This window comes from Ruegeria sp. CDSC042 (assembly GCF_059610745.1).
Window position 1 is genome coordinate 278365 of the sequence record NZ_JBXWOF010000002.1, and the last position, 57671, is coordinate 336035.

Here is a 57671-nt window from a genome sequence, read left to right on the forward strand (position 1 = left end):
GGGCCACAGGCCCGCTAATTTCGAAATTGCAGGAATGGCCGAGATGGCCTTGTGTTGAAAGGTATCACTATGGGCAACACAGTCCGACTGACCGCAGCGCAAGCTTTGGTGCGCTATCTGGGCGCGCAGATGAACGAAGCTGGCGAGCCCTTTATCGCCGGTGTCTGGGCCATTTTTGGCCATGGCAATGTGGCCGGGCTGGGCGAGGCGCTGCACGGCGCGAAAGACAGCCTGCCAACCTATCGCGGGCAAAATGAACAGACAATGGCACATTGCGCGATTGCCTATGCCAAGCAGACGCGGCGGACGCGGGCGATGGCGGTGACCTCATCCATTGGACCAGGGGCCACCAATATGGTCACCGCGGCGGCGTTGGCGCATGTGAATAGGTTGCCGGTTCTGATTATCCCCGGCGATGTGTTTGCCACCCGCGGGCCTGACCCTGTGTTGCAACAGATCGAAAGCTTTGGTGATGGTACGGTTAGCGCCAATGACTGTTTTCGCCCGGTCAGCCGGTACTATGATCGCATCTCGCGGCCTGAACATCTGTTGACGGCCTTGCCCCGCGCCTTTCGCACCATGACCGATCCGGCCGATTGCGGGCCTGTGACGTTGGCCTTTTGCCAGGATGTTCAGGCTGAAGCCTATGACTATCCCGAGAGTTTCTTCGAGCCGAGGGTCTGGTATCAGCGCCGCATTCGCCCGGATGAGGCGGAGTTGGCCCGTGCGGTGGCTGCGATCAGATCAGCCAAACGTCCCGTTATCGTTTCCGGAGGTGGCGTGCATTACTCCGGAGCGACGGATGTGCTGCAGAGCTTTGTGGAATCCCACAATATCCCGATCACCGAGACGCAAGCCGGGAAATCGGCGCTGGCTTGGGATCATCCGTTGAACCTTGGCCCGGTTGGTGTAACCGGTGGCGAACCGGCCAACGCCACCTGCGCCGAGGCCGATCTGGTGCTTGCTGTTGGGACGCGGTTGCAGGACTTTACCACCGGGTCCTGGGGGCTGTTTTCCAATCCGAACCGCGAGATGATCTGCCTGAACACAGCCGCCTATGACGCCGAAAAACACGGCGCAATGCCGCTGCAAAGCGATGCGCGTGTCGGGTTAGAGGAACTTGGCGAAGCCTTGCACGGCTACCGGGCCGACCCGGTGGCGGACACGGTGAAGGCAGATTGGTTTGGCAAGGTGGATGCACTGACCGACGCGCCCGGTGATGGAAACGCGTTGCCTACGGATATGCAGGTGGTGGGTGCAGTGCAACGCGCCTCGGACAATAACACGGTAGTCATGTGCGCCGCGGGCACGATGCCAGGTGAGCTGCACAAGCTGTGGAAAGCGCCCCGCCCAGGTGCCTATCACATGGAATACGGATTCAGTTGCATGGGCTATGAAATCGCCGGTGCAATGGGCATCAAGATGGCCCAGCCTGATCGCGACGTCATCTGCTTTACCGGTGACGGCACCTATATGATGGCGAACTCCGAAATGGCGACGGCAGCGATGATGGGCATCTCCTTTACTGTCGTCGTGACCGACAATCGTGGATTTGGCTGCATCAACCGCCTGCAAATGGGCACCGGCGGGGCCGAGTTTAACAATCTGCTGGATCATGCGGTGCACGAAACGCCCTCGGCCATAGACTTCGCTGCGCATGCGGCGGCGATGGGGGCGACTTCGGTCAAGGTGGGCTCGATCGTTGAGCTGGAGCAGGCATTGGCCAAACGTGGCGAAGTCACCGGCCCCTATGTGGTCGTCATAGACACCGATCCGTACCCGTCGACCGAATATGGCGGCACCTGGTGGGAAGTGGCCGTGCCCGAGGTCAGCATCCGCCCGGAAGTGAATGAAAAGCGCGCAGCCTATGAGGTTGCCATCAAAGAAAGAAACACGAAATGAGCGTGAAGATCGGCATCTCTCCGATTGCATGGCAGAATGATGATCTGCCGGACCTGACCGCGGCTTACACGATGGAACAGGCCCTGAAAGAGGCGCGCGAGATCGGCTATACCGGCGTCGAACGCGGTCAGCGGATGCCCGGCGATACCGAAGGTCTGCGCGCCTATCTCGACACCAATGATATCGCCCTGTGTGGCGGTTGGTGTTCTGGGGCTTCTCTGGTTAACGATTTTGCCGCCGAGCGCGAGGCCGTGCGAGCGCAGGTCGAACAATTCGTAGCGCTCAACAGCCCGTGCATCGTCTATGCCGAATGTTCGAACACCGTGCAGGGGCAGATCGGGGTCGCGGTTAATGACCGGGTGAAACTGTCCCGGGATGAGGTGTTGGCCTATGCCGCCAAAATCACCGAGCTGGCCAAATGGATGGCTGATCAGGGCATGCCGATGGCCTATCACCACCACATGGGCACGATTATCGAAAGCGAAGAGGATGTGAACTGGTTGATGGAAGGGTCGGGCCCCGAGGTCGGCTTGTGCTTTGATACCGGCCACTTGCTGTTTGGTGGCGGCAACGTGATGGCGACCCTCAATCGGTGGGGTGACCGGGTGCATCACGTCCATTTCAAGGATATCCGTCCGGCGGTCGTACAGGATGTGCGCGAAAACAACCGCAGCTTCCTGGATGCTGTCGTCGCGGGAGCGTTCACTGTGCCTGGCGATGGTTGCATTGATTTTCAAGCCGTGGCGAATGCGTTGAAATCTATGGGTTATAGCGGCTGGATCGTGGTCGAGGCCGAACAGGACCCCGCCAAGGCCCCACCCCAAGAGTATTCCAAGATGGGCTACGACCACATTGTCGATGTCTGCGCTCAGGCAAGATTGGAGATCACCAACTAACAAACCGTCCCAAGGGGCAACACCAAGGCCATGAAGAAGGAGAAAATCATGGTAAGTCAAAGAATTGGATATGTCGGGTATTTTGACCGGGAATCCTGTGATCTGGACGAATTCAAGGTGTTGACCTCTCGGAAACTGACCTCGGACATGGTTCCGCAGGCCGCGATGATCGAAAAGAACGTCCCCGTCTATGACATGAATGCCCTGCGTCCCGCGCTGGAAGATACAGGGCAACGGCGCGCTTTGATGGCGGAATGGGGCCATGTGCTGAACCAATCCGCCGGGGTGATCGCGCTGAAAGGGGCCTATCAGGATCTGTCGGTGATCGACCGGGCGACCGAGGTTTTTCGGCAGATCATCGACGAGGAACGCCAAAGCGGCGAAGGCGAGGGTGATCATTTTGCCGCCTCGGGTGCGAATGACCGGATCTGGAATGCGCTGCAAAAGCACTGCCTGCGCGATCCGGAAGGTTTCTCAAAATACTTCGGCAACGCTGCTGTTGCCACCGCCTGCGAGGCATGGCTGGGGCCGAACTATCAGGTCACGGCTCAGGTCAATCAGGTCCGCCCCAGCGGCAAGGCACAGCAGGCGCATAGGGACTACCATCTGGGCTTTCAGACCGCTGAAAGCGCTGCACGGTACCCTGTGCATGCACATCTGCTGACGGCGGCGCTGACCTTGCAGGGGGCAGTGGCACATTGTGACATGCCGGTGGAAAGCGGGCCCACCAAACTGTTGCCGTTTTCACAGCTATATCCAGCCGGATATATTGGCTTTCACGACCCCGCGCACAGGGACCACTTTGAGAAGAGCTATGTTCAGGTGCCGTTGAACAAAGGCGACGCGGTATTCTTCAACCCCGCGCTGTTCCACTCGGCCGGCGAGAACCGCAGCACGGATATCGACCGTATGGCGAACTTGTTGCAGATCTCATCCGCTTTTGGTCGTGCGATGGAGGCCATCGACCGCCGGTCCATGGCGCTGGCCGTACTGCCGTCACTGGTGGCCTTGAAGCGAAGCGGCGAGCTGACTGGGTCCGAGCTGGACGCGGCCATCGCGGCGACTGCCGAAGGCTATCCGTTTCCGACAAATCTGGACACAGATCCCCCGATTGGCGGTAATGCTCCGGAAAGCCAGGCGGATATCTTGCGGCGTGCGGTCGCCGAAGAATGGACGCCAGAGCAACTGACCTCGGCACTTTCGGCGTTGAAAACCCGACAATCCGCCTGACGTTACGAACCGGGCCGGCGCGCCCAGAAAGGAGGCCCCATGGCCAACCTGCTCAGGAAACCACGCGGCCCCGATGGCAAGGTGCATGACATCACCCCTGCCTCTGCGGGATGGCGCTATGTCGGGTTCGGTCTTTACCACCTACGCGCAGGTGACAAGGCGACCGAAGAAACCGGTGACAATGAGGTCATCCTGGTCATGGTCGAGGGCAAGGCGCATATCACCGGGGCCGGGCAGGATTGGGGTGTGCTGGGTGACCGCATGGATGTCTTTGAAAAGACGCCGCCGCATTGTCTGTACCTGCCCAACGGAACCGATTGGCAGGCTGTGGCGGAAACCGATTGTGTTGTGGCCGTGTGTTCGGCCCCCGGCAACGGCGGCCATCCGGCGCGTCGGATCGGGCCGGATGGCATCACGCTGACCGAGCGTGGAAAGGGTGTGAATACGCGCTATATCAACAATATCGCGATGGAGGCCGAAGACGTCGCCGACAGCCTGCTGGTGACCGAGGTCTTCACGCCCAACGGTCATTGGTCCTCCTACCCCAGCCACCGCCATGATGAGGATGACTATCCCCGCATTACCTATCTGGAAGAGACCTATTATCACCGTCTGAACCCCTCGAACGGGTTTGGCATCCAACGGGTCTATACCGATGATGGTGATCTGGACGAGGCTATGGCCGTGTCGGATGGTGATGTCGTGCTTGTGCCTCGGGGGCATCATCCCTGTGGCGCACCATATGGGTTTGAGATGTACTACCTGAACGTCATGGCCGGTCCATTGCGGAAATGGCGCTTTGTAGCCGCCCCCGAAGTAGAATGGATCATGGAGCGCGACGCATGAGCACGAATTTCGCCAACTACCCGGGTCTTGCGGGAAAAACAGTCTTTATCACCGGCGGGGCCGGGGGGATCGGCGCCGAAACGGTTCGCGCCTTTGCCGCCCAGGGGGCCAGGGTCGGGTTTGTTGATCTGAACGCAGATGCGGGCCAAGCGCTGTTGGCGGAGCTGGACGGGCAGCATGCCTTTGCCCAATGCGATTTGCGCGACATCGATGCGCTGCAAGAGGCATTCGGGCGGCTGGTCGCCGTGCTGGGCGAAGCGGATATTCTGGTTAACAACGCCGCACATGACGAACGCCACGACTGGCGCGAAGTGACGCCGGGATATTGGGATGACCGAATGGCCACCAATATCCGCCATATGTTCTTTGCCATCCAATCGGTGGCCCCGGGCATGATCGCTAAGGGCAAGGGGGCCATCGTCAACCTGGGCTCGAATTCCTGGTGGGAATGCGGGGCGGGATTCCCGGCCTATGCCACCGCCAAATCAGCCGTCCACGGCCTGACCCGCACCATGGCGCGCGAGCTGGGCGACCATCGCATCCGGGTGAACACGGTGGTTCCGGGCTGGATCATGACAGACAGGCAAAAAGAGCTATGGGTGACCCCCGAAGCGCTGGCCAAGCAATTGGATCGTCAATGCCTGCCGGACCCGATTGACCCGGTCTATGTCGCCAGAATGGTGCTGTTTCTGGCCTCGGACGACGCCGCGATGTGCAGCGCGGGGAACTTCATGGTCGAAGGGGGCTCGATCTGAGGAGAAGTTCAGAGTGAACGAACAGAAACCCCTTTTCATCAACATGTTTCAGAGTGCATTCGAAGCTGGATAGCTTTAGTGTATTGTAGATGTCGAAGATCACACGCAGAGATTTTCTGGTCGCCGGGGTGGCATCCGCGTCAGCAATAACGTCGCCATTGGCAGCAGACGCTCAGACATGGAGTCAAAAATACCGACGAAACCATCCGAAGGAAACGATCAGGGTCAATGTCGACGGAATGATCCCCGGCCAGCAGATCGAATTGAAACTAGATGGACTGCCGATTGCCATTCGGTATCGCACCCAAATTGAAATTGATCAGGCGCGTGCGATACCGATGTCAGATTTGATTGACCCACTTTCAAGAAATGCCAATTTGCCGGGCGATGCTTTGGCCTCGGATGAAAATCGGACACTCGACAAAGAGGGCAGATGGTTTGTCTACCGTCCCGTTTGCACCCATTTAGCTGTAGTCACGCTCCCATCAAAGCCCCCGGTTGGGAATGAGAAAAGCTGGATAAATTGCCCAGTTCACGGTGGACGGTTTGACTCGGCTGGGCGAGTCATCGCGGGCCCGGCGCCTCAAAACCTTCCGATCCCATTAGCCAGATTCACATCTGAAAACCTGGTCGAGATTGCCTCTCACGGCAGCTATATGCTTGAGAACCAGATCCGCGATGGGCTCCCGGCCGAATGGTAACGTGACGCCCTAGCGCTGCGGGGGGGCGCCGAAGGCTCGGATCACGGTGCGGGCGGCGGCCTCGACCGGGTTGTGGGTTTCCTTCAGGATGGTGACGCGGTCGAACCTGTCCGGATCGCGGTTGACGGCCTCTCGCATCGCTGTGCCGAAGGCCATGCGCAGTTCGGTCCCGATATTGAACTTGCAGATCGAGGTCTCGCGCGCCAGCTTCATACGCTGCTCTACCGGCACACCGGACCCGCCATGAATGACCAAAGGCACTTCGGTCACGGCATCGATTTCGGCGATACGCGCCTCATCCAGGCCACCTTCTTTGTTTTGCTGCAAGTGAACATTGCCAACCGAAATCGCCATCGCGTCGACGCCGCTTTCGCGTGCAAACTTCGCGGCTTCCTCGGGGTCGGTACCATTTGAGCCTTCGCCACCGGAATACCCCACAAAGCCGATCTCTCCCTCGCATGAAATCCCTGCCGCATGGGCCATTTCGGCAATGGCCGCGGTCTCATCGATGTTTTTCTGCAATGGCTTGCGCGACCCGTCGAACATCAGCGAGGTAAAGCCGCTGTCCAACGCGATTTTGCAGTCCTCGAACGTGTACCCATGGTCCAGGTGGGCGACGACGGGGACAGAGGCGTTTTCGGCCAGATAGCGGAACATCTTGCCCAGAATGGGCAGGGGTGTGTGCTCGCGACAACTGGGACCGGCCTGCAGGATCACGGGCGCGTTCTCAGCTTCGGCAGCGGCCACATAAGCGCGCATGTCTTCCCAGCCCAGGGTCACCAGACCACCGACGGCATAGCCTTGATCATAGGCAGGTTGCAGAACGTCTTTCAGTGTGGCGAGGGTCATTTGAATTTTGCAATCATGTCTTTGATGCCCGGTATGGTTTCGATCTGATAGGCATGGGTGGGCTGGAAATACTGGACCAGCGAGCGTTGGGTCAGGCCGCCGAGGATCGTGAAATAGTACATCTCATACCCCGGCAGGACGCAGCAGGGGTGATAACCCTTGTCGATACAGACGGTCGATCCGTCCATGATATGATAGGCGTCGCCCGGTTCGTTATCCTCGCGCTGCAGCATCTGCAGGCCCGAGCCCCAGTTGGGTTTGAAACGGAAATTATAGGTCTCGTCATGGCGGGTTTCATCCGGCAACCGGTTGGTATCGTGTTTGTGGCTGGGAAACCCCGACCATCCCCCCTGACCCACGGTGAACAACTCACTCACCAGCAGACGGCCCACCTTGTCATGCTGTTTCTGGCCCAGGATGTGCTTGATCTTGCGGTGGGTTTTGGTGTCGTCGCTGCCGTATTGTACCAGATCATGCTGGCGGACATCGAACGGGTCCAGAACCTTGTCGTATCTGGCGCCTGCGATGAAGACTTCGGAATGATCCGAGGCGCAGACGATCTGCACCTTGGCGCCAACGGGTGCATAAACGCCCTCTGGCTCTCCATCCCAGACATCCTCTCCTCGGTTGCCCAGCTTGGCAAATTGCACGCCTTCGACATCCACATCGACCGTACCTGTGGCCGGGACGATGCAGGTCTCATATCCCGGCACTTGATATTCGAACGCCTCGCCCTGTTTCAGTTTGACGATGTTGAAATAGTTCAGGGGCACCATTGGGTCATCGGCATCCACGATGGGTTTGTTCAGGTTCTCATAGGGGGCGATATGCATTGGGATCTCCTATGCCGTGGGGCCGGGATGGGTGGCCAGAAACGTGTCCAGCTGTTCGGTGGTCGGCATAGCGGGCGCGCAGCCGGGTTGAGACACGACGATCGAGGCGCAGGCCGAACCGCGCATCACCGCGTCCTTCAGCGAGTACCCCGCTGCAACCGAGGCCAGTAACCCGGCCATGAAACTGTCACCTGCGCCATTCGGCTTGACGGCAGTCACCGGATAGATGCCTGTCTGAAATTCCTGCCCGTCCATCAGCGTGATGGCGCCTTTTTCACCCATTTTATAGATCACCACGCGGCCTGGTTTGGCCGCCAGTTCCTGCGCCTTGGCAAACCCTTTGTTTATCCCGCCCGCCATGAAACCGAATTCTTCGTCATTGCCTACGATCAGATCACTGGCGTCACCGGCGCGGGACAGGACCTCGGACGCGACTTCGGGTGAGGGCCAACTGTAAGGGCGATAGTCTATGTCAAATATTACGGGCACACCGGCCTTACGGGCCATGTCGATGGCCCGGAATGTGGCGCTGCGCGAAGGCTCGGCCGCAAAGACGGTTCCGGCCGAGATCACAGCCGAGAAGGAGCTGAAATCGACCTGGTCCATATCCTCTTCGGTGACTTGGAAATCGACTGCGCCATTGCGGTAGATGACATTCTGGAAATCTTCTGTCCGGCTTTCGTAGATTGCCAGCGACATGCGGTATTCGCCCCTTACAACCCGTATGTTGGACGTATCGACGCCGTAATGCGCCAGCCGGTTCAGGCAGAACCGCGCGACCGCGTCGTCAGATACCGAGGTGATCAGCGACGCTTGACTGCCCAGCTTGACCAGACCCACACATATATTTGCCGATGAACCGCCCAGATCGGCCCGGAACGCGTCGGCATCCTCACTTTTCTCACCGATGGGATCGGCAAACAGGTCCATGCCCGCACGACCCAAGACGCCAAAGCGGTTTTCTTTGATACCGTCCATCAAAGCGGTCACGTCATTTCCTCCGGCGAAAAGGGTCGGCAAGGTGTGTTGATCCTTGCGTTGAATCGATTCACACGATACTGATTTTGCAACCGGTTGCAAATGATATGTGCGAGGCCGCGGCAGATGCCTGAAATCGGAATTGGAATTGTTGGCGGCGGCTATATGGGCAAGGCCCACTCCGTCGCGATGTCAGCGGTAGGTGCGGTGTTCGACACCGCGCTGCGCCCGCGACTTGAGGTGATCTGTGCCTCGACATCTGCAAGCGCGGAAGTCTATCGCGCCGCCTACGGGTTCCAGCGCGCCACCGATGACTGGCGCATGTTGGTCGAGGATCCAAAGGTCGAGGCCATTGTGATCGCCTCACCTCAGTCGACACACCGTCAAATCGCTGAGGCGGCGTTTGCCCTTGGTAAACCGGTGCTGTGCGAAAAACCCTTGGGGGCGTCATTGGACGACAGCCGCGCGATGGTGGCGGCAGCCGAGGCCACAGGTGCAATCAACATGGTTGGGTTCAACTATATCCGCACCCCCGCCAGCCAATATGCGCGTCAGCTTATTGCTGAAGGGGAAATCGGTCAGGTCACATGGTTCCGTGGCGAACATACCGAGGATTTCTATGCCGACCCCGAGGCCCCAGCAACCTGGCGCACTACGGGAATGGCCAACGGAACCATCGGCGATCTTGCTCCGCATATGGTGAATGGTGCGTTGGCGCTGATCGGGCCGATCACTCAGGTTATGGCCGATGTGGAGACGGTGCACCGGCATCGCCCCGGCGGCGAAGTTACCAATGATGATCACGCGCAGATGATGTGTCGTTTTGAAAACGGGGTCATGGGAAACCTTTATTTCAGCCGCGTCGCAACGGGTCGCAAGATGGGTTACGCCTATGAGATCTCGGGTACCAAAGGTGCGATCCGGTTCGATCAAGAGGATCAGAACGCCCTGTGGCTGTATCGCCGCGAAGGCCCCGAGGCCACGCGCGGGTTCACCAAGATCCTGACCGGCCCCGCGCATCCGGATTACGAGCCCTTTTGCCAGGGCCCTGGCCACGGCACAGGATATCAGGATCAGATCATTATCGAGGCCAAGGATTTCCTGCAGGCCATCCATTCTGGACAGAATACCTGGCCCACCTTCCGCGATGGGCACGAGGTGAACCGCGTTCTGGCGGCTGCATTGGCATCGTCAGACGGGCGGCAATGGACAGATATCAGCGATTTCTGAAAACTCACCACCCAATTTCCAAAGAGAGACTAAGACCATGACAAAGCTGAAATGGGGCATGATCGGTGGCGGTGAAGGCAGCCAGATTGGCCCTGCGCACCGCCTTGGCGCACAGGCCGATGGGCTGTTTGAGTTCGCTGCCGGAGCGTTGGACCACCGCCCCGACGTGGGACGTGAATATGCACGGCGTCTGGGCGTTGCAACTGATCGCGCCTATGGCGACTGGCAAGAGATGCTAGCCGGTGAAAAAGACCGTAGCGACCGCATCGATCTGGTTACCATCGCGACACCGAACTCGACCCATTTTGAAATTGCCAAGGCCTATCTCGAATCGGGTTTTAACGTTCTGTGCGAAAAGCCGATGACGATGACCGTGGAAGAAGGCGAAGAGATCGTGCGCATCGCCGAAGCATCGGGCAAGCTATGCGCCGTGAATTATTGCTATTCGGCTTATCCGATGGTGCGCCAGGCACGTGCAATGGTGAGAGTCGGGGATATCGGCAAGGTGCGTCTGGTCGTGACGAATTTCAGCCACGGCCACCACGGGGATGCCTCTGACGCCGACAATCCACGCGTGCGCTGGCGGTATGATCCGGCGATGGCCGGTGTCTCGGGGCAGTTCGCGGATTGCGGTATACACGCGCTGCATATGGCCAGCTTCATTTGCGATGATGAGGTCACGTCGCTGTCCGCCGACATGGCCTCGACCATCTCAAGCCGCGTGCTGGAGGATGATGCCATGGTCAACTTCCGGACAGAGCGTGGCACCGTCGGGCGCTTGTGGACTTCGTCCGTTGCGATCGGGCGCCAACATGGGTTCGACATTCAGGTCTTCGGTGAAACCGGCGGTCTGCGCTGGACCTCGGAACAGCCCAACCAGTTGCTCTATACACCGGTCGGCGGCCGCACACAGATCATTGAAAAGGGCGAAGGTGGCTTGTACGAGGACGCCCAGCGCCTGTCGCGGGTGGCCATCGCACATCCTGAAGGGTTTCCCTTGGCTGTGGCCAACATCTATTGCGATCTGGCCGATGCCATTCGTGGCGAAACCCGCGACGGGTTGCCAGGCGCAGCGGATGGGGTGCGGTCTATCGCAGCGGTCCATGCTGCCGTTGCGTCGGGCAATGAAGACGGAGCCTGGAAGGATGCGCGCCCCCCTATGTTCCGCTGACTAGGCGCGGGGGCGCAGCGTGCCCCTTTCGACTACGCGGCAGGGGAAAATGCGGGCCTCGGGATAACGCTCGGGGTCTTTCAGCATTTCTTCCACCAGATCCACAGACGAGGTGATGATTTGCTTGATCGGTTGGTGGATGGTTGTCAGATTTACGCTTTCCCAACGCGACATCTCCATGTCATTCAGGCCGATGATCCCGATATCCTTGCCCGGTTTAAGCCCGTGATCCGACAGGGCGGACAGCGCACCGACGGACAGAATGTCATCGCCGCAGAAATAGCTTTCGGCTGGTTGACCCTTTAGCAGATCCAGCATTTCCGCGCGCCCCGCCTCAAATGAATAGGCCCCGGCGAAAGAGTATGTGACCTCAAGACCAGGGTGCTTTTCGGCCTCTTCCATAAAGCCCTGATAGCGATCCATGGCCGAGGTCGCATCCTTTGGCCCGCCCAGATATCCAACACGCCGATAGCCCCGCGCCTGCAGCTCGCGGGCTGCCATGCGACCACATTCGACATTGTCGATCCCGACGACATGTACCTCTGGTGAGGTCGCCGAGCGCCCGAACGTATGCACAACCGGAACACCGGCATCGTGAAACGCCTTGGCGAAACTTGGCGGCAGGGTCGAAGAGGCCACGATGGCAGCGTCAACAGAATACTGGCGCAGCATCCGAACGGAATTGGCAGGCTCGGTCTCATCGGTCAGGTTCACGATCAACGGGCGCAAACCGCGTTCCTGCAAGGCGCGCGTGAATTGATCGAAGACTTCAAGGAAAATCGGGTTGTGAAAGTTGTTCGAGATCAACCCAATCAGTTTTGTCCGCCCCGTGGTCAGGGACGAGGCCAGGGCGTTTGGGCTGTAACCCAGTTCCGCCGCGGCCTTTTCCACCTTGCTTCGGGTTTTTGCCGAAACCGAGGCACCCTCGGTAAAGGTGCGCGACACGGCAGAGCGCGACACCCCGGCCAGAGCTGCGACGTCTTTTAGGGTGACGCTCATGTTTCGTACCTGCAGAAGAAAGGTGGGATGACAGACATTTTCATGTCGTGATACTAAGCCAGTTAGTCTGGTGGCTGCAATCGGTTGCAAATGATTGCTCGTTTGACGCGGGGCCCGGTTTATTGACCCCGAGCAGCTTCTCACCAATCGATTCTTTCTGACGGGAGATCAGGTAAATCTGCCGTCGCGCACCGTAAATCGGTCCGCGATTTGACACATTTCCGCCCAAAATGATCGAAAATTCGCCCTAAGCGGGAATTTCTTTTCGTTTGTGGGGAGGTTTCGGCACCGCCTCATCAGTAACGATTTAGTTAACGGGGGTGTGTTCCTCGTGTCAGTGCGGGATTTCGCACTTTGGTAAAACAGTCTGGAGTTCAAGTAATGTTGAATGGAATTCGCAAAGTATTTCTGAAGCTACGCAAAGACGAGAGTGGCGCCACCCTGGTTGAATATGGCATCGCGCTGTTTGTTGCGATTGTCGTCGGCGGGACAATTCTGACCAATTTGGCTGGCACGACCAGCAGCAACTTTAGTGATGCAAACTCGGCAGCCCAGCGGACAACGCCTTAAGCTGCGCGCCAATTTCCCAAGTGAAAAAAACCTGACTTCCCATTCGCAAGCGTGGGGCGTCAGTTTCCTACCAGGCCACCTTTGATTTGCATAAGCGGTCTGTTTGGCCATTCAGGCCCAATTAAGTAATTATCCTGAGTTTTCCCGGGAATTGGAGGATACCATGCGTATTAAATCATTTTTGATGACTTTCCTGGGAATAGGTTTGGCGGGTGGCGCAGTCATTCTGGCGCAGGATCAGATCCGAAGGAATCAGTCAGCGGGTGAACCAACCATAGTTCGTGTTGTGGCCGTGGCCGAAGATATCGCGTTCGGAACGCCGATCGAAGGGCACAAGCTGACGACCATTGATTGGCCTACTGCATCTGTGCCTGCAGGTGTTTTTACAAGCTTTGATGATGTCCTGCCTGCCGCCGGCATAGAACCTCGCCGGGCCAAGCGCGCTTTGGCGCAGGGCGAAATTCTTTTGACCTCTAAAGTTTCCGATTTTGGTGAAAAAGTGACAATCGTTCAGACGATTGGTGAGAATAACCGCGCGATGGCGATCAATGTCGACGCGCAGACAGGGGTAGGCGGATTTGTTACGCCTGGCGACTTTGTCGACATTGTTCTGACCCGCGGCACCAATGATACACTGCGTGCAGTGACGATCCTGCAGAATATCCGGGTCATCGGCGTGGACCAAACTGCGGATGAAGAGCTTGACCAACCGGGCATTGCCCGCACGGTTACGATCGAGGTCACCCCGGATGAAGGTCAGAAGTTGGCTCTGGCGCAGAAGGCCGGGCAGCTCAGCCTGTCTCTGCGGTCTCTGCAAACAGAAGAGGATAAGCCGCTGGAAGCGGTTCGCCTCAGCGACATCCTCCTTGAAAAATCACCGCTAGAAGAGGGCACGCCCAGGCCGATTGTGAAAGTTCGCCGTGGGGCAACCGACGTTCAGGAAATTCAGGTCTTTGGGAACACCAGTGCAACAACTGAGCCGGTGAACTGAGGTCAGGTTGGTCTTTCGAGGGAGGTTGATATGACTTCGCTACGCAAAATCAGGGACAAAGAAGACGGCACAATTCTGGTTTTTGTCGGCATGTTCATGGTCGTCATGATCGGAATGGCTGCACTGACTTTTGATCTGGGGCGTATCGCCTCTACCCAAACTGACATGCAAGCCTATACCGACCACGTGGCGCTTGCCGCCGCAGGAGAGCTGGATGGCAATGCTGACGCCATTACACGTGCAACAGCTGCGGCATCCGGCATGATCGACGACGAACAGTTTTTCGCTGATGGCAGCCAAAGCCTTGGAACTTCTGCGGATTTTTCGCTTCGTTTTCTGACCGGATTGCCTACTCCGGGGGCAGACCCAGACGATAACGACTCGGTTACGCCCTTTGTGACGACAGACCCGGCGCGTGCTGTCTTGGTCGAGGTGACCGCGACACCACGGACTGTTTTCCTGCCTTTTGGCCGATCGCTGGCCAGCTTGCTGGGCGTCGCCAGCCCGTCCGGAGAGGTGAATTCAGTCTCGATCGCTGGGTATTCAGCATATGCCTGTGACGTAACGCCGTTGATGTTCTGCATCCCGTCGGGCTGGACCTCCAGCGCCAATATCGGCGCTTCCATCAAATTGCGTACTGGCGGCAACAACTCGGCCTGGGGGCCGGGGAATTTCGGATTTCTGGATCCAACGGATATCGGGATCAATCCAAACGGGCCATGCGCCGGTCTGACTGGTTCAAAGCTGTATATCTGCCTCATTGCTGCGAATGGGAACCTGACCAAATGCGTGTCTCAGCGCGGTGTCGACACCGAACCCGGTCAGCGGAACGGGATTGGCAGCGCGATCTACAATTCGCGGTTCGATATGTTCCAGGCGACCATGAACCAACTGAAGAACGATCCAGACTATGCACCGGGCCCAAATGTGATCTCGGGCTGGGACCATACTGGTGGGGGATGTTTGAACAACAATCCGACCCTGTCGACCAATACTATTCCAATGCCGCCGGATGATTGCTTTGACCCGGTGAGTGGTCTTTGCAATGGCAGCCGTTTTGGCGATGGCAACTGGACGTCAGGGCAAGCAGCTTACAACCTTATGAATTATGGCGTTGGACCGGACGGTACGCTGACACCGCATGCGCAGGGTGCACCGACAGGAAACACCCGGTATCAGGTATATCTGGACGAGGTCAGCCGGGCCGGGTCAGGCGATATCGTCACCGGACGGGACGAGACCGGCCGCGCCCAATGTTCAAGCCAGCCCAGCACCGACCCCGACCGCCGGACATTTATCGCCGCAGCGATTGACTGCACCGCGAACCCGGTTTCCGGGCGGGCCACCGATGTGCCGGTGAAGGAGTTCGTAAAAGTCTTTCTGTTTCAGCCGCTTGAAGAATCCACAGGCTCGGATTTCGACATCTTCGTCGAGGTGGTCAAACAGGTTGGCGGCGGAGTTGGCGGCAGTGCCGTTGATGGCATTTTCCGCGATGTTGTGAGGCTGTACCGATGAAGCCGCTGGGTCGCTTCCTCTCACGCTTTCAGCGCTGCGAGTCTGGCGCGCCGATGGTCGAGTTCGCCATGGTTCTGCCGGTTATCTTGCTGTTCTTTGTTGTGATCATCGAGGGCAGCCGGATCACCTGGATACATCAGGCGACATCTGCCGGCGTACGGGATGCGTCGCGCATGATCGCTCGCATCGCACCGCTGGATCTATGCAGCGCGGGCGGCGTCGCAAGCTATGATGCAATGGCCACAGATATTGTCGCCAACCGACTGGGCGGTGGGGCGCATTTGCCGGTCGGAACAACGCTGGTGGATGTAACCCCGACCTGCATATCGCGGTCTGGCAGCTATCGTATTGACCCGACCTCAGTGGTCGAAGTGACCGCGAAAATCCAGATTGATTTTATCCTGGGCAATGTTCTGGGCCTGTTCGGCGGGGCTGTTAGCACGCTTGACACGGTGATTTCGGATCAGAGCCGGGTGTTCGGCGTATGACCCGGGTGTCGCATATCCTGCGGACCTTCCGGCGTCAGGAGCGTGGCGCCGCCCTGGTCGAATTGGGGATGGTCATTCCACTGTTCCTGTTGCTGATGTTCGGCATTGTGGATTATGGCCGGTTGTTCTGGTCGACTACCATGGCGCAGAAGGCGATGCAAAAAGCATCCCGGCTGGCAACTCTTGGGCCTCCGCTTTGCGGCGCGTTGCCGACCGAGCACACGCTGGCAAGCGGCGCTCCTACAAGTACGAAATTTGGGGTGCTCTGCCGCAGTGGCAATGTCTGTGCCGTGCCTGCCCTGCCTGCGCCTTGCCCGTTGAATACCGCGACGGATTACGGCGCACGTGTCTGGAATGATATCCGCATGTTGCTGCCACCGGGAACGACTGCCGCCAACGTACAGATCGGATATTCGCATGACGCGCGCCTTGGATTTTTGGGGGGGCCATATACGCCGGTCGTTACCGCCGAACTTGTTAACGTAAACTTTAACTTCATGATGCCAATCGCCGGTCTGGCCGCTCTTGCGTCGAACGGCACAACACCTGCGTCAAATACCCCCAACAGTATTTCTCTTCCCGCGATGAGCACATCGGTTCCCGCCGAAGATCTGGCGGCCGGGGCGAGTGAGTAAGGAGAAACATAATGAGTGCCAAGCAGATTTCAGTATTGTTGATTTCACCGGACGAGCAGATTTACTCGGCCATCGAAGGCTCGTTGCGGGGGCAGGCGAACTGCCGGTTCACCGGTCGTCAGGACACCGTTGCGGGGGTAAACGGCTCTGCGATCTCGCTGACTGCAGAGCATGATGTTGTTCTGTTCGATGTGGATGAGAATTCCGGGGACCTACTGCAAACCGCACGGAAAATCTGTGATGCCCGTATGCCAAATGCGATCATCATTGCGTTGGCCCACGAGGATCTGCCCTTGGAAAAGGCGCGCCAGCTGAAAAAGCTTGGTGTCGACGACGTTCTTCCGAGAAAGTGGATCGACGAGGAAATTGTGCCGCAGGTGGACGCAATCCGGGCCCGCCGTCAGGCGCAGTTGCCGGCCGTGTGGGGCGGTCAGGCAACCCTGGGCAAAGTGATCGCCGTGGCCAAATCCCGTGGTGGGGTTGGATCGTCTATCGTCGCTGCCAATCTGGCCAACGAGCTACAGGCCAAGGAAGGGTTCTTCAAGAAGAAAGCCGCCAACGAAGTCGCGGTTGTCGATTTGGATTTTCAGTTCGGATCTATTGCCGCCCTGATGGATGTTGAGGAAAGTGACGCCATGTGGCGGATGGCGATGGATGAGAGCATTCCCGATGGCGCCTTTCTGGAACAGGCCATGACCAAGTCCCCCTGTGGGGTTGATGTTCTGGCTGCACCGTCGCGCTTTGGTCCTCTCAGTGCCATTAATGAAGAACAGATCTCGGCCATTTTGGACAGCCTTAAGCGCAGCCATGATTATGTGATTATTGATCTGCCGCGAGCTCTGGTCGAGTGGATCACGCCGGTGTTGTCGCAAGCCGACCGGCTGCTTTTGGTAACGGATGTCGCAGTGCCTTCGATCCGGTCAGCGCGGAAATTGATGGATTTCTATCACGCCGAAAACCCGGCCTTGGAAATCCAGCTGGTTGCGAGCCTGGAAAAGAAACCCCTGATCCCGGCCGCGCACCACCGCGCAGCGGCAAAGCTGTTGGAACAGGATTTCGCCCACTGGATCCCCAAGGATGAGCGAACCGTTCGTGAATGCGTGGATCGGGGCGTACCTCTGCAAGAGGTCTCAAACCGGGCGCCTCTGACACGGGCCATCCGCCGCATCGCGCAGGAAACCACAGTTTCTCTGCCGCCACGCGTGGGCAAACAGTAAATCGAAGTCCGAAGATGTGAAGATCAGTTAAGTAAAAGGTAAAGCAGAATGTTTCGTGAATTTGACAGAACGGGTCGCACAACATCCCAATCCCCAAAAGTTGTGCCGTTGGACACGAAACAGCCGAACGGAAATGTTGCTGATATCGAGGTCAAGAACGCCGAACGCCGTGCCATGGAGCGCGAGCGCGAGATGGACCGTATCGACCTCAAGGCCCGGATGCACAACTCGTTGCTTGATAAGCTGAATCTGGCTGTGATCGACAAGGTCGAAGAAGACACATTGCGGGGCGAAATCGGCAAACACGCAACTGATCTGTTGCGGTCCGAGGGCCGGGCCATGCGGTCTGAGGAAATCAAGCTTTTGGTCGAAGAACTGATGCACGAGGTGCTTGGGCTTGGGCCACTGGAGCCTTTGCTGGCCGACCCTTCGATCAACGATATTCTGGTGAACGGTCACAAGCAGATTTTCGTCGAACGTTCAGGTATTCTGGAAAAAACCTCGGCGCGTTTTCGGGATGAACGTCATTTGCTTCGGATCATCGACAAGATTGTCAGTCGTGTCGGCCGTCGTATTGATGAACGCCAACCCTGGGTGGATGCGCGGCTTGAGGATGGCAGCCGTGTAAACGCGATCATTCGGCCCTGCGCGCTGGACGGGCCGGCCTTGTCGATCCGTAAATTCGCGCGCGTACCGCTGACGATGGAGCGGTTGGTTAAGAACGATGCATTGAATGACAGTGCTGCGGCGTTGTTGCGCGGTCTGGTCGAGGCAAAGATGAATGTCCTGATTTCCGGAGGAACCGGATCAGGTAAAACGACAATGCTGAATGCCCTGTCTTCCTATATCGGCGGCAACGAACGGGTCGTGACCATCGAAGACGCTGCTGAACTGCAACTGCAGCAGGAACATGTTCTCCGCATGGAGACCCGCCCAGCCGGTTTGGACGGGACCGGCGCTGTGGCCCAGCGTGATCTTGTCCGCAACGCGCTGCGGATGCGCCCTGACCGTATTGTGGTCGGCGAGGTGCGCGGATCAGAGGCCTTCGACATGCTGCAGGCGATGAATACCGGCCATGACGGTTCGATGACGACCGTTCATGCCAACAGTCCACGCGATGCGCTGTCTCGGGTCGAACAGATGGTACAGATGGGCGGGATGGAGCTGCCGCATTCGGCGATCCGGGCCACCATCGCTTCGGCCATCCACTTTGTGCTTCAGTTGAACCGACTGTCAGACGGGACGCGCCGGGTTACTTCGATCTCGGAAGTGACTGGAATGGAAGGCGACATCATCACCATGCAGGACATCTTTGTTTTCAAGCGCGAAGGCAAGGATGAAGACGGCAAGGTTCTGGGCCGGTTCATGCCCACGGGAATTCGGCCAAAATCCAGTGATGCACTGGCGGCTGCCGGGGTCGACCTGTCCACCGTCAAGTTCAACTAAGGAGGTCCGGGATGTTCGAGAAAATCAGGTCATATCTGGCCAATCTGAACATCAACAACCTGATCGGCCCGGAAATGGAAGTTGCCGGGTTCGATGTCAGGTTTGTTCTGGCGCTTGCGGTTTTCCTGGGTGCGCTGATTGCTTTTGAAGGGCTGCGTCAGTTTATGCGGCGTGGCGAAAACCGCGAAGAGGCGATCAACCGCCGAATTCAGATGCTGTCCGAGGGGAAGTCGGGTGAGGATGTCCTCAGCCTGTTGAAACCGCAGGAAGCCAAGCCACTGTTGCGGAGTTTCCCGCTGGTGGGGGATTTGCCTCTGGCGTTGAAGGTTTCGGGCCTGAACATGGTTCCCGAAATGTTTCTGGCCGGTTGTGGCGCAGCCTTTCTGATCTCGGCCATTGGTGGGTCTATGGTGGCTGATCCATTGAAAGTGGTCCCCACCTGCGCCCTTGTTTTCTTGATTGCGCCACTGGTTGCGTTGGGGGTGACGTTGCGCAAGCGCAAGGCGGCGTTGATCAAGCAGTTGCCCGATGCGCTGGACCTGATGTCCCGTGGATTGAAGGTGGGGCACCCACTGAACACAACCTTACAAAGTGTCGCCGAAGAAATGCCTGACCCAATTGGAACTGAGTTTGGGCTGGTCGTTGATCAGGTCTCTTATGGCGAAGAACTGACGACTGCGATCAAAAGCATGGCTGACCGCATCGATGAAGAAGATATCCAGTATCTAGCTGTTGCGCTGATGATGCAGCACGGCACAGGTGGTGACCTGGCCGGCATCTTGCGCACGCTGGCCCGCGTGATCCGAGCGCGAATGTCATTGCGTCGCAAGGTCAAGGCCATCTCGGCCGAAGGCCGCATGACGGCTTATATCCTGTCATCCATTCCCGTTGGCATTGCCGTGTTCATGACCATCATGACGCCGACATATTATGGCGATGTCGCGGACTCTCCGGCCTTTGTGCCAGTCATGAGCGTTATCGCAGTGACCATCGTCCTGAACGCGATTGTGATGTTCAAGCTTGTGAATTTCCGGATTTGAAGAGGCGTATTCGATGGAGTATTTGAGTTCGATTTTTGATAGCGAATTATCAACGCAGATCCTGGTTCTGGGTTGTGTGCTGATAGGTGCGGTCGTAGCGTTTCTTGGTATCTCGTCCTCGCTTAGCGAACGGTCCACAGCCGCAGAGCGCATGGTGTCAAGCCGACCACGTCAGGCTTTGTCACGGGCAGTTCCTGAAAAAGTCGAGGGCGAAGCGCCGACAGGGTTGAGTGCGGCCCTGATACCCAGCGATGCCAGTGTACGTTTCGAAGTTGGGCAGGTGTTGGCGCGTTCCGGATTTCGCAGCAAAAACGCAATCGTGAATTTCTATCTTATCCGTTTGGGGCTGGCGACGTTCCTGCCGCTGGCCTTCCTCTTCCTGATGTCCTGGCAACCGGCAAACAACTTGGGTGCGCGGATCGCGGAATATACGTCCAGCCTGAACGCGTTCGAGATTATCCGGAATGTCGGCGTATTGTGCGGGATCGGGTATCTCATACCGCAGTTATGGATGGGCGCCCGGATCAAAGAGCGCAAGCGCCTGATGGAAAATGCGTTTCCGAACATGCTGGATCTACTTCAGATCGGTATCGAGGCTGGCCTCGGTTTTGATCAGGCCTTGCTGAAAGTGGCGGTTGAAATGCAGCTTGTCGCGCCGGAAATGTCCGAAGAGATGCTGATTGCGCTTTCCGAGATTCAGGCAGGGCGCGACCGAGATACCGCGCTGATGCGTATGGCGCGTCGAACAGGTATCGAGGAAATGAGCTCATTCGTAAGCGTTGTGCTGCAATCGACCCGGTTTGGCGTTCCCCTGGCTGCGGCTTTGAACACCTATGCCGAAGAAATGCGTGAACTGCGCGAGGTGCGGGCACAGGAAAAGGCCAACAAGTTGCCTGTCCAAATGTCGGCGGTTATGGCCAGTTTTATGCTGCCTGCAATCGCTGGGCTGATCCTGGCCCCGATCGTGATCCGTTATATGGATGCGTTTGGCCCCTAAGACGCTGACATGGTCAGAACCAAAGCGCAGTAGCCGACCAGATTGCAAGGATCACCCCGGATGATCCGATAGCGATTCCAAGAGGAAATTCGCGCGACTGGGCGGTCGACTTAATATGCGGGGAAGTTTGTCGGGCGAAGCGCCGAAACAGCGACATTCCGATCAGCCCCGCTGCCATGCAGCCTGCCAGTATTAGCAGATAGGTCGATACGACCGGGACCGGAATTGCGGCAAATACGATTGGCAATATCTTGGCGTCGCCGCCGCCAAGCCAACCCGCAGCAAACAGACCGAAACAAATCGCAAAACACGCTGCGGCCACAAGAAGGCGCAGCAGCAGTTGGTTCCAATCCGGAAACGGCGCGGTCACAAGCACGACTGCACCGCCCAGCAGGCAGTACAGGTTAGGGATGCGCATTTGGGTGAAATCCGTCCAGGCGATCATTACGAACAGCGGTGTGAATACCCACAATGTCAGCCAGGACTGCCAGTCCAGTTCAGGCATCAAGCACGTGCCTGGCCAGGTTTCCCAAAAAGGGCCTCGCGCTCTTCTACCGATACCAAGCGCCGGGCCAGCATGTGGAAGGTGTCCAGCGCCGTTTTTGAATAGATATGCTTGAGATGCGTGCGAACTGTCGCTGGTCCGATCTCAAGTTCGGCACCAATGGACTGGGGCGACAGCCCGCGTGAAACAAGAACGCAAACACGCCATTCGGCACGGGTCAGGCCCGTTGGGTTCTCGGTGCTGAGAATAGGTGCTTCACTGTATGATTTCCTGAGTGCGGTGACTGATTGCCGAGACAGTGATTCAGTGATCAGTCCGGCTCGGCGGGCCTGATAGGTCTCGGATAGTTGCGGAGCCACCTGTTCAATGGCTTCGCGGTAACCGGGTTCGGAACTCTGCCCAAAATGAAGTTCCAGAAAGTCGATTTCGCCGCCGTTATGGTCCAGGCATATGAACAGAATGTCATCCAGCTTGCGGTGCGACATCCAATCCAACAAAACTGCGGAGATATCACTGGGGTCTGCCCCGTCATCTCGCAGACTAAACACCGAGGCGCGTTTTGGTTTGTTCCGAAACGGGCCGAGGGCGTCGTTGGCGAAAGAATGAAACAATGGTCTTTGGAATTTTGGATCCCGTGTGTCAGCCCGTGCGGCAACACGATGGGCCCCCTTGTTCAGCCACACACGGCTGATGACAGCACAATCGGCGCCAAATGCTTTGACGATACCTTCAAGCGCGGCATCAAGAACGACGCCTGCCTGGCTCCAATGAATGAAATTAATGATGGCTCTGGCATGAAGCGCGTTTGGTAACCACGCAGCGCTCTGAGCATTCCCCCGGACCATAGATAACAACCTGTACTCGAACAAACATAAACGCGCATTTGCAATATAAGAGTGCGCAACCTCCTACCGATTCTTTACATTCCTATAGTTCTATATAATCGTCTAAAACTCATCTAAAAAATCATTAACCTAATTATGTACGATCAATTCGTCGCGTTTCAGTAAACAAACTGCACAAAATCCGCGGACTATTTCTTTGACCTATTCGCGGAATACGGGGCGAAGCGTAGTGGTTTATGCCTTTTTTGTAAGGTTATTGCGCTTGTTTGGTCGTCGGTTGGTCGGGCGGTTACCTGTATTCACCGATGCAGCCGTGGAGGGATTAACCGTTTTTCAATTTGTCACAATTCTTGATTTGCACGATGCTTCGGGTTTGAGAATCCAGGTTCAAACGGCTTGATCTGCAGGGGAAGTCAGCTCGTCCCGGTGACCATCTGAGCTGTATCATGCGGCCCGGGCTCTCCTTTAGATTTAGCAACAACTTCTTGTAGATTTAGCAACAACTTCTTGCTTGCCGAGCAGAGCGGCACTGCCTGCATGGTGATCACCGGCATGTTTTCAAATAATACCTTTTAATTTCAATTCTTAAGAAGCATAAGATGTTTGTAAATTTACAAAAATCCGCACCTAGGTGTTCATTTGTTTACATAACATAGCTGCTTTTTGAATAGGTTATTGAGAAATTTTCAGAACCCCCGCCATACTCGCGGTGCGTAAACCTGCGCAATCGTTTGCTGGAAGAGGAGCCAACAGACGTAAAACAGGGAACTGGGAGGAATGAATGACTAATAAATCTGTCACACGCCGCGGCGTGCTGAAGTCTGGTGCTGTTGCCGGTACCGGTCTGGCCCTACCTACGATTTTTACCGCATCGTCGGCTGCTGCATATACTAACGAACCTTCTGGGTCGTCTGTCACATTGGGTTTCAATGTTCCGCAGACCGGGCCTTATGCAGAAGAGGGTAATGATGAACTGCTGGCACAGCAGCTTGCAGTCGAGCATCTGAACGGTGAGGGAGATGGCGGTTGCCTGAACACCTTTACGTCCAAGGCCCTGAAAGGGAACGGGATTCTTGGTAAAAAGGTCGGGTTCGTAACCGGCGACACCCAGACCAAATCGGACGCCGCACGCGCATCGGCCAAGTCGATGATCGAAAAAGACGGTGCGATCATGATCAACGGCGGCTCGTCCTCGGGCGTGGCTGTCGCAGTTCAGGGTCTGTGTCAGGAAGCGGGCGTGATCTTCATGGCTGGCCTGACCCATGCCAACGACACGACCGGTAAGGACAAGAAGGCGAACGGTTTCCGCCATTTCTTCAATGCTTACATGTCGGGCGCTGCTCTGGCGCCGGTTCTTGCTGCCGAAATGGGCAGTGAACGCCGGGCCTATCATCTGACCGCTGACTACAACTGGGGCTGGACTCAGGAAGAGTCGATTGTGGCCTCGACCGAAGCCCTGGGATGGGAAACGGTCAACACGGTCAAAACACCGCTCGCGTCGACGGACTTCTCGTCCTATATCGCGCCGGTTCTGAACTCGGGCGCGGATGTGCTGGTTCTGAACCACTATGGCGGTAACATGGTGAACTCGCTGACCAATGCGATTCAGTTCGGTCTACTCGACAAGGTGGCCAACGGCAAAGACTTTAAGATTGTCGTGCCGCTGTATTCCGAATTGATGGCTGCTGGTGCTGGCGAGAACATCAAGGGCGTGCTGGGTTCGATGAACTGGAACTGGCAGCTGCAAGACGAAGGCACCAAGGCCTTTGTGAAATCCTTTGGTGAGAAATACGGCAAGCCGCCGTCCAATTCGGCTCAGACCTGCTATGCACAGGTTCTGCTCTATGCAGATGCGTGCGAACGGGCGGGTACCTTCAACCCCTGTGGTGTCGCCGAAGCGCTGGAAGACTTTGAGTTCGACGGTCTGGGCAACGGACCGACATGGTATCGTGGCGCGGATCATCAGTGCTTCAAGGATGTGCTGGTGGTGCGGGGCAACGAGAACCCGACCAACGCCTATGACACGCTGGAGATCGTCGAGATCACCCCACGCGCGCAGGTCGAATACGATCCCGAGCACCCGATGTTTGCCGGTGGCGAACTGGGTAAATGCAATCCGGGCGCGTAACACAAGCGCGAGAATTTTCGAAGAAAATTCTCTGACCTAGAAAACGGGCTCTCCCGCCTATGGGGGAGTCCACTGGACAGGCCAAAGGTGGGGACTATGGACGCCATTCTTCTGCAAATTCTGAACGGGTTGGACAAGGGGTCGGCTTATGCGCTGATCGCGCTTGGCCTGACGCTGATTTTCGGAACGCTTGGAGTTGTGAACTTTGCCCATGGGGCGCTGTTCATGATTGGCGCGTTCTGCGCGGTGTCTTTGCAAAAACTCTTTAACTTGAGCTACGTGACCCTTGATGAAAGTCAGAAAGATTTTCTGGGCAACCCGCTGAAGGTTGAAACCCCGTATATTGAGGCCTGGTTCGGCCCCGAGATTGGCGCGTCAATCATAGATTGGTCCGTTCCTCTGGCTGTCCTGTTCGCGATCCCGATCATGTTGTTTGTCGGCTATGTGATGGAGCGCGGGCTGATCAAACATTTTTACAAGCGCCCTCATGCGGATCAGATCCTTGTGACTTTTGGCCTGGCGATCGTGCTGCAGGAGATCATCAAATATTTCTTCGGTGCCAATCCGATCCAGACCCCGCCCCCCGATATGCTGAGTGGGTCTGTTGATCTTGGCATCATGGTTGGATTCGATCCCAACGCCATCATCTATCCGATCTGGCGGCTGGTCTATTTCGGGTTTGCCGTTGGCATTATCGGAGCGGTGTTCTCGTTCCTGCAATTCACAACCTTTGGCATGGTCGTGCGGGCTGGCATGGCAGATCGTGAAACGGTGGGCCTGCTGGGGATAAATATCGACAGGCGGTTTACCATCATGTTCGGGATTGCGGCCGCGGTCGCGGGTCTTGCCGGGGTGATGTACGGGCCGCTCAACCCCCCGAATTATCACATGGGCATGGACTTTCTGGTTCTCAGCTTTGTGGTTGTGGTTGTGGGGGGGATGGGCTCATTGCCGGGCGCGGTTCTGGCCGGGTTCCTGCTGGGCGTGCTCGAAAGCTTTGCGTCGACCACCTGGGCCACGACCACGATCCCCGGCATCAACCAGATCATCATCTACCTTGTCGCCATCATCGTGCTTTTGACCCGTCCACGCGGGTTGATGGGGCGCAAAGGCGTGATGGAGGAATAAGCCATGTTGGGACTGAACAAGAGAGATACCAGCCTGCTGATCATCGTCGCCATACTGACCCTGTTGGCGCCCTTTATCCTGAACCCGTTCCCCGAAGGCAGCGCCATGGCGCAGTTCAACGCGGGCTATCCCGATTTGATGCAGCGGTTCGTGATCTTTGGGATCTTTGCGATCGGCTTCAACATTCTGTTTGGATTGACCGGATACCTGTCCTTTGGCCATGCGGCCTTTCTTGGGGTGGGGTCGTATTCCGCTGTTTGGATGTTCAAACTGCTCAGCTATAACGTCATTCCGGCCATCGCACTCAGCGTTCTGGTTGCTGGATTGTTTTCGCTGCTGATCGGATTTGTCAGCCTGCGTCGGTCGGGCATCTATTTCTCGATCCTGACGCTGGCTTTTGCACAGATGAGCTTTGCGCTGGCCTATTCGGTGCTTTCGAACCCAAAATTCAACCTGACAAATGGTGAGACCGGCTTGCAGGTCTATGCGGACGATCCGCAGATCCTGCAATCGGCCAGCGCGCCAAACCTACCGCATCTGTTCGGCATTCCCATGCGCGCGACCTATACGTTGGATGTGGGTGCCTGGAGCTTTGACTTTAACGCGGGCTATTACCTGTGTGCGGTGATCATGATGGCGGTGTTCTATCTCTCTATCCGCATCTTCCGCTCGCCCTTTGGCATGATGCTGCGGGCGGTGAAATCCAACCAGCAGCGGATGAATTATACCGGTCTAAATTCGAAACCCTACACTCTGGCAGCCTTTGTGATTTCTGGCATGTATGCCGGCCTGGCGGGGGGGCTGATGGCCGCAATGGACCCGCTGGCCGGGGCCGAACGGATGCAGTGGACTGCCTCGGGCGAGGTGGTACTGATGACAATTCTGGGCGGTACAGGGACCCTGATCGGGCCGGTACTGGGAGCAGGCTTTATCAAGTATTTCGAAAACATCTTCTCGAAGATCAACGACAATGTTCTGCACAGTTGGTTCGCTTTCCTGCCCGATGGGCTTGAGGACGCGGTTGTGTTCTTGATCCATCCGTTCATCGGCAAGGGTTGGCATCTGACGCTGGGTATCCTGTTCATGCTGGTGGTGATCTATCTGCCGGGTGGGCTGGTTGAAGGTGGTCAGCGGCTGATGGGTTGGTTCAAGCGTAAGAAACCGGGCGCCGATGATGCCCCGAAGGGCAAAACCGAGCCAGCGGAATAAGGGGGCACCATGGCAATTCTACGAGTCAAAGACGTCAGCAAACGCTTCGGTGGCCTCAAGGCGCTGTCGGATGTGAACCTCAACGTCGAAGAAAACTCGGTCCACGCGATCATCGGCCCGAACGGTGCGGGCAAGTCAACCTTGCTGAACTGTTTGGTGGGAAAGCTGATGCCGGATACCGGTTCTGTTTTGTTCGACAACAATTCTGTTCTGGGGTTGGAACCCTATCAGATCAACCAGATGGGTATCAGCCGTGTGTTCCAGACGCCCGAGATTTTCGGCGATTTGACTGTGATGGAGAACATGTTGATCCCGATCTTTGCGATGCGGGACGGCGCATTTCGGATGCACGCCTATGAAACCATCTCCAGTGAAAGGGCGATTGTCGAGCAGGCCGAGGCGATGCTGTTAGAGATGAACATGGCTGACAAACGCGAGATGCACGCGGCATCGCTGTCACGCGGGGACAAGCGACGACTTGAGATCGGCATGTGCCTCAGCCAGAACCCGCGCTTGCTTTTGCTGGACGAACCCACCGCCGGGATGGCCCGGGCAGATACCAACAACACGATCGACCTGCTCAAACAGATCAAGGACGAGCGTGACATTACCATCGCCATCATTGAACATGACATGCATGTGGTGTTCAGCCTGGCCGAGCGCATCACCGTTCTGGCGCAGGGAACACCTCTGGTCGAAGATACGCCAGAAAACATCCGCGGGCATCCCAAGGTTCGCGAAGCTTATCTGGGTGAGGCCGCGTAAGGAAAAGCAATGAACGAGAAACCTGACTTTTCGAAAAACGCCAATATGGCCAGCACCGCCCCTGCGTTTTTGTCCGTATGGGACATGCATTCATACTATGGCGAAAGCTATATCGTGCAGGGCGTCAGCTTTAACGTGCACGAAGGTGAAATTCTGGCCCTGCTGGGCCGGAATGGTGCTGGCAAGACCTCGACGCTCAGATCCATCGCGCGGGTCAGTGACCCCGAGGTGCGTCATGGTGAGATCTGGCTGGATCACAAGCCGCTGCACAAAATGACCAGCTATGAGGCTGCCGCCGCAGGCCTTGGCCTTGTGCCCGAGGATCGCCGTATCATCCCCGGTCTGACGGTCGAAGAGAACCTGCAACTCGCCCAGATCGCTCCACCTGTCGGCTGGTCGCTGGAACGGCTTTATGAGCTGTTCCCAAGGCTGGGTGAGCGCCGCAAGCAAGAAGGCATTACCCTGTCTGGCGGAGAGCAGCAGATGCTGTCGATTGCGCGGGCTTTGGCACGGGACATCAAGGTGTTGCTTCTGGATGAACCCTATGAAGGGCTTGCCCCGGTGATCGTGGATGAGATCGAAAAGACTCTGCTTCACGTCAAACAGCAGGGTATGACCACGATCATTGTCGAGCAGAACGCGGTGCGCGCCCTGGAATTGGCGGACCGTGCGATCATTCTGGATACGGGCAGCATCGTGTTTGATGGAGCCGCCAGCGAGGTGTTAGAGAATCCACAGCTGCGCGAGGAATATCTGGCAATCTGAACATGCGGATTCAGAAATTGTTCTGAACCGTCGGGCGGGGTGTTCATCCCCGCCCGTTTTCGTTGTTCAGCTTTCGATTGGCGGTGTCCTGGGTCCGGGTCACCAACGGAAAATGACAATATTCAACGAATTTCTAGAATTTACGGATAATTTATTATTTAATTTCAACACTCTATCTAGGGCTACGGGAAACCCCCTATATCTTTGATTGGAGCGATTCGTTAACTTCAAATCATCCAAGGAGTTTCCAAGGACCTACCACTTTTTTCCCCCTTGAGGGGCTGGCTACTTACCCCCTCGGCCGGCCCCTCACTAGTTGGGGGACATCAACCCAATTCCCCCAAAAGCTCACTTACAAGCGCAGGCACTTCGTGCCAGTCGGCGAAGTTACGGGTATGATACAGTTCAGAAACCGGGCTTTTCCGATAACCTTCCGTGAATAGCAAAAAGGGCACCTGGGCCCGTTCAGCGGTTTCTGCATCGACCTCACTGTCACCCACGAACAGGCGCGGACCTATAGCGGCCACTGCGCTAAAACTTGCCTCAAGATGGGCTGGGTCTGGTTTGCGCGTGGCCAGGCTGTCACCACCCAGGGTGGCATCGAAATGATGGGTCAGGCCCATCGACTTCAGAACATGGTCAGCCGGTGCTTTGGGTTTGTTTGTACAAACACCCAGAACACAACCCATCTGGCGCAGCTGTTCAAGCGCTTCGGCCACGCCAGGGTAAACGACGGTTTTGTCGCTGGAGGCTGCGTTGTAGTGGGTCAGCGTCAGTTCCGATAGCTCGGCATGGCGATCCATAGGCAGGTCGCAATGAAACATCATGCGTTCTACCAATTTCGGGAGGCCATTGCCGACGAATTGTTTGATCGTGTCCTGGGGCAGGGGCGGGACACCAGTGTCCCGCAGCATTGCATTCGCAGCGGCGGTGATGTCCGGAAGGCTGTCGACCAGTGTTCCGTCCAAATCGAACATAATTGTAGCGCTCATTGAAATCCTTGCCTCTGAAGCTGCACCGCAAGTCCTAACTGGTGTGTTCAGGCAGTGCAATTCAACCCGGTTGCGAGAGTGGGATATTGAGGCTTGACATACCTGACTAAAATAATCAGATTATATTTCAAGCCGTCAGCAACCCCGGAATCGGGCCAGCCAGATACCCGAAAAGTAAACCGATAAGGCGCATTGCCCGAAACCCTCCGGAGTGATCCTGATGAATGTTCAGAACCCGAATCCCAGCCAGTCTTTTGCCGTATCAATGCTGCCTGCACATAAGGCTGAAGATCTGACCAAGGGGGGCAATCTGGCCCATATCGAGCTGGGCGATCAGCTGTACACCCTGCGCATCACGCGCGCGGGCAAACTGATCCTGACGAAATGAGCGCGCCTGCAGCCCGGGGTGGCGCGACCGTTGGTCGTCTGTCCGACCTAAGCCCTGTCGAGGCCGGTGCGGTCATGTACCTGCGCCTCTGGGGGGACGGAATGCAAACGCGTATGGATGCGGCGCAGGACTTTCAGATCGCCCTGGGCACGGATCAGGGCCGGGCAGCGATGTTGACGCTGGACCGGCTGTGCTCGCTTTGTGCCCATCACGGACGGCGCCCGCTGATCCGGCATGGGTTGGGCTGTGCCTGCCTTGGCGCGGATGAAAACTGTTTCGCCCAGATGATTGCGGCGGCATCAGAAGGCGCGCGCGAAGACGCTATGATGATGGCGTCCCTGATCGTCCGTCCCGATTTTGCCCCCGCATTGGCCGCTTTGTCTGAGGAATTAGGGCTGGCTTTGCGACGCATGACGGTCTCGATCCCGATGCCAACCTCAAGACATCAGAACCCCACTGCCACGCTGCACTAAGCAGCAGAGCAGGTGCAGAACCCCGGCGAATGCGCGCCGGGGTTCCGTGCCCTCAGCAGCAGCCGCACCCTGCGTGGTGATGGTCATGATCGCATGAGGGTGGCGGGCTGTAATCACCAACTTCTGCCAGCACATCCCGTAATGCCCACAGGATCATGTCCACATCTTCCGCTTCGATCGTCAGCGGCGGGCGAATTTTCAGGATGCTGTCCTTTGGGCCTTCGCTGCCAATAAGAATCCGGTGGTCGCGCATCCGGTTCTTGACATATTTGCAGATCTCACGGCCTTCAGAGCCATCGGGGTTGATCAGTTCGACTCCAACGAACAGGCCCATGCCGCGCACATCACCGACAGATCCGAAATCGGTCTCGATCTGACGCAGGCCTGTCATCAACCTTTCGCCCATCAGGCGGGCATTGTCCTGCAAGCCTTCATCATCGACGATATCCAGAACTTCTTTGCCGATGCGGCAGGACAGGGTCGATCCGCCAAAGGTCGAAAAGAACTCGATCCCGTTGTCAAAGCTGCGGGCGATCTCTTTGGTAGTAACCAGAACGCCCAATGGATGACCGTTGCCAATGGGTTTGCCCATGACCACGATATCCGGCAGCGCGCCTTGATGCTCAAAGCCGAAATAATATTTGCCCAGACGCCCCAGACCTGTCTGCACCTCGTCGGCGATGCAGACACCACCAGCGGCGCGGATTTTCTCATAAACCGCGGGCAGATAGCCTTTGGGTGGTATGATCTGCCCGCCAACTGAAGGGAAGGTCTCGGCAATGAAACCGGCAACGCCCTGACCTTTGTCCTGTAGGGCTGCAATCGCTGGGTCCACTAGATCTGCAAACTTCTGGGCGCGATCGGGGTCGTCGCGCCGGAAAGACCCTCGGTAGTCATCCGCGACCTCAACCAGTTCCACCCAATCCGCCTGACCAACTCCGCCCGGTTTGTTGAACTTATAGGCCGAAATTGCCACGGCGGCGGTGGTATTGCCGTGATACCCATGATCGGGCGTCACGATCCCTTTGGCGCCGGTATGGGCGCGGGCCAGCCGCAGGGCGAGCTCATTGGCTTCGGTGCCGGAATTCACAAAGAAGCAGACCTCGAGGTGATCGGGCAGCTTGGACAGAACCTTATCGGCAAAAGCCGTCTGGGCCGGATGCAGATACCGGGTGTTGGAATTCATCCGCTTGAGCTGATCTGCTGCGACAGCCTGAATGCGCGGGTGGGCGTGGCCCACATGGGGTACATTGTTATACGCATCCAGATAAGGGCGACCCCATTCGTCAAACAGGTGATGCTTCCAACCGCGTACCAGCATGACTGGATCGTCATAGGTCAGGGACAGGTTGCCTCCGAAGTGGTCCTGCCGTCCCTGCAGGATCGCCTGTTTATCGGTCGGCCGATAGAACACCTTGTCATCGGGAAGGTTCAGCAGAGCCGCCGGATTCGGGCAGACGGCGTGCCACAGTTCAAGCTCGTCAGGGTCGCCAACACCCGGCCAGTTGGCCTGCATCCCGTTCGTAGTCAGGGCCAGCTGGAAATGTACATGTGGGGCCCAGCCCCCGTTCTGTGTGACATCCCCAAGCCGTGCAAAAGCCGCTCCCTGTGCGACTGGATCGCCCGGGTTCAGCCTGTCGCAGACCTCGGGATCCAAATGTCCGTAGAGTGTATAGAACGGATCGCCTTGGGGTGTTTCGTGATGCAGGATCACCACCCCGCCATAGTCAAGGTGACTGTCGCGGTTCTCGACCGCCTCGACCCGGCCACTGATCGGGGCATTCAGGACAGTGCTGGAAGGCGCGAACACATCCACCGCTAGATGCACGGTGCGTCGGTCCGAAGCTTTCCATGGCCCTTTGCGGAACCCCGGCTCTGCGTAAATCAGGCGGGGTTCATTGTAATATCCCAACCAGAAGTCTGTGCCATTTTCCTCGCCAACACGTGCCGCCTCGGCCAGGGGCATGTGGAATGGGTTTTGCGGCCACACCGAGTTTTCGACCGATAGCGAGCCAATGGGCACATCTTTTAGACCCTGTCCAAACATCTCGGCGAATTGACCGCGATGCGCGGACAGATAGGCGTGGATGCGTTCGGCCCCATCGGTGACCGGCAGACTACAGGCGACGCGCAGGCGCGCTGGCATCAATCCGCCGTTGACGTTTTGGTCCTCAAGAAACCGCCAGGCCGGCGCCTGACTGATGGTGACATAAGGATCATCCGGGTTTTCAAGGGCCATCAGGGTCGAGTTCACAACCGACACAGCCAGTCGCATCCGCAAGAGAGGCCAGATCAGATCGACTTCGTCCGCGCGCAGGGGGTTTGCCGCCTGATAGCCGCGCACCAGTGCCGCCAATGCGCGTTCGGGTTGCGGATGATCCAATACGATATAGGCCCCGGCAATCGCCAGATCGCAAACGCGTGGCGCGGCACACATATCGCCAAGGTCAATCAAGCCCGACACCCCCAGGCGCTGGCCAGGCTCTGCTTCGACCAGAACGTTATAGTCATTGGCGTCATTATGAATCGCCTGACTGGGCAAGCCTGCCAACTTGTCTGATATCGCATTGAATTCGGAACATATCTCGGCCAGCACTGCCTGCCGTGCGGGGCTACTAACGGTGTCCAGATGCTGTTCGATCCACCCTGCCTGCGTCAGATTCCATTTGAAATCGCCCCGGGCCAAACCCTCATGCGTGAACCGCTCTAATGCGCGGTCTGTAGCACCCAGAACGCGACCCAGCTTTAGGATCAACTCTTCGGATTTGGGTGCCGATTTCGCATAGCATTGCCCAGGCAGGCATTCCAGCAACCAAACAAGGCGCGGTCCCCCCTCGTGATCTTCGATCCTGGGCAGATAATCCCCCTGCAAATCGGGAAACACTGTAGGAAATGGCAGCCCCGGTGCTTCTGAGGCGATATGTTCTAAGGCTTTGACCTGGAGGTCCACAAGCTCTGCTTCGCATCCGGGGCGCATGACTTTCAGAACATAATCCTGTCCGTTGGTTGCCCGGACCAGAAAATTAAGATCGTATTCGCCGTCCAATCGGGTCAGCCGCGCGTCCAGCCCCCAATTTTGCTGCAAAGCATCAGCCCAAAATGCGATGATGTCGTTCATTTGAAACCCTGTCCCAGTAAACCGGGGTCCTTTTCATCTGGCTAAAAATATCTTCGGGAGTGAAATGGCCCTGCGGGCCAAGAGGGGGCAGACAGCCCCCTTTTCCCGTTACCCCAATGCGCGCAACCGTTTAATAAGCGAGGACGTATCCCACCGATTCCCGCCCATTTTCTGCACATCCTTATAGAACTGATCAACCAAAGCCGTCACCGGCAGGGATGCCCCTGTTTCATCTGCGGTATCCAAGCAAATTCCCAGATCCTTGCGCATCCAGTCCACCGCGAAACCGTGCTCGAAATGATCGTCCAACATGGTTTCATAGCGGTTCGCCATCTGCCAACTGCCTGCGGCCCCCTGACTGATCACTTCCACAACCGCCCGGCCATCCAGCCCGGCTTTTTCGGCAAAATGCAGCGCCTCGCTGAGGCCCTGAACCAGTCCGGCAATGGCGATCTGGTTGCACATCTTGGTCATCTGACCGGCGCCACTGTCCCCAATGCGGCGGCAGATTTTGGAATAGACCTGCATAATGGGCTCGGCCGCGTCATAGGCAGCCTGATCCCCCCCGCACATGATCGACAGAACGCCGTTTTCGGCACCGGCCTGTCCGCCCGAGATCGGCGCATCTACAAAAGCGATTCCTGCAGTTTTCCCGGCACCATAAAGCTCTCGGGTTACCTTTGCGGAGACGGTCGTATGGTCGACGAAAACCGCGCCGCTGGACATTGCGCCGAAGGCGCCATCGTCGCCGGTGCAGACCATGCGAAGGTCATCATCATTGCCCACACAAGCCATGACAAACTCGGCTCGCTCAGCCGCCTCGCGCGGGGTAGCGGCCATTGAGCCGCCATATTGGGCGACCCAAGCCTCGGCCTTAGCGGTGGTTCGGTTGAAAACCGTGACCTCATGACCTGCAGCCTGCAGGTGGCCGGCCATTGGATATCCCATGACACCCAAACCAAGGAACGCAACTTTTGCCATTTGGTGAACCTCTCTGCTGTCCGGGTCCGGTCAGACGCCGCAAGCCGGATTGTTTGGCAGAGACAAAGCAAAGCTGAAGACAAAGGGCAACCCCGTGTCAGGGTTGTCCGCCCAAATCCTTCAGGATCGGACAATCAGGCCTGTCGTCGCCGGCGCAGGCGTCAATTAAATGACCCAACGTATCGCGCATCGCATTAAGGTCGGCAATCTTCGCTTCGATCTGGACCATATGCGCGCGGGCAACCTTCTTCACATCTGCACTTGCGCGGGATTCATCCTCATACAAGGCCATCAGGGTCCGGCAATCTTCGATCGTAAATCCCAATGCGCGGGCCCGGCCCAAAAAGTTCAGTTTGTGCACATCCTGACTGCGGAACCGGCGATAGCCATTATCATCGCGCAGGGGTTTGATCAGTCCGATATCTTCGTAATAGCGGATGGTCTTGGTAGGGAGACCGGTTTGGTTGGAAACGTCGCCGATATTCATGACGTCACCATTTGTGGAGCCGCCGTATGTGATCCCTCGGGCAGGCTGGCGCGAACCTGCGAAGACGCAGCGCGTTTGTGACGACAAAGACGCTGGACAAAGCCATGGCTCCGGCCGCCAGAACCGGGGAAAGAAGCGGGCCGCCAAAAGGATACAGCAGCCCGGCGGCGACGGGGATCAGCAAAACGTTATATCCAAACGCCCAGCCCAGATTCTGACGGATATTGCCCATAGTCCGGCGGCTGATTTCAACCGCATTGGCGACCCCGCGCAGATCGCCCGACATCAGCACCACATCCGCCGTTTCAATCGCCACATCCGTGCCAGTTCCGATTGCAATGCCGACATCCGCCGCAGCCAATGCCGGGGCGTCGTTGATCCCGTCACCGACAAAGGCCAGCTCTCCGAACTGGTCGCGCAGGGCGTTGATTGTGGCGAGCTTTCCGTCCGGCAGGACCTCGGCTGTGACATGATCGATGCCCAGCTTGTTTGCCAAGGCCTGCGCAGTCAGGGCGTTGTCCCCGGTGACCATCGCCAGCGTCAGGCCCATTGCGTGCAGCCTGCGCAACGCCTCGATCGTGCCGGGTTTGACCGGGTCTGAGACCGCAAGAAGTGTTGCGGCCTGACCGTCAATCGCGACGAATACGGGGGTCGCCCCTTCGGCGGCATGCTGGTCGGCCTGTCGGCTCAGCGCTGACAGATCAATTCCGTTCTGCGCCATCAATCTGGGTGAGCCGATCAGCAGATCATGCCCATCGACAGACGCGCGGGCGCCCAGCCCAGTCAGCGATTCAAAGCCGGAGATAGGGGGCAGGTCCGCCGGTCCGGCCCGCGTGATCGCCGTGGCAATCGGATGCTCGGACCGCGCCTCAACCGCAGCGGCCAGCCGCAGAACAGTATCGCGCTCAAACCCGTTCGTGGTCGTGACATTCGCCAGTTCGGGGCGCCCCAGTGTCAGAGTCCCCGTCTTGTCCAAAGCGATGATCTTGGCCTGTTGCAACTGCTGCAAAGCATCGCCTTTGCGGAACAGCACGCCCAGTTCAGCCGCGCGCCCCGTGCCCACCATGATCGACGTCGGAGTCGCCAGCCCCATGGCGCAAGGACAGGCAATGATCAAAACCGAAACCCCTGCGACCAATGCCATCGGCAAGGCAGGAGCGGGGCCAAAGACCAGCCAGACCGCAATGGTCAGTAGGGCAACGCCAATCACAACGGGAACAAACCACGCCGTGATCCGGTCGACCAGCCCCTGTATCGGCAACTTGGCACCCTGAGCTTGCTGAACCATCTGGATCACCTGTGCCAGCACCGTTTCGGACCCAACCCGCGTGGCGCGCACGCGCAGCGCACCCGTGCCGTTGACCGTGCCCCCTATCACCTGATCTTCGGCCGATTTCCCTATAGGAACGGGTTCGCCGGTAATCATGCTTTCATCCACGTATGAGGTGCCGTCCAACACTTGAGCATCCACTGGGACGCGCTCTCCGGGTCGGATCTGCAGCACATCGCCAACCAGGATTTCGGATATGGGCCGATCGACCGTGCCCCCGTCCTGTTCTAGCCGGGCTGTTTTCGGTTGAAGCCCGACCAGTTTGCGAATAGCGGCCCCGGTCCGGCCTTTTGCCCGCGCCTCCATCGCGCGACCCAGCAGGATAAGGACCACGATGACCGAGGCGGCCTCGTAATACACATTTGCACTGCCTTGCGGCAGAACCTGAGGCGCAAAGGTGGCCAGGACGGAATACAGATAGGCGGCACCGGTTCCCATCGCGACCAGCGCATTCATATCAGGTGTCCCGCGCAGCAAGGCCGGGATACCCTTGGCATAGAACACACTTCCGGGGCCGATCAGCAGAACTGACGTCAGGACAAACTGGATGAGATGGCTGGTCTGGGTTCCGATTGTCGCCTGAACCCAGTGATGGAAAGCGGGGATCATGTGCCCGCCCATCTCGAGTATGAACACGGGCAAAGCCAGCGCCGCAGCGATCAGGGTGGTACGAATCAGCGCAGAGGCTTCACCCGGTTTCTCATCTTTGCTTTCGGCCATTCTGGAAGGATGCGCCGGATAGCCCGCTTTGGTGCTTAGCTGCGCCAGCTTCACAGGATCAGTTGCCCCGTCGGCAAAACGAATGGTCGCGGTTTCAGTGGCCAGGTTGACCCGAGCACTTATGACGGCCGGATCTGCGCAGAGTGCTCGTTCAATCCTTGCGACGCAAGAAGCACAACTCATTCCGTCAATCTGCAGAACGGCTTCTGCCACTGACACCGGATAACCAGCTTTGTCCAGCGCGCCGGTCAGGTCGCTGATTGGCCCGTCATAAGTGACCTGTGCGGTCTCGGTTGGGAAGTTGACCGAAGCCTCGGTAACCCCGGGAACATTGCGCAACGCAGATTCCACGCGGCCTACGCAGGATGCGCAGCTCATTTCGGTGACCTTCAGTCTGATAGCATGTGGGGTGGCCAATCGACTCATCCTGTCCTGTTTCCAACCCTAGATGGGGGTTCCAGTCACAGGAAGGTCAAGGGCAGAGATCATGATTTAGGCACAATCTCTTGTTTCGGGGGCCGTACGGTTCTTAGTCTTGGGTCAGTTTTTCCAGCAGCAGCGAATTATAAAGCGCGGGCGGGGATGTCCGAACAGCTTCGGGAGATGCGAAAAATCCCAGCATAAGAAAGGCAATCGACAAAGCGAAACCAAACAGGACTATGAAGGCTCGGTGCAGCGTTAACGTTATCATGATGTCAGTCCTTAAATCACAAGTTGGGGAATGCTTGGCACTGGGGCTTATTTCTTATTTTCCAGTTCCCGTTTCAGCCGGTCATTTTCCGCCTGAAGTTGGGCCAGCTGCTGGCCCAATTCGTTCAGGTGGGGGCGCAGCTCGGCCTCGGTGAATCGTGGGGTAATGTGACTTGGGCAATTCCAGTCCAGACCTTTGACCTTGATAATGACGGCGCGTTCGGCCGGGGTCTGGGTGCCTTCGGGGGAGAGGCTGGCAGCCGCCGCAGCGCCTTCGGCAATTTCGACACGCCCAAGTATTTTAAGGCGTCGCTGGTTGGCATAATCCATCAGGATCAGCGCAACCCGGTCATTGCCATCCAAATTCCCGCGCGAGATATACTGTTTGTTGCCCGAAAGATCAGCATACCCAATGGTCTGCGCATCAAGTACTCGTAAAAACCCCGCGGGTCCGCCACGATACTGCACATATGGCCAGCCGGTCTCGGACACGGTTGATTGGTAGAACCCGTCGCGGGCCTCGATGAACTCTTTTTCGGCAGCTCTGATTTCGTGACCCTGCACAAGGCCGCTTTCCAGGAATTTCGCATAGGTTTTTGCCGATCCCATCCTTTCTTGATGGGTGAGAACAGCAGGCGTGAAGGTTAGTTTGGAAAAAGCACGTGGCATAATAGGTCCTTTCTACAGGTCCAGATCAGACAGGCCGGGATGGTCGTCAGGGCGCGGACCAAGAGGCCAAAGGAAAACCCTATCCTGTTGCCTGATCGAAAGGTCGTTCAGCGAGGCATGACGTTTAGCCATCCGACCATCCCTATCGAATTCCCAGTTCTCGTTACCATATGAGCGGAACCACTGGCCGCTGTCGTTCCGCCATTCATACGCATAGCGCACGGCAATACGGTTTTCCGAATAGGCCCAGAGTTCTTTGATCAGCCGGTACTCCTGCTCATTTCTCCACTTGCGGGTCAAAAGCGCGTGAATTTCAGCATGGCCCACGACAAACTCGGCCCGATTCCGCCATTGGCTGTGCTCGGTATAGGCGGGCGTCACGATATCCGGATCGCGGCTGTTCCAAGCATTTTCAGCCATGCGGACCTTTTGTGTAGCGGTCTCAGCAGTGAATGGCGGCAGAGGGGGGCGGCTCATGTCATGATCTTTCAGGTCAGCGATGCAGCGAGCAGCGCAAGGGTCAACAGAAATGGGATGTACTGGCGGTTGAAGGGGCTGGTACGGCGTTTCATGACGGCTCCATAGTTAACTGATCGGTACATCGTGTCGTTAAGGTGTACTGATCGGTACCTCTTTGCAAGGGGCGCCTGTAAAATATCTAGAATTTTTCTCTATACAGGTGGAAAATAAAGAGAATTTCCTGAACATTGGTGGCCCTTGCGGATTATGGAGGGTACAATTATGTACAGATCGGTACGTATAGGAGGCGAATCATGCGCCCAAACAAAAGGGATGAGCTGGTCCGCAAGGCCCTGAAGGTCTTTTATCGTGACGGTTTTCATGCGACCGGCATGGACAAGCTGGTGGCTGAGACGGGTGTGTCGAAGACTTCGATGTACAAACATTTCCGCACCAAGGAAGATCTGATTCTGGCGGCTTTGCGTCTGCGGGACGAGAATTTCCGCAACTGGTTCATGCGTCGTGTCGAGGAATTGGCCGACACCCCTGCGGACCAGTTGATTTCAAGCTTTGATGCACTGGGCGAGTGGTTCGCCGAAGACGGGTTTCGCGGCTGCATGTTCATCAAGGCTGGCGCCGAATTCCAGGAGAAAGAGCACCCGATCCACGTGCAGGCGGCGGAACACAAGCGGTTGTTGTTGGAATATTTCACGGATCTGGCCCGCAAAGCCGGTGCCTGCGACCCTGAAAGCCTGGGATGTCAGATTCTTCTGCTGAAAGAAGGGGCAATCGTGACGGCGGTTCTGTTGAAAAGCTGTGATCCCGCGCAAGATGCCAAAGCTGCAGCGCGGGTCTTGCTGGAAAACGCGTTGGCCGCACCGATCCCGTGACCCGGCGAAATCTTCCAAAAGACGTTGCGTAGCGTTTCATCCAACGCATTGGATTAATTGGCGGTCCAAATTACGCTGGCGGCAAGTTGATCTTGGAGGATGCGCAATGTCTCTTATTACCCCTACATCCAGCTGGGTGTCCGAAGAGCACCAGATGTTTGCCGAAATGGCGAACCGTTTCATGCAGGACGAACTGGTGCCCAATATCGAGCGCTGGACCGAAAACGGGGTTGTTGATCGTGCGTTCTGGCGCAAGGCCGGTGACATGGGACTGATGGCTGGCGCGATCACCGAAGAACACGGCGGTGTCGGTGGTGGCATGGGATTTGATGCTCTGACCATGTACGCCCAGACATCGCACGGAGATTCCGGTTGGGGCTATGCGATCCAGTCGATTGTCATCCACTATATCACCGCTTATGGCAGCGAAGATCAAAAGCTGAAATGGCTGCCGAAACTCGCTTCGGGCGAGATGGTCGGCGCGCTGGCCATGACAGAGCCCGGAACCGGTTCGGATGTGCAGTCGATCCGCACAACTGCGGAAAAGAATGGTAACTCCTACTGTCTGAACGGGTCCAAGATCTTTATCACCAATGGGCAATCTGCGGACTTGATCCTTGTGGCCGCAAAGACCGACAAGACTCAAGGGTCGAAAGGGGTATCGTTGGTCGCGGTCGAAACGCAGGGCGCAGATGGGTTCCGCAAGGGGCGGAACCTCAAGAAATTGGGCATGAAGTCCAATGACACGGCCGAGCTGTTCTTTGAGGACGCCAAGGTCCCGATGACAAACCTGATTGGTGCGGAAGAGGGGCAGGGTTTTTACCAGATGATGCGGCAACTTCCCTGGGAACGCCTGACGATTGCAATCGGTGCCCTGGGTGCGATTGATTTCGCGATTGCCGAAACAGTGAAATACACGCAGGAGCGCAAAGCCTTCGGTCAGCGCGTGATGGATTTCCAAAATACCCGCTTCAAGCTTGCCGAGTGTAAAACCAAGGCCGAAGTGCTGCGCAGTTTTGTCAACGATTGTATTGCCCGGCTTGAGGCTGGAACTTTGGATGCATCGACCGCGTCGATGGCCAAATACTGGGGGTCTGAGGTGCAGAATGAGATCATGCACGAATGTCTGCAGCTGTTTGGTGGCTATGGGTTCATGATGGAATATCCGATTGCTCGGCTTTATGCGGATGCGCGGGTTCAGATGATCTATGGCGGGACAAATGAGATCATGAAGGAACTCATTGCCCGGTCGTTGGACACATAATCCTGTTCCGAACGCTCCCTCCCCGCAGTTTTCTAGGGTGGTCGGAATGGCCCGGTCACGAGATTTGGTCGACTTGGCCTTGCAGCCAAGAACAGAACGACTTCAGCGGCTCGGATGCCACCCGGGATTGCGGCCAGACCAGAAAGAAATCGCCCAGACTGACGCCCGGGCCTTTCCAGGCGGGAACGAGTCGCCCGGTTTTCAGGTCGTCTTCGACCAGATAGCTGGGCAGCAGCGCCACCCCAAGCCCATGAATTGTGGCTTGTCCCATGGTCGAGAATTGGTCGAACAACATGCCGCCAAGCCCTGATGCCACAAGCCCTTGTGCGGCAAACCATTGCTCCCAGGCATCAGGGCGCGTTTCCAGGTGCAGCAGCGGGGCATTCATTAGCCAGTCAATCTGTTCCGGGTTTTTGGGCAGAATTTCCGGAGCGCAAACCGGTACAACATTTTCACGCATGATCGGCAGGTAGTTGACGCCGTGCCAATCTCGACGCCCGAAATGAATCGCGGCGTCGAAATGTTCCGTTTCGAAATCGAAGGGGCGAAGCCGGGTGTTCAGATTGACGGTCACCTCGGGATGTCGGCGAGCAAAGTCCTGAAGACGCGGCGCCAGCCAATGCATCCCAAACGCCGGCAGGATCGACAGGTTCAGCGATCCTCCGGTCGGATTGGCTCTGAGTTTTAGGGAGGCCTGCGCCAGTTGGTGCAAGCTTTTGCGCGCGACCTGAACGTATTCTTTTGCCGCCGGGGTAAGCTGCAGCCGCATCTGGGTTCGCTGGATCAGTTCGATGCCCAGCTGTTCCTCCATCGACTTGAGCTGTCGGCTGATGGCGCTTTGGGTCAGCGAAAGCTCTTCCGCTGCCGCTGAAGCACTGCCAAGGCGGTCAACGGCCTCGAGTGCCAGCAGAGAGGGGATAGACGGCAGAAAACGACGGGGGGCGATCATATGATAATTCCTCATACCTTTCGGATGGAATATCACTGGCTTTTAGGGCCCGCCAGCCCGATACCAAATGAATATTTTGGTCAAGAGAGACGTTGGCAGTGTCCAGGGAAATCGCAGCAGATAGTTTTAGGCGTGCAGACAGGCTGCGCGGGATTGAGTTGTCAGAGATTGTTCAGATCTCTGAGCAGGCTGCGCGCCTTAAGGCGCAGGGTGTCGATGTGGTCGCGCTCAGTACCGGCGAGCCTGATTTTCCGACCCCTGAACATGTGGTCGAAGCGGCTCATCAAGCGGCGCTGGCCGGGCAAACACGGTACCCGGCGACGGCAGGGGCGCCGGACCTCCGGGCGGCTATCGCCGTCGGGGCCAGTGTCCGGCCGGAAAACGTGATCGTCTCGACCGGTGCTAAACAGGTTTTGTCCGGGGCGCTGATGGCCACGCTCGATCCCGGGGATGAAGTTATTATCGCGGCGCCGTTCTGGACCAGCTATGCGGATATGGTCAGGCTGTCCGGCGGTATTCCGGTTGTGCTGGACTGTCCGGTTTCTCAGGGGTTCAAGCTGACCCTAGCACAGCTTGAGGCCGCAATTACGCCGCGCACTCGCTGGCTTTTGCTGAACACGCCCTCAAACCCGACCGGCGCGGTCCATACTGAATCGGAAATGCAGGCTCTGGGTCGTGTTTTGGACAGGCATCCCAATGTTTGGGTGATCTCGGATGAGATTTACCAACACCTGACCTATGTTCCCTTCACGCCATTTGTTCAGGCCGTGCCGCATCTGGCGGATAGAGTGCTGACCGTAAATGGAGTTTCCAAGGCCTATTCGATGACCGGGTGGCGGATCGGTTGGGGAATCGGGCCATCACCCTTGATCAAGGCGATGACCGCTGTTCAGGGGCAGATTACATCAGGCGCATGTTCCATCGCGCAGGCGGCAGCATTGGCTGCGATTACCGGGCCGCAAACGCTTTTGGGCGAACGCCTGCAGGCGATGCGGGCGCGCCGTGATCTTGTGGTTGCTGGGTTGAATGCCGCGGGTCTGGAGTGTGCCGTTCCGGATGGCGCGTTCTATGTCTTTCCCAAAACACCGGCTGAAATGCCGGTCGATCACGAATTCTGCCGGTATCTGCTGGACGAAGTCGGGGTGGCACTGGTGCCGGGGCGTGCCTTTGGTTTGCCGGGCCATCTGCGGCTTTCTTTTGCTTACGCCACCGAAAGCCTGCAAGAAGGGTTGCGGCGCATTTCTGTTGCGACCGCCAGATTGAAGTAGAGGGGCCGCCATGGATCGCGCTCAGATCGTTCATGAGAATTTCCTGACACGTGTGGCGCAAGGCCACCTGCCTGACGGCGCAGCCCCGCGCCCCGGACTTAGCAATACCGAGGCGGTGTCGCTGTACCGGTCGCAGGTTCTCAGCCGGGCACTGGACCGTACCAGCCGCGCAATGCAGAAGGCGGGGCAGGGGTTCTATACCATCGGCTCGTCCGGGCATGAGGGCATGGCGGCTGTCGCCCATGCTCTGCGGCCCGCGGACATCGCGTTTCTGCACTACCGGGATGCCGCCTTTCAGATCGCGCGATCCGAACAGGTGCCGGGTCAGCAAATCGCTTGGGATATGTTGCTGAGTTTCGCCTGCTCGAAAGAGGACCCGATCTCGGGTGGTCGGCACAAGGTACTGGGCTCGAAGGCACTGATGATCCCGCCGCAGACCTCGACCATCGCCAGCCATCTGCCGAAAGCTGTGGGTGCGGCCTATTCCCTGGGTGCAGCGCGGCGGCACCCGCCCGAACATCGCGAGCTGCCACAGGACGGGATCGCGATGTGTTCGTTCGGGGATGCGTCGGCCAATCATTCCACTGCGCAGGGGGCGATCAATACGGCGGGGTGGACCAGCGTGCAATCGACCCCTCTGCCGCTGTTGTTCGTCTGTGAGGATAACGGGATCGGTATTTCAGTCAGAACGCCAAAGGGATGGATTCAGGCGTCGATGGAGCACCGCCCGGGGATCAAGTATTTCCAGGCCAACGGTTTGGATATTTTCGAAACCTATGCGGTTGCGAAAGAGGCAGCGGAATACGTGCGCACTCGGCGCAAACCGGCTTTCCTGCATCTAAGAACCGTTCGGCTTTATGGCCATGCGGGGGCGGACGTCCCGACGACCTATATGGCGAAATCCGAAGTCGAAGCTGATGAGGCAAATGATCCGCTGCTGCATTCGGTGCGGCTGTTGGAACAGGCCGGGGCGCTATCGTCGGATCAGGCGCTGAAGATATATCAGGATACCTGCGCCCGCACCGACAGGATCGCGGCAGAGGCCGTGACCCGCCCGCATCTGACCACCGCGTCCGAAGTCATGGCCAGCTTGATCCCGCCAAAGCGCGACTGCAAACCCACCAATGGTCCGGGGGCCGAGGCCCGTGCAGCCGCTTTTGGCGGCGACATGCGCGCGATGGACGATCCCCAGCCGATGAGTCGTCTGATCAACTGGGCACTGACCGATCTGATGCTGGAACACGCCGAGATCGTGTGCATGGGCGAAGATGTGGGACGCAAGGGTGGCGTCTATGGCGTAACCCAAAAGCTGCAACAGCGGTTCGGCCCGGATCGGGTGATCGACACGCTGTTGGACGAACAGTCCATCCTGGGGCTGGCCATCGGTATGGGGCATAACGGCTTTGTCCCGATCCCTGAAATTCAGTTTCTGGCCTATCTCCACAATGCCGAGGACCAGATCAGGGGCGAGGCCGCGACCTTGCCCTTTTTCTCGAACGGGCAATTTACCAATCCGATGGTCCTGCGGATCGCCGGGCTGGGATATCAGAAGGGTTTCGGGGGGCATTTCCATAACGATAACTCTCTGGCCGTTCTGCGCGATATTCCTGGTGTGATCATTGCCTGCCCCTCGACCGGTTCGGACGCGGTGCAGATGCTTCGAGAAGGCTTAAGGCTGGCCCGCGAAGAGCAGCGCGTCGTGGTATTCCTGGAACCCATTGCGCTTTATCCGATGCGCGACCTCCATCAGGCACAAGATGCCGGATGGATGACGACCTATCCTTCGCCGGATCGCAGCATCCGCCTGGGCGAGGTCGGGGTACAGGGGGACGGCACCGATCTGGCGATTGTGACCTATGGCAATGGCCACTACCTGTCGCAGCAAGCCTTGCCCGAACTTGAGGCCGTAGGAATCCGAACCCGGATTATCGACATGCGATGGTTGGCTCCATTACCTGCAGAAGCGTTGCGCGAGGCCACCAAAACCTGTGCGCATATTCTGGTCGTTGACGAATGCCGTCGGACCGGAAGCCAGTCAGAAGCGCTGACAACTTTCTTCGTCGAAGAAAGCCCCGACACCCCAATCGCCCGTGTAGTGGCAGAAGACAGCTTTATCGCGACCGGGCCTGCATATGCTGCGCCATTGCCGTCAAAGGATAATATTGTCGCCGCCGCGATCAATCTGACTGGAAACCGCTCATGACCCGTACCGCCGTTGTGATCTGCCCGGGTCGGGGCACCTATAACAAGGCCGAGCTGGGTTATTTGCACCGTCATCACGCAAACCGAATGCAGATGATTGGCGGGTTTGACGCCATCCGCGCCAATGCGGGGCAAGCGGCAGTCACGGCGCTGGACGGTGCCGATCGGTTCACGGTCAGCGAGTATTCGCGCGGTGATGTGGCCTCACCTCTGATCTACGCGGCATCTCTGGCTGATGCTCAGGTGCTGGCCGATGACATTGAAGTGGTGGCTGTCACCGGCAACTCGATGGGCTGGTACATCGCCTTGGCCGCCGGAGGCGCGGTGTCGCCCGAGGATGGCTTTCGTGTGGTGAACACAATGGGGACGCTGATGCAGGACCACCTAATTGGTGGGCAGCTCGTATACCCATTCACAGACGATAGCTGGGTGGCTGATCCTCAGCGTAAGGCTGAATTGCTGGCGGATGTGGCGCAGATCAACGCGCAGGACGGTCAGGTGCTGGCATTGTCGATTGATTTGGGCGGAATGCTGGTTCTAGCGGGTAACGAAGAGGGCTTGCGCGCGTTCGAGGCATCGTGGCCGAGTGTGCAAGACAGGTTCCCCATGAGGTTGGCAAATCACGCCGCATTTCACACCCACCTTCAAGCTCCGGTGGCTGCGGAAGGGCGCACGCAACTTGGTGTGGAGCTGTTCAAACAGCCTGACCGGCCTCTGATCGACGGGCGTGGCAAAATCTGGTGGCCGGGTGCGACGGACACGCAGGCACTGTGGGATTACACCCTGGGGCATCAGGTGACCGCGGCCTATGACTTCACCCACGCAATCCAGACCGCCGCGCGCGAATTCGCGCCTGACCTGTTCATCGTGACAGGCCCCGGAGCGACTTTGGGCGGTGCCGTTGCGCAATCGCTGGTTCTGGCCGGGTGGCAGGGGATGTGCGATCGGGCAGCGTTTCAGTCGCAGCAAAAGGCGCGGCCTTTCCTGATCGCGATGGGGCGTGAGGATCAAAGGGCTCTTGCGACGACCTGATCCCGCGTCCTAATGGTTTTTGACACCGCAAGGAGCCCGCATTGAGCGACTACGATCAATCCCTTTGGCTACACACCTGCCGCGAGCATGTGGAGAGCGCCCCGCTGACCAGCGATTTGTCTGTGGACCTTGCGGTGATCGGCGGCGGTTATACTGGCTGTTCCGCGGCTTTGACGGCCGCACGGGCCGGAGCCTCGGTCTGTGTCTTGGAGGCGCAGGAGATCGGGCATGGGGGATCCGGGCGCAATGTGGGGCTGGTCAATGCCGGACTCTGGGTGCGCCCTGCTGACATTTGCGCCCATCTGGGGGATGCGGACGGAACGCGTCTTATCGAAATCCTTGCGGCGGCCCCAAGTGAAGTATTCAGCGTGATCCAGACACATGGGATCGAGTGCGAGCCGATGCGCAAGGGCACGTTGCATTGTGCGCATTCTGGCTCTGGTCTTGCTGATTTGAAAACACGCCATGCACAGTTGCGTCAGGCAGGCGCTCCGGTCGAGTTGCTGTCGTCGGACAAGACGTACCAGCGCACGGGCAGCGCCACCTTTCGTGGAGCTCTGTTCGATCCGCGCGCCGGAACGATCCAGCCGATGGCATATGTGCGTGGTCTGGCCCGCGCGGCTGCCGCAACCGGGGCACGCGTTCACACGCACAGCCCAGTGATGACGATGCGCCATGTCGATGGCCAGTGGCTGTTGGAAACCACGCAGGCCACGGTGCGCGCCAAATCAGTGATCCAGGCCACCAACGCGTATCATAAAAACCTGCCCGACACGTCGCCAGCCTATGTTCCTGTCTCGTATTTTCAATTCGCCACCGCGCCTTTGTCCGACAATCTGCGCGCCAGTATTTTGCCCGGAGCCGAAGGATGTTGGGATACCGGCCTGATCATGACCTCTTTCCGAATGGATCACGACAAGCGCTTTATCCTCGGCGCAATGGGCAATCTAGAACATGCGGGCAGCGCCGCGCATACCGGATGGATCAAGCGCAAACTGTCAGAGCTTTATCCTCAGCTTGCGGATCAACCCTTGCAGCAGGGATGGCATGGCCGCATTGCGATGACCTCGGATCACATTCCCAAGATCACCCGGATCGGACCGGATGCGGTTTCGATCCATGGCTATTCAGGCCGGGGTATCGGGCCGGGCACGGTGTTTGGCCGTATGGCGGCTGAGAGCCTTTTGGCAGGGGATCCGGCGTTGCTGCCAGTTCCCGCTGTGGCGGAACATACTGAACGCTGGACCCGCCTGCGTCACGCCTACTTTGAAACCGGTGCTGCACTGACCCATTTGATCAAGGCGCGCTGATGTCAGCCGCTATGGCTTCGATCCTTCTGCGCAGCCAACGATGCGCTGGATCATTGGCCGACCTTTGGTGCCAGACCATGTAAAGCGGAACCGGGGTGCATTCGAAGGGCAAATGCGCACAGTCCAACCCGGCCAGAGGACCTTGTCTCATCAAGGCGGTATCGGTCGAGATCAACGAGCTGCCCCGCACAAAGGCCGGTATCGCGTTGAAATGGGGCAGGGTAACAATCGGCGCTCTGATCTGGCTTTGATCAACACCCCGCATGACGGCACGGGCGTTGCGACCATCGGAAAAGCGCACCTCGATATGGTCGCTCTCGCAGTAGGTCTGCCAACTGTTTGGCGGGGTGCAATGGCTGGCATCATAAAACATCATCAGCGGGCTTTCGAGCAGCCGTTTCTGGTAAATGTCCGGCCCATCCGGCGGCAGAGGGGTGACCATCAACTGACACCGGTCGCTGCGCAACAGGTCCGGATCGGGAACGCCCGATGGGATGAACTCTAACCGTAGCCGTGCACCCTCGGCGCGTGTGTCGCGCAACAGCCTTGGGAATATCACTTCGCGAGGCATGTCATTTGTGGCGATGCGAATGTCGATCTGTTCGGATAACGGGTCAAAGGGGCGACCGTCGGTCAAGGCACGCATCCCGTCCAGCACCGTTTGAATAGGGTCCTTCAGGGACAAGGCCCGTTCGGTCGGGGTCAGGCCCTGACCTGAACGTACAAACAACGGATCGCCCAGCACCTGCCGCAGTTTGGACAGCGTGTGGCTGATTGCCGATTGCGTGACCCCCAGCCGATCGGCTGCTTTCGAGACCGAGCTTTCCTCGAGTATTGTCAGAAAGACCCGCAGGACTTTGCCGTCCAAATCAGTGAAATCAATTTTATTCATATTATTTATGATTAAGTATGAATGGTATTGCTGTCTACCGGGCATTAAGGGTCAGACGGGCAAGGGGAGGCACGCTATGGGAATCCGTTTCTTTTCAGACCGGAACAGGCCAGTTCATATGGGCGGCTACCCGCTAGAGCGGTTGGCGCGGCAGGACACAATGCCGGACCTGTCTCAGGTGACGCCTATGGGCGATCTTAGCTTTCGCCGACCCGATCAGCCCCACAGCATCGTCAATGCGATGGGTGAGTTTCAGGCGATGATGGATGCGATCCGCGACGGGTTGGTGAACCCGGCAATGGGCGATATCCCGTCAGATCCGAATGCGCGCGCCAACCATCTGAAAGCCTTTGGTTATTTCAACGATGCGTCGATGATTGGGTGCGGACCACTGCCGCCCGAAGCACTGTTGCCCGAGCCGCGCCGCAACCCTGATATCGACCGGCTGGCTGATGCCCTGAGGACACGGCAAACCAAGACGCTGGCCTCGGGCATTGATGTCATCATGGCGGATTTGAAGGACAGTATCGAGGCTGCGCCCAAGCCAATCGACAGCCACCGCCATGGAATCGTGTTCCTATATGAACACAACCGTGACCCGGACCCGTCCGAGCCCGGAGCCGATTGGATCGCGGATGCGCAGGATCATCGCGCTTGTTTGTTGGCGACCGAAAATGCGGTGGTTATTGCCAACTACATCCGCCTGCTTGGCTTTGATGCGCGGGCGCATACGGCGATGTCGTCGGACGTTGATCTGGGCAAACTGGCGGTCGCTGCGGGTCTTGCCGCGGTTGAAGGCGGAAAGCTTGTCGCCCCTTGGCTTGGGACTCGGTTCGGGCTGGCCGTAGTGACGACCGAGATGGAGATCGCCCATGACCGCCCGCTGTGCCCGATGGCCCAGCAACCGCGGTTTCGCACACAAGGGCCGGCATGGTGGTTGGGGGCGGGTTTTGCCAAGAATGCGTTGAACCGAGACTCCTATGCCAAACGGCGCTATGTCGACGGCGCGCATCCCTTCGAAAAGCTTAAGCGTGTCGAAACGCCGACAACTTATATTGACGAGGAAAACGTTGCACGCGTCCCCAAACGGGCTGACATGTTTGCCCGGGCGCAATTCGGCGACATGGGTAAGACTCTGCAGGACGCCGCCAAGGGTGGGCATTATGTGCGCAAGGCGGCCCCCAGTTTCGCGCAACGGCGCGCGCTGGGCGCGTTTGTTCTGCTGCAGGATGGCGACAGTGCCCAGACCACGCCACCGACAGATGCCGCCCGGAACGCCGCCAATATCAAGGCCGCGACCTATTTTCTGGGTGCGGATGCCGTCGGTCTCAGCCGGTGCCCCGATTGGGCGTGGTATTCACATGATGCTGCCGGAGAAGAGATCACGCCGCCGCATGATCAAGCCATCAGCATGATCATTGATCAGGGTTACGAGACCATGGAAGGGTCCAGTGGTGACGACTGGATTGCAGTGGCCCAATCCATGCGCGCCTATCTGCGGTTCTCGCTTTTGGGTGGGGTCGTTGCACAGCAGATCCGCAACCTTGGGTACAAGGCAAAGGCCCATACGGTGATGGATGGCGAGGTGCTGCAGCCTCCGCTTTTGCTGTTGTCGGGACTGGGAGAGGTCAGCCGGATTGGCGAGGTCATCCTGAACCCCTATTTGGGCCCGCGTCTGAAATCCGGTGCGGTCACAACAGATATGCCTCTGGCTCATGACAAGCCGATAGATTTCGGACTGCAGAGTTTTTGTGAAAGCTGCAACAAATGCGCGCGAGAATGCCCCTCGGGGGCGATCACCGCCGGGCCAAAACTGATGTTCAACGGCTATGAAATCTGGAAGTCCGACAGCCAGAAATGCGCGACTTACCGGGTGACAACATCGGGTGGTGCGATGTGCGGGCGGTGCATGAAAACCTGCCCATGGAATCTGGAAGGCATCTTCAAGGAACGTCCCTTCCGTTGGGCCGCGATGAACTTCCCCCAAGCCGCGCCAGCGCTGGCGAAACTGGACGATGCGGTGGGCAATGGTGGCTTGAACGACACCAAGAAATGGTGGTGGGATATCGAATTGCAGCCCGACGGCGCGTATCGCCCGACCCAGCATCCGCTGAACCGGCGCAACCTGCAGACGGACCTTGCCCTGAAATATGAGGATCAGACGCTGGCGGTCTATCCCGCCTATCTGGCCCCGCATCCCTGGCCCTATCCTTTTGCCATGGACCGCGAAGCCGGGATTGCAGCTTATGAAGCGATGGTCACGGCAGAGGAGTACAAGGCACGCAAGGCCGCCGGGGACATGTCTGTTGTTCACAACTATTCGATCGCAGGTGATGCCCCTGTCATGCGGGTCGAGCTGAGCATGGTCGACCGGATGACGGATGATGTGACCAAATATGAGTTCGCGACGCTGGATGGCGCGCCGCTGCCTCAGTGGACCGCAGGCGCCCATCTGGACGTGCTGGTCGCGCCAGAGTTCCTGCGGCAATATTCAATGTCCGGCAATCCGGCGAACCCAGCGACCTATCAGATCGGTGTCTTGCGCGAGGATGAGGGGCGGGGCGGCTCGGCCCTGTTGCACCGGATTTTTACCGAAGGGCGCAAGGTTTTCATCTCGAAACCCATCAACCATTTCGAACTGGATGAGACCGCCACCAGGACATTCCTGATGGGCGGCGGGATCGGCATCACGCCGATGATCGCCTTTGCCCACCGCCTGCACAGTCTGGGCAAACCCTTTGACCTGCATTACTCGGCCAGTACCCGCGCCGGGGCGGGGTATCTGGACGATCTGGCCGCAATGCCCTGGGCCGATCACGTGCACTATCATTTCTCGGACGAAGGTACGCGCGCTGATTTACAGTCAATCCTGTCGGGATATCAGGCAGGTTGGCACGTCTATACCTGCGGCCCGGATCGGTACATGGAAGGCGTGATGCAGGCAGCGGAACGTCAGGGGTTCCCAGACGAGGCGCGGCATCTGGAGTATTTCTCCGTTCCCGAGCAGCCCGAATATGAGAACCATTCTTTCACGCTGAAACTGGCCAAATCGGGGCGAGAGCTGCAGGTTCCCGCTGACAAACACGCGGCGCAGGTGCTGAACGAAGCCGGAATTCAGGTCGACGTGAAATGTTCGGACGGAATTTGCGGCGTCTGTAAATGCGGTGTGATTTCGGGTGAAATCGAGCACAGGGATTTCGTGCTGTCGAACAAGCAGCGCGAAGGCGCAATCATCCTGTGCCAAAGCCGTGCTGCGGACCCGGACGGGGTGGTCGAGATCGACCTCTGATCCGAGGTCTGGAAACGACATTTCGGGATCGAAAAATAGGTCGTTCTTGCCATGGACGCCAGTGTGTTGCTGCACTAACGTCCCTGCGAACCCCAGTGGATCCTGACCAACAGGCGCGAGGTAAAATCATGGATTATCACAGCCCTGCCAGCTTTGCCGAGGCGTCGGCTCTGGCAGAAAATGCAAAAGGCGTTACACGGTTTCTTGCCGGTGGCACCGATGTTCTGGTGCAGTTGCGCTCGGAATTGGTGACGCCTGATACATTGATAGACATCAAGAAAATCAATGGCGTAAGCGATATCACCTGCAATGCTGACGGCAGCTGGACGCTGGGTGTGGCGGCGACGGGTGCGGAAATGAGCGAACATCCCGGGTTGGGCCGCGACTGGCCCGGCGTGGTCGAAGCGATGGATTTGATCGGATCGACTCAGGTGCAGGGGCGGGCGACGCTGACTGGCAACCTGTGCAATGGCTCGCCTGCGGCGGATTCGGTGCCAGCCATGGTGGCAGCGGGCGTGACCGTGACAGTAACCGGACCAGGTGGCATCCGTGAGGTTGCCGTCGAAGATATTCCGACCGGCCCCGGCAGAACGTCCTTGGCCAAGGGTGAACTGATCTCGGCGGTCAATATTCCTGCACGCGGCGAAAACGGAGGTGATGCCTATCTGCGGTTCATCCCAAGGACCGAGATGGATATTGCGGTGGTTGGCGTAGGTGTGAATCTCCGTCTGGACGGGGATACCATCACCGAGGCCCGCGTGTCTCTGGGTGCCGTGGCTCCGACTGTTCTACTTGTCGAAGACTGCGCCAAGGCGATCATGGGCAGCACCCTTGACGATGCTGCATTGGACGCGCTTGCCGCTGCCGCATCTACTGCCTGTAACCCGATCGACGACAAGCGCGGCACGATCGCATTCCGTACCGAAGTGGCCGGGGTTCTGGCCAAACGCGCCGCGAAAATCGCCTATGCCCGCGCCAAGGGAGAGCAAGCATGAGCAAGTTCCACGTATCCACCACCGTCAATGGTGACACGGTCGAATACCTGTGTGACCCACGCGAGACCCTGCTGGACTGTCTGCGCGACAAGCTGAACCTGACCGGTGCGAAAGAAGGCTGCGGCACCGGCGATTGCGGTGCCTGCTCGGTAACTGTCGATGGCCGTTTGGTTTGTTCCTGCCTGATGCTTGGGATCGAAGCAGAGGGTAAACAGATCGAGACGGTCGAAGGTATTGCAGACGGGGACGTTCTGCATCCGCTGCAGAAGAAGATGATTGAATATGCTGCTCTTCAATGCGGTATCTGCACCCCCGGTATTCTGGTCGCGGCCAAATCGTTGCTGGAAAAGAACCCGAACCCGACCGAGGAAGAGACACGGTATTGGTTGGCTGGTAATCTCTGCCGCTGCACTGGGTATGACAAGATCATTCGCGCCGTGATGGATACAGCGGCTGAACTGCGGGAGGCTTCGTAATGGCACTCGACGATCGCAAATCTGAATTCACTTTCGTTGGCACCCGACCGAACCGCCCTGACGGGCTGGACAAGGTCACGGGGCGCGCGAAATTTGGCGCTGACGCCACCGCGCCGGGCATGTTGCACGGGGCTATTCTGCGCTCACCCCATGCCCATGCGCGGATCGTAAAGATCGATACCTCCAAGGCCCAAGCGCATAAAGACGTCAAAGCCGTTGTGACCCGTGACGATTTCGCTGAGGTGCCGTTTAAGCCCGGTCTTGAAGGTGAGTTCTGGAACGTGCTGGAAAACGTTATGGCAGGCGAGAAGGCCCTGTATGACGGCCACGCGGTGGCCGCTATTGCGGCAACTTCGGCGCTGTCGGCGCGTGATGCACTCAAGCTGATTGAGGTCGAATATGAGGTGCTGCCCCATGTGACCGATGTCGACAAAGCGATGGCCCCGGACGCTCCGGTTATACGCGAGGGGGCGGCGGATTATTCCGTGCCCGAAGGGATGCACCCGAACGTCGTGCGCTATCATGAAAGCGGGCATGGCAATGTCGAAGCCGGTTTCGCCGAGGCGGATCTGGTCGTTGAAGACAGCTTTGTCACCGAGGCAACCCATCAGGGCTATATCGAACCTCATGCCTGTTTGGCGACGCTGGGAAATGACGGCAAGGGTGAGCTGTGGTGCACCACCCAAGGTCACTGGATCGCGCAGAAAACCTGTGCGGCTTTGCTGGGGATCGAAACATCGCAACTGCGGGTGACGGCGTCCGAGATTGGCGGCGGCTTTGGTGGCAAAACAACCGTATTCATCGAGCCGGTCGCGCTGGCGCTGAGCCGCAAGGCCAACCGCCCGGTCAAGCTGGTGATGACCCGATCCGAGGTATTCCGGGCCACCGGTCCGACCGCCTCGGCATCGATGGATATCAAGATCGGGATGAAGAAAGACGGCACGATCACCGCAGCGCAAGGCGTGTTCCGCCTGCAGGGTGGGGCCTTCCCCGGCGCGCCGGGTGATATGACGGCCATGTGTGCCTTTGCTCCTTATAACCTAACTAACGTCAAGCAGGTGGGCTATGACGTAATGGCCAACCGCCCGAAACAGGCGGCCTACCGGGCGCCCGGTGCACCGATGGGAGCCTTTGCTGTTGAGTCGGTGATTGACGAGCTGTGCAAGAAACTGGGTCTGGACCCCGTGGATGTGCGTCTGAAAAACGCCGCCTACGAAGGTACGAAGGCCAGCTATGGCCCGCGCTACGAACGCATCGGTCTGGTCGAAACGCTTGAGGCCGCCAAGGCGCATCCGCACTATTCTGCGACACTGAAACCAGGGCAGGGGCGTGGGATATCCTGTGGATTCTGGTTCAACCACGGCGGCGAGACATCGGTGTCGCTTGCCCTGTCCGAGGACGGCTCGGCCCAGCTGATGGTCGGCACGCCCGATATCGGCGGCTCGCGCGCGTCGATGGCGCTGATGGCGGCCGAGGTTCTGGGCATCCCATACGAGAATATCCGCGTCACCATCGCGGACACGGCGACGCTGGGATACAATGACGTTAGCCACGGATCGCGCGTGACCTATGCCTCGGGTCTGGCCACGATCAAGGCGGCCCGGCACGCGGTCGAAAAGCTCAGCGAACGGGCGGCGGCCAAGTGGGGCATCCCGGTGGATGCGGTGAAATGGGAAAACGGCTGCGCGGTGCCCTCGGGCCCCAATGCGGGCGATTTCGATCCGATGCCGTTGGCCGATATCACCGCTGATATGGGCGCGACCGGTGGTCCGATTTCGGGCCATTTCGAAGCGACGCCCGAGGGCGCAGGCGTGTCCTTCGGCACCCATATCGTCGATGCCGAGGTCGACCCGGAGACCGGCAAGACCAGCATCACCCGCTATACGGTCATTCAAGACGCCGGAAAGGCGATCCACCCGACCTATGTCGAAGGCCAGTATCAGGGCGGCGCGGCGCAGGGCATCGGTTGGGCGCTGAACGAGGAATATGTCTATGGCGAGGATGGTCGTCTGCAGAATTCGATCTTCCTCGATTATCGCATCCCGGTCGCCAGCGACTTGCCGATGATCGATACGGTGATCGTCGAAGTTCCCAACCCCGGCCACCCGTTTGGGGTGCGCGGCGTGGGCGAGACCGGCATCGTGCCGCCGCTGGCAGCCATCGCCAACGCGGTTTCGAACGCTGCGGGTGTGCGGATGAAACAACTGCCAATGTCACCGCCGCGCATTTTGGCGGCGCTCAAGGACAATGGTTGAGGTCCACCTGTGGTCCGGCCTTCGGTCTTTGACCGGGGGCCAACAGGTGGTCGAGGTCGAGGCCAAAACCACCGGCGAGCTGCTGCGGGAACTTGCGCGGGTTCATCCGCAGCTTCAGGCGCCGATTGATGCCGGGGTTTCCATCTCAATCAACGGGCGCGTGATCGCCAGCGGGCTGACCGAACCGATCCCCGAGGGCAGCGAAGTGTATCTGATGCAAAGGCTGCGCGGCGGTTAGCCTTGGGGAGACCAGGGTTCGCGCCCGACCATCCTGTCTGCTTCGGCGGTGATGTCGTTCATATGCGCCTCAAGGCTGAGGCGAAGGGCCTCGAGTTCTTCTTCACTGGCCTTGCGGGGAACATTTTCGGTCCATTCCCGGCACAGAAACACGCCTTTGTTGCGCCAGGGGCGCGGCATCAGCAGGCGATCCCAGGTACCGGCCTCGCTGCCGTGGCGGGCGGAATAAGTGATACCGAAGACCCGCTTGCCCGAGGTGCGTGCCCAAACCAGAGGCACTGTCGACAGCACCCGTTCCGGACCGCGCGGGCCGTCAGCGGCGATACCGATGGAAATGCCCCGCTTGATCTTGCCGATCACTTCGCGTGACACCGCGATGTTGTTGGCGTTTTTGCTGGTCATGGCGATGGTGTCCATGCCGAACAGTTTCTGCACCCGACCAACCATGCTGCCAGCGCGTGCCGAAGATGTGATCGAGCAGATACGCCCCTTATCCAACGGAAAGAAATAGGGTGATTGTGCCAGTCGCTGATGCCAAAGGACAACGATGACCGGCTCGCCCTGATCGGCCAGTTGGTCCAGCTCTTCATAGCCGATGCGTTGCCATTGGGTGTTGCGGTTGACCATCCGAATATAGCTCGCGATGCGGCGGGCGGTCCAATTCAGGACGGCCTCGCTATCGGCGATTTTCTTGCGGATACTCACTAATGGTGACCCTCATATTGATCAAACCGTGTCTTATAGAACTCAACGCCATACGCAACTTGTTTGTCGTGCGCATAACTGAGGAGGAATCTGAAAAAGCCTCTTGAGTCCGCCGCGCGGCTGGCATATTTGAGGCGGACCTTAGGGGTATAGCTCAGTTGGTAGAGCGACGGTCTCCAAAACCGTAGGTCGCGGGTTCGAACCCTGCTGCCCCTGCCATTCTCTCCATTGCCAGAAGTTTGTGCCAGCTTGGGCGGAATGGGACACGCGTGACCCTTTGCGCAGCCTAGCTGTTACAACTTGGACCAGCAGAGCATTCGACCGATGCGATAAACCGCGTTCTGGTTGCTCAACAAATCACGGTCTAACCCAAAATCGGTGATATGCCACCGGCAAAAGCGGCCAAGATTGGGGCCGTCAGGGCGAAGCCGGCGCGGATGATGTCACCTGTGCCTTCTGTCAGCTTATGCGACGATCTCCAGTCATCAATGTCGAATGCCTGGTCTGTGCCGCCCTGATTTCGGGCAGCCAAAGCGAGGTTAGAAATTCTTCCGTCCAGAAGGACTGCCACGGGAAGAAAGTAGCTGAGCATTAGCAAGCAAAAATATGTGCCGGTGAACAAGGCCGATGCGTTGAGCAATGCGCTATAGGCGGCCCTTTCTGATTCAGCGATCATGGGCAAGGGCCAGTACATCCAGCTTGCGGCAAAGAACATGCCGAAGGTCAGCACCAGACTGGACAGGTAGAGCTGCTGCCGCATCTGCCGCAGGTTTTGCGCCAGCTCAGCTGCGGTTGCTTCGATGTCCTGAGATTCATGCCGACCAAGACACAATATCATTCCGACAATCAGCGACCCGATCGCAAGGCCGGCCATTGCATTCACCAGGTCCAGAATACGGTTGAACAGCGAAAGAACAGGGGCTTGCCCGCATTTCCCAAACATCCAGCTATCTTCCGAACCGGAAC

The 57671-nt window shown here is 57.9% G+C and carries 53 protein-coding genes and 1 tRNA gene (1 of these 54 running past the window's edge); 36 read left to right on the plus strand and 18 right to left on the minus strand.

Translation table 11 applies throughout. The features are described 5' to 3' along the window. Positions 1–69 precede the first annotated feature (69 nt). From iolD to petA, 6 genes are all read left to right on the plus strand, one after another. Positions 70–1902: a 3D-(3,5/4)-trihydroxycyclohexane-1,2-dione acylhydrolase (decyclizing) gene (iolD, locus tag AC2FHX_RS07080; protein WP_496700786.1), complete on the plus strand. Its 1833-nt coding sequence runs from the start codon at positions 70–72 to the stop codon at positions 1900–1902. After that, entirely contained in the window at positions 1899–2798 is a 900-nt protein-coding gene (gene iolE, locus AC2FHX_RS07085) for a myo-inosose-2 dehydratase (RefSeq protein WP_496700784.1), read from the plus strand. Before iolD ends, iolE begins: the two co-directional genes overlap by 4 nt. 48 nt (positions 2799–2846) lie before the next feature. Then, positions 2847–4028 carry a phytanoyl-CoA dioxygenase family protein gene (locus AC2FHX_RS07090; protein WP_496700782.1) on the plus strand — a complete coding sequence of 394 codons (1182 nt, stop codon included), beginning with the start codon at positions 2847–2849 and terminating at the stop codon, positions 4026–4028. 39 nt (positions 4029–4067) lie between these two features. Then, entirely contained in the window at positions 4068–4874 is an 807-nt protein-coding gene (gene iolB, locus AC2FHX_RS07095; protein WP_496700781.1) for a 5-deoxy-glucuronate isomerase, read from the plus strand. Continuing rightward, positions 4871–5629 carry an SDR family NAD(P)-dependent oxidoreductase gene (locus AC2FHX_RS07100; RefSeq protein ID WP_496700779.1) on the plus strand — a complete coding sequence of 253 codons (759 nt, stop codon included), beginning with the start codon at positions 4871–4873 and terminating at the stop codon, positions 5627–5629. The genes iolB and AC2FHX_RS07100 overlap by 4 nt, the downstream gene beginning before the upstream one ends. Positions 5630–5718: 89 nt before the next feature. Further along, the gene (petA, locus tag AC2FHX_RS07105) at positions 5719–6330 is read left to right on the plus strand and encodes a ubiquinol-cytochrome c reductase iron-sulfur subunit (protein ID WP_496700777.1); all 612 of its coding nucleotides are present in this window, start codon (positions 5719–5721) and stop codon (positions 6328–6330) included. A 9-nt stretch (positions 6331–6339) separates the two neighbouring features. Here petA and AC2FHX_RS07110 read toward each other — a convergent pair whose 3' ends face one another. The 3 genes from AC2FHX_RS07110 to iolC are packed head-to-tail and all read right to left on the minus strand — an operon-like array spanning position 6340 to position 8990. After that, positions 6340–7179 carry a class II fructose-bisphosphate aldolase gene (locus AC2FHX_RS07110; protein ID WP_496700775.1) on the minus strand — a complete coding sequence of 280 codons (840 nt, stop codon included), beginning with the start codon at positions 7177–7179 and terminating at the stop codon, positions 6340–6342. Further along, positions 7176–8012: a 5-deoxy-glucuronate isomerase gene (locus AC2FHX_RS07115; protein WP_496700773.1), complete on the minus strand. Its 837-nt coding sequence runs from the start codon at positions 8010–8012 to the stop codon at positions 7176–7178. The genes AC2FHX_RS07110 and AC2FHX_RS07115 overlap by 4 nt, the downstream gene beginning before the upstream one ends. Positions 8013–8021: 9 nt before the next feature. Continuing rightward, positions 8022–8990 (minus strand): 5-dehydro-2-deoxygluconokinase, encoded by a 969-nt coding sequence (iolC, locus tag AC2FHX_RS07120; RefSeq protein WP_496701045.1) that lies wholly within the window; start codon positions 8988–8990, stop codon positions 8022–8024. Between the two features lie 126 nt (positions 8991–9116). On the opposite strand from iolC, the gene AC2FHX_RS07125 reads away from it, so the two are divergent. After that, on the plus strand, positions 9117–10220 hold the full coding sequence (locus AC2FHX_RS07125; RefSeq protein WP_281972473.1) for a Gfo/Idh/MocA family protein: 1104 nt from the start codon (positions 9117–9119) through the stop codon (positions 10218–10220). 37 nt (positions 10221–10257) lie between these two features. After that, positions 10258–11391, plus strand: coding sequence for a Gfo/Idh/MocA family protein (locus tag AC2FHX_RS07130; protein WP_496700771.1), 1134 nt, complete (start codon positions 10258–10260; stop codon positions 11389–11391). Here the strand turns inward: AC2FHX_RS07130 and AC2FHX_RS07135 are convergent, their stop codons facing one another. Beyond that, on the minus strand, positions 11392–12390 hold the full coding sequence (locus AC2FHX_RS07135) for a LacI family DNA-binding transcriptional regulator (protein ID WP_281972472.1): 999 nt from the start codon (positions 12388–12390) through the stop codon (positions 11392–11394). A gap of 381 nt (positions 12391–12771) precedes the next feature. Here AC2FHX_RS07135 and AC2FHX_RS07140 point away from each other — a divergent pair, with 381 nt between their 5' ends. From AC2FHX_RS07140 to AC2FHX_RS07180, 9 genes are all read left to right on the plus strand, one after another. After that, positions 12772–12960: a Flp family type IVb pilin gene (locus AC2FHX_RS07140; RefSeq protein WP_281972471.1), complete on the plus strand. Its 189-nt coding sequence runs from the start codon at positions 12772–12774 to the stop codon at positions 12958–12960. Positions 12961–13123: 163 nt separating this feature from the next. After that, the gene (cpaB, locus tag AC2FHX_RS07145) at positions 13124–13951 is read left to right on the plus strand and encodes a Flp pilus assembly protein CpaB (RefSeq protein WP_142635731.1); all 828 of its coding nucleotides are present in this window, start codon (positions 13124–13126) and stop codon (positions 13949–13951) included. A 30-nt stretch (positions 13952–13981) separates the two neighbouring features. Then, positions 13982–15466 (plus strand): pilus assembly protein TadG-related protein, encoded by a 1485-nt coding sequence (locus tag AC2FHX_RS07150; RefSeq protein ID WP_142635733.1) that lies wholly within the window; start codon positions 13982–13984, stop codon positions 15464–15466. Continuing rightward, positions 15463–15954 carry a TadE/TadG family type IV pilus assembly protein gene (locus AC2FHX_RS07155; RefSeq protein WP_271948250.1) on the plus strand — a complete coding sequence of 164 codons (492 nt, stop codon included), beginning with the start codon at positions 15463–15465 and terminating at the stop codon, positions 15952–15954. The genes AC2FHX_RS07150 and AC2FHX_RS07155 overlap by 4 nt, the downstream gene beginning before the upstream one ends. Then, complete coding sequence (locus AC2FHX_RS07160; RefSeq protein ID WP_142635737.1) at positions 15951–16589, plus strand: TadE/TadG family type IV pilus assembly protein; 639 nt, start codon at positions 15951–15953, stop codon at positions 16587–16589. The genes AC2FHX_RS07155 and AC2FHX_RS07160 overlap by 4 nt, the downstream gene beginning before the upstream one ends. Positions 16590–16600: 11 nt before the next feature. Then, positions 16601–17806 (plus strand): CpaE/TadZ family protein, encoded by a 1206-nt coding sequence (locus AC2FHX_RS07165; protein WP_142635739.1) that lies wholly within the window; start codon positions 16601–16603, stop codon positions 17804–17806. A gap of 48 nt (positions 17807–17854) precedes the next feature. Then, positions 17855–19252 carry a TadA family conjugal transfer-associated ATPase gene (locus tag AC2FHX_RS07170; protein ID WP_142635741.1) on the plus strand — a complete coding sequence of 466 codons (1398 nt, stop codon included), beginning with the start codon at positions 17855–17857 and terminating at the stop codon, positions 19250–19252. Between the two features lie 11 nt (positions 19253–19263). Continuing rightward, entirely contained in the window at positions 19264–20292 is a 1029-nt protein-coding gene (locus AC2FHX_RS07175; protein WP_142635743.1) for a type II secretion system F family protein, read from the plus strand. 13 nt (positions 20293–20305) lie between these two features. Continuing rightward, entirely contained in the window at positions 20306–21289 is a 984-nt protein-coding gene (locus tag AC2FHX_RS07180) for a type II secretion system F family protein (protein WP_142635745.1), read from the plus strand. 13 nt (positions 21290–21302) lie between these two features. On the opposite strand, the gene AC2FHX_RS07185 is transcribed toward AC2FHX_RS07180, so the two are convergent. Continuing rightward, entirely contained in the window at positions 21303–21794 is a 492-nt protein-coding gene (locus tag AC2FHX_RS07185; RefSeq protein WP_496700767.1) for an A24 family peptidase, read from the minus strand. Next, positions 21794–22639 (minus strand): helix-turn-helix transcriptional regulator, encoded by an 846-nt coding sequence (locus tag AC2FHX_RS07190; protein WP_246097200.1) that lies wholly within the window; start codon positions 22637–22639, stop codon positions 21794–21796. Before AC2FHX_RS07190 ends, AC2FHX_RS07185 begins: the two co-directional genes overlap by 1 nt. Positions 22640–23420: 781 nt before the next feature. On the opposite strand from AC2FHX_RS07190, the gene AC2FHX_RS07195 reads away from it, so the two are divergent. From AC2FHX_RS07195 to AC2FHX_RS07215, 5 genes are all read left to right on the plus strand, one after another. Next, a complete protein-coding gene (locus tag AC2FHX_RS07195) occupies positions 23421–24767 on the plus strand; it encodes a substrate-binding protein (RefSeq protein ID WP_142635750.1) in 1347 nt (448 codons plus the stop codon). A 96-nt stretch (positions 24768–24863) separates the two neighbouring features. Then, positions 24864–25895 (plus strand): branched-chain amino acid ABC transporter permease, encoded by a 1032-nt coding sequence (locus AC2FHX_RS07200; RefSeq protein ID WP_142635752.1) that lies wholly within the window; start codon positions 24864–24866, stop codon positions 25893–25895. A 3-nt stretch (positions 25896–25898) separates the two neighbouring features. After that, positions 25899–27104, plus strand: coding sequence for a branched-chain amino acid ABC transporter permease (locus tag AC2FHX_RS07205; protein WP_496696250.1), 1206 nt, complete (start codon positions 25899–25901; stop codon positions 27102–27104). A gap of 9 nt (positions 27105–27113) precedes the next feature. Continuing rightward, on the plus strand, positions 27114–27869 hold the full coding sequence (locus tag AC2FHX_RS07210) for an ABC transporter ATP-binding protein (RefSeq protein ID WP_496700765.1): 756 nt from the start codon (positions 27114–27116) through the stop codon (positions 27867–27869). Between the two features lie 9 nt (positions 27870–27878). Further along, positions 27879–28634 (plus strand): ABC transporter ATP-binding protein, encoded by a 756-nt coding sequence (locus AC2FHX_RS07215; RefSeq protein ID WP_142635758.1) that lies wholly within the window; start codon positions 27879–27881, stop codon positions 28632–28634. A 326-nt stretch (positions 28635–28960) separates the two neighbouring features. Here AC2FHX_RS07215 and gph read toward each other — a convergent pair whose 3' ends face one another. Further along, complete coding sequence (gph, locus tag AC2FHX_RS07220; RefSeq protein ID WP_496700763.1) at positions 28961–29626, minus strand: phosphoglycolate phosphatase; 666 nt, start codon at positions 29624–29626, stop codon at positions 28961–28963. Between the two features lie 220 nt (positions 29627–29846). On the opposite strand from gph, the gene hemP reads away from it, so the two are divergent. Together hemP and AC2FHX_RS07230 are read left to right on the plus strand one after the other, a co-directional pair. After that, positions 29847–30014 (plus strand): hemin uptake protein HemP, encoded by a 168-nt coding sequence (gene hemP, locus AC2FHX_RS07225; protein ID WP_142635762.1) that lies wholly within the window; start codon positions 29847–29849, stop codon positions 30012–30014. Further along, positions 30011–30487: a hypothetical protein gene (locus tag AC2FHX_RS07230; RefSeq protein WP_496700761.1), complete on the plus strand. Its 477-nt coding sequence runs from the start codon at positions 30011–30013 to the stop codon at positions 30485–30487. The genes hemP and AC2FHX_RS07230 overlap by 4 nt, the downstream gene beginning before the upstream one ends. Before the next feature lie 52 nt (positions 30488–30539). On the opposite strand, the gene AC2FHX_RS07235 is transcribed toward AC2FHX_RS07230, so the two are convergent. The 7 genes from AC2FHX_RS07235 to AC2FHX_RS07265 form a co-directional block, all read right to left on the minus strand. Then, entirely contained in the window at positions 30540–33605 is a 3066-nt protein-coding gene (locus AC2FHX_RS07235) for an aminotransferase class III-fold pyridoxal phosphate-dependent enzyme (protein ID WP_496700759.1), read from the minus strand. A 108-nt stretch (positions 33606–33713) separates the two neighbouring features. After that, on the minus strand, positions 33714–34586 hold the full coding sequence (locus AC2FHX_RS07240) for an NAD(P)-dependent oxidoreductase (RefSeq protein ID WP_496700757.1): 873 nt from the start codon (positions 34584–34586) through the stop codon (positions 33714–33716). Positions 34587–34683: 97 nt separating this feature from the next. Beyond that, entirely contained in the window at positions 34684–35073 is a 390-nt protein-coding gene (gene cueR / locus AC2FHX_RS07245) for a Cu(I)-responsive transcriptional regulator (protein ID WP_496700755.1), read from the minus strand. A 4-nt stretch (positions 35074–35077) separates the two neighbouring features. Then, positions 35078–37501, minus strand: a complete 2424-nt coding sequence (locus tag AC2FHX_RS07250; RefSeq protein ID WP_496700753.1) for a heavy metal translocating P-type ATPase — start codon at positions 37499–37501, stop codon at positions 35078–35080. A 151-nt stretch (positions 37502–37652) separates the two neighbouring features. Then, positions 37653–37814: a hypothetical protein gene (locus AC2FHX_RS07255; protein WP_496696238.1), complete on the minus strand. Its 162-nt coding sequence runs from the start codon at positions 37812–37814 to the stop codon at positions 37653–37655. A 47-nt stretch (positions 37815–37861) separates the two neighbouring features. After that, complete coding sequence (locus AC2FHX_RS07260) at positions 37862–38422, minus strand: pyridoxamine 5'-phosphate oxidase family protein (protein ID WP_496700751.1); 561 nt, start codon at positions 38420–38422, stop codon at positions 37862–37864. Positions 38423–38494: 72 nt separating this feature from the next. Further along, on the minus strand, positions 38495–38959 hold the full coding sequence (locus AC2FHX_RS07265) for a nuclear transport factor 2 family protein (protein ID WP_496700749.1): 465 nt from the start codon (positions 38957–38959) through the stop codon (positions 38495–38497). Positions 38960–39255: 296 nt separating this feature from the next. Between AC2FHX_RS07265 and AC2FHX_RS07270 the strand changes: the two genes are divergently transcribed. Then, positions 39256–39831, plus strand: a complete 576-nt coding sequence (locus tag AC2FHX_RS07270) for a TetR/AcrR family transcriptional regulator (RefSeq protein ID WP_496700747.1) — start codon at positions 39256–39258, stop codon at positions 39829–39831. Positions 39832–39937: 106 nt separating this feature from the next. After that, positions 39938–41095, plus strand: coding sequence for an acyl-CoA dehydrogenase family protein (locus tag AC2FHX_RS07275; protein ID WP_496693643.1), 1158 nt, complete (start codon positions 39938–39940; stop codon positions 41093–41095). Between the two features lie 55 nt (positions 41096–41150). Here the strand turns inward: AC2FHX_RS07275 and AC2FHX_RS07280 are convergent, their stop codons facing one another. Then, on the minus strand, positions 41151–42044 hold the full coding sequence (locus AC2FHX_RS07280; protein WP_142635780.1) for a LysR substrate-binding domain-containing protein: 894 nt from the start codon (positions 42042–42044) through the stop codon (positions 41151–41153). 98 nt (positions 42045–42142) lie between these two features. Here AC2FHX_RS07280 and AC2FHX_RS07285 point away from each other — a divergent pair, with 98 nt between their 5' ends. Genes AC2FHX_RS07285 through AC2FHX_RS07300 form a run of 4 tightly spaced genes read left to right on the plus strand, consistent with a single transcriptional unit; the run spans position 42143 to position 47856 of the window. Further along, a complete protein-coding gene (locus AC2FHX_RS07285; RefSeq protein ID WP_496701043.1) occupies positions 42143–43312 on the plus strand; it encodes a pyridoxal phosphate-dependent aminotransferase in 1170 nt (389 codons plus the stop codon). Positions 43313–43322: 10 nt separating this feature from the next. Next, positions 43323–45515, plus strand: a complete 2193-nt coding sequence (locus tag AC2FHX_RS07290) for a dehydrogenase E1 component subunit alpha/beta (protein WP_496700745.1) — start codon at positions 43323–43325, stop codon at positions 45513–45515. Further along, positions 45512–46546 carry an ACP S-malonyltransferase gene (locus tag AC2FHX_RS07295; RefSeq protein ID WP_496700743.1) on the plus strand — a complete coding sequence of 345 codons (1035 nt, stop codon included), beginning with the start codon at positions 45512–45514 and terminating at the stop codon, positions 46544–46546. Before AC2FHX_RS07290 ends, AC2FHX_RS07295 begins: the two co-directional genes overlap by 4 nt. A gap of 41 nt (positions 46547–46587) precedes the next feature. After that, positions 46588–47856 carry an NAD(P)/FAD-dependent oxidoreductase gene (locus AC2FHX_RS07300; RefSeq protein ID WP_496700742.1) on the plus strand — a complete coding sequence of 423 codons (1269 nt, stop codon included), beginning with the start codon at positions 46588–46590 and terminating at the stop codon, positions 47854–47856. Here the strand turns inward: AC2FHX_RS07300 and AC2FHX_RS07305 are convergent. After that, a complete protein-coding gene (locus AC2FHX_RS07305) occupies positions 47843–48748 on the minus strand; it encodes a LysR family transcriptional regulator (RefSeq protein WP_496700740.1) in 906 nt (301 codons plus the stop codon). The two genes, AC2FHX_RS07300 and AC2FHX_RS07305, sit on opposite strands and share 14 nt — an antisense overlap. A gap of 76 nt (positions 48749–48824) precedes the next feature. Here AC2FHX_RS07305 and AC2FHX_RS07310 point away from each other — a divergent pair, with 76 nt between their 5' ends. The 5 genes from AC2FHX_RS07310 (at position 48825) to AC2FHX_RS07330 (ending at position 56001) form a co-directional block, all read left to right on the plus strand. Continuing rightward, positions 48825–52037, plus strand: a complete 3213-nt coding sequence (locus AC2FHX_RS07310) for a reductive dehalogenase (protein ID WP_496700738.1) — start codon at positions 48825–48827, stop codon at positions 52035–52037. Between the two features lie 128 nt (positions 52038–52165). After that, positions 52166–53032 (plus strand): FAD binding domain-containing protein, encoded by an 867-nt coding sequence (locus AC2FHX_RS07315; RefSeq protein ID WP_496691700.1) that lies wholly within the window; start codon positions 52166–52168, stop codon positions 53030–53032. Further along, positions 53029–53508: a (2Fe-2S)-binding protein gene (locus AC2FHX_RS07320; RefSeq protein ID WP_142635794.1), complete on the plus strand. Its 480-nt coding sequence runs from the start codon at positions 53029–53031 to the stop codon at positions 53506–53508. The genes AC2FHX_RS07315 and AC2FHX_RS07320 overlap by 4 nt, the downstream gene beginning before the upstream one ends. Next, entirely contained in the window at positions 53508–55763 is a 2256-nt protein-coding gene (locus tag AC2FHX_RS07325; protein ID WP_496691699.1) for a xanthine dehydrogenase family protein molybdopterin-binding subunit, read from the plus strand. Before AC2FHX_RS07320 ends, AC2FHX_RS07325 begins: the two co-directional genes overlap by 1 nt. Further along, the gene (locus AC2FHX_RS07330; RefSeq protein ID WP_142635798.1) at positions 55756–56001 is read left to right on the plus strand and encodes a MoaD/ThiS family protein; all 246 of its coding nucleotides are present in this window, start codon (positions 55756–55758) and stop codon (positions 55999–56001) included. Before AC2FHX_RS07325 ends, AC2FHX_RS07330 begins: the two co-directional genes overlap by 8 nt. On the opposite strand, the gene AC2FHX_RS07335 is transcribed toward AC2FHX_RS07330, so the two are convergent. Next, positions 55998–56705, minus strand: a complete 708-nt coding sequence (locus tag AC2FHX_RS07335; RefSeq protein ID WP_496691698.1) for a lysophospholipid acyltransferase family protein — start codon at positions 56703–56705, stop codon at positions 55998–56000. The two genes, AC2FHX_RS07330 and AC2FHX_RS07335, sit on opposite strands and share 4 nt — an antisense overlap. Positions 56706–56848: 143 nt before the next feature. On the opposite strand from AC2FHX_RS07335, the gene AC2FHX_RS07340 reads away from it, so the two are divergent. Next, a tRNA-Trp gene (locus AC2FHX_RS07340) sits at positions 56849–56924 on the plus strand. Between the two features lie 145 nt (positions 56925–57069). On the opposite strand, the gene AC2FHX_RS07345 is transcribed toward AC2FHX_RS07340, so the two are convergent. After that, positions 57070–57671 carry the 3' portion of a hypothetical protein gene (locus AC2FHX_RS07345; protein WP_496700734.1) on the minus strand. Its footprint extends 418 nt past the window's final position, so the window shows 602 of its 1020 coding nt (coding positions 419–1020); its start codon lies beyond the right edge, outside the window; the stop codon is at positions 57070–57072.

Coding starts and splice junctions, on each gene's coding strand:
- AC2FHX_RS07150 (WP_142635733.1), top strand. CDS start 13,982: ATGACTTCGCTACGCAAAATCAGGGACAAAGAAGACGGCACAATTCTG.
- AC2FHX_RS07320 (WP_142635794.1), top strand. CDS start 53,029: ATGAGCAAGTTCCACGTATCCACCACCGTCAATGGTGACACGGTCGAA.
- AC2FHX_RS07330 (WP_142635798.1), top strand. CDS start 55,756: ATGGTTGAGGTCCACCTGTGGTCCGGCCTTCGGTCTTTGACCGGGGGC.
- AC2FHX_RS07200 (WP_142635752.1), top strand. CDS start 24,864: ATGGACGCCATTCTTCTGCAAATTCTGAACGGGTTGGACAAGGGGTCG.
- AC2FHX_RS07160 (WP_142635737.1), top strand. CDS start 15,951: ATGACCCGGGTGTCGCATATCCTGCGGACCTTCCGGCGTCAGGAGCGT.
- AC2FHX_RS07310 (WP_496700738.1), top strand. CDS start 48,825: ATGGGAATCCGTTTCTTTTCAGACCGGAACAGGCCAGTTCATATGGGC.
- AC2FHX_RS07315 (WP_496691700.1), top strand. CDS start 52,166: ATGGATTATCACAGCCCTGCCAGCTTTGCCGAGGCGTCGGCTCTGGCA.
- AC2FHX_RS07125 (WP_281972473.1), top strand. CDS start 9,117: ATGCCTGAAATCGGAATTGGAATTGTTGGCGGCGGCTATATGGGCAAG.
- AC2FHX_RS07325 (WP_496691699.1), top strand. CDS start 53,508: ATGGCACTCGACGATCGCAAATCTGAATTCACTTTCGTTGGCACCCGA.
- AC2FHX_RS07115 (WP_496700773.1), bottom strand. CDS start 8,012: ATGCATATCGCCCCCTATGAGAACCTGAACAAACCCATCGTGGATGCC.
- AC2FHX_RS07270 (WP_496700747.1), top strand. CDS start 39,256: ATGCGCCCAAACAAAAGGGATGAGCTGGTCCGCAAGGCCCTGAAGGTC.
- AC2FHX_RS07185 (WP_496700767.1), bottom strand. CDS start 21,794: ATGCCTGAACTGGACTGGCAGTCCTGGCTGACATTGTGGGTATTCACA.
- AC2FHX_RS07230 (WP_496700761.1), top strand. CDS start 30,011: ATGAGCGCGCCTGCAGCCCGGGGTGGCGCGACCGTTGGTCGTCTGTCC.
- AC2FHX_RS07260 (WP_496700751.1), bottom strand. CDS start 38,422: ATGGGATCGGCAAAAACCTATGCGAAATTCCTGGAAAGCGGCCTTGTG.
- cpaB (WP_142635731.1), top strand. CDS start 13,124: ATGCGTATTAAATCATTTTTGATGACTTTCCTGGGAATAGGTTTGGCG.
- AC2FHX_RS07255 (WP_496696238.1), bottom strand. CDS start 37,814: ATGATAACGTTAACGCTGCACCGAGCCTTCATAGTCCTGTTTGGTTTC.
- iolC (WP_496701045.1), bottom strand. CDS start 8,990: ATGGACGGTATCAAAGAAAACCGCTTTGGCGTCTTGGGTCGTGCGGGC.
- AC2FHX_RS07250 (WP_496700753.1), bottom strand. CDS start 37,501: ATGAGCTGCGCATCCTGCGTAGGCCGCGTGGAATCTGCGTTGCGCAAT.
- AC2FHX_RS07215 (WP_142635758.1), top strand. CDS start 27,879: ATGAACGAGAAACCTGACTTTTCGAAAAACGCCAATATGGCCAGCACC.
- hemP (WP_142635762.1), top strand. CDS start 29,847: ATGAATGTTCAGAACCCGAATCCCAGCCAGTCTTTTGCCGTATCAATG.
- AC2FHX_RS07205 (WP_496696250.1), top strand. CDS start 25,899: ATGTTGGGACTGAACAAGAGAGATACCAGCCTGCTGATCATCGTCGCC.
- AC2FHX_RS07265 (WP_496700749.1), bottom strand. CDS start 38,959: ATGAGCCGCCCCCCTCTGCCGCCATTCACTGCTGAGACCGCTACACAA.
- AC2FHX_RS07195 (WP_142635750.1), top strand. CDS start 23,421: ATGACTAATAAATCTGTCACACGCCGCGGCGTGCTGAAGTCTGGTGCT.
- AC2FHX_RS07210 (WP_496700765.1), top strand. CDS start 27,114: ATGGCAATTCTACGAGTCAAAGACGTCAGCAAACGCTTCGGTGGCCTC.
- AC2FHX_RS07180 (WP_142635745.1), top strand. CDS start 20,306: ATGGAGTATTTGAGTTCGATTTTTGATAGCGAATTATCAACGCAGATC.
- AC2FHX_RS07280 (WP_142635780.1), bottom strand. CDS start 42,044: ATGATCGCCCCCCGTCGTTTTCTGCCGTCTATCCCCTCTCTGCTGGCA.
- AC2FHX_RS07175 (WP_142635743.1), top strand. CDS start 19,264: ATGTTCGAGAAAATCAGGTCATATCTGGCCAATCTGAACATCAACAAC.
- AC2FHX_RS07155 (WP_271948250.1), top strand. CDS start 15,463: ATGAAGCCGCTGGGTCGCTTCCTCTCACGCTTTCAGCGCTGCGAGTCT.
- iolD (WP_496700786.1), top strand. CDS start 70: ATGGGCAACACAGTCCGACTGACCGCAGCGCAAGCTTTGGTGCGCTAT.
- AC2FHX_RS07135 (WP_281972472.1), bottom strand. CDS start 12,390: ATGAGCGTCACCCTAAAAGACGTCGCAGCTCTGGCCGGGGTGTCGCGC.
- AC2FHX_RS07295 (WP_496700743.1), top strand. CDS start 45,512: ATGACCCGTACCGCCGTTGTGATCTGCCCGGGTCGGGGCACCTATAAC.
- AC2FHX_RS07275 (WP_496693643.1), top strand. CDS start 39,938: ATGTCTCTTATTACCCCTACATCCAGCTGGGTGTCCGAAGAGCACCAG.
- AC2FHX_RS07190 (WP_246097200.1), bottom strand. CDS start 22,639: ATGGTCCGGGGGAATGCTCAGAGCGCTGCGTGGTTACCAAACGCGCTT.
- iolE (WP_496700784.1), top strand. CDS start 1,899: ATGAGCGTGAAGATCGGCATCTCTCCGATTGCATGGCAGAATGATGAT.
- iolB (WP_496700781.1), top strand. CDS start 4,068: ATGGCCAACCTGCTCAGGAAACCACGCGGCCCCGATGGCAAGGTGCAT.
- cueR (WP_496700755.1), bottom strand. CDS start 35,073: ATGAATATCGGCGACGTTTCCAACCAAACCGGTCTCCCTACCAAGACC.
- AC2FHX_RS07235 (WP_496700759.1), bottom strand. CDS start 33,605: ATGAACGACATCATCGCATTTTGGGCTGATGCTTTGCAGCAAAATTGG.
- AC2FHX_RS07165 (WP_142635739.1), top strand. CDS start 16,601: ATGAGTGCCAAGCAGATTTCAGTATTGTTGATTTCACCGGACGAGCAG.
- AC2FHX_RS07140 (WP_281972471.1), top strand. CDS start 12,772: ATGTTGAATGGAATTCGCAAAGTATTTCTGAAGCTACGCAAAGACGAG.
- AC2FHX_RS07170 (WP_142635741.1), top strand. CDS start 17,855: ATGTTTCGTGAATTTGACAGAACGGGTCGCACAACATCCCAATCCCCA.
- AC2FHX_RS07130 (WP_496700771.1), top strand. CDS start 10,258: ATGACAAAGCTGAAATGGGGCATGATCGGTGGCGGTGAAGGCAGCCAG.
- AC2FHX_RS07240 (WP_496700757.1), bottom strand. CDS start 34,586: ATGGCAAAAGTTGCGTTCCTTGGTTTGGGTGTCATGGGATATCCAATG.
- AC2FHX_RS07090 (WP_496700782.1), top strand. CDS start 2,847: ATGGTAAGTCAAAGAATTGGATATGTCGGGTATTTTGACCGGGAATCC.
- AC2FHX_RS07290 (WP_496700745.1), top strand. CDS start 43,323: ATGGATCGCGCTCAGATCGTTCATGAGAATTTCCTGACACGTGTGGCG.
- AC2FHX_RS07305 (WP_496700740.1), bottom strand. CDS start 48,748: ATGAATAAAATTGATTTCACTGATTTGGACGGCAAAGTCCTGCGGGTC.
- AC2FHX_RS07100 (WP_496700779.1), top strand. CDS start 4,871: ATGAGCACGAATTTCGCCAACTACCCGGGTCTTGCGGGAAAAACAGTC.
- petA (WP_496700777.1), top strand. CDS start 5,719: ATGTCGAAGATCACACGCAGAGATTTTCTGGTCGCCGGGGTGGCATCC.
- gph (WP_496700763.1), bottom strand. CDS start 29,626: ATGAGCGCTACAATTATGTTCGATTTGGACGGAACACTGGTCGACAGC.
- AC2FHX_RS07110 (WP_496700775.1), bottom strand. CDS start 7,179: ATGACCCTCGCCACACTGAAAGACGTTCTGCAACCTGCCTATGATCAA.